35 protein-coding genes, 3 pseudogenes and 1 riboswitch (1 of these 39 running past the window's edge) are annotated in these 47,889 nt (G+C 69.8%); of the genes and pseudogenes, 26 read left to right on the top strand and 12 right to left on the bottom strand.

Annotation, left to right across the window (positions count from 1 at the left end):
- Positions 1-259: 259 nt before the first annotated feature.
- A complete protein-coding gene (locus ACFYXF_RS26375; RefSeq protein WP_389352901.1) occupies positions 260-1,150 on the top strand; it encodes a cellulose-binding protein in 891 nt (296 codons plus the stop codon).
- 138 nt (positions 1,151-1,288) lie between these two features.
- On the opposite strand, the gene ACFYXF_RS26370 is transcribed toward ACFYXF_RS26375, so the two are convergent.
- Positions 1,289-2,827: an MFS transporter gene (locus tag ACFYXF_RS26370; protein WP_389352899.1), complete on the bottom strand. Its 1,539-nt coding sequence runs from the start codon at positions 2,825-2,827 to the stop codon at positions 1,289-1,291.
- Between the two features lie 410 nt (positions 2,828-3,237).
- On the opposite strand from ACFYXF_RS26370, the gene ACFYXF_RS26365 reads away from it, so the two are divergent.
- Both ACFYXF_RS26365 and ACFYXF_RS26360 read left to right on the top strand, forming a co-directional pair.
- A complete protein-coding gene (locus tag ACFYXF_RS26365) occupies positions 3,238-4,026 on the top strand; it encodes an ABC transporter ATP-binding protein (RefSeq protein WP_369035471.1) in 789 nt (262 codons plus the stop codon).
- Positions 4,023-6,596 carry an ABC transporter permease gene (locus ACFYXF_RS26360; RefSeq protein WP_389352897.1) on the top strand — a complete coding sequence of 858 codons (2,574 nt, stop codon included), beginning with the start codon at positions 4,023-4,025 and terminating at the stop codon, positions 6,594-6,596. Before ACFYXF_RS26365 ends, ACFYXF_RS26360 begins: the two co-directional genes overlap by 4 nt.
- 130 nt (positions 6,597-6,726) lie before the next feature.
- Here the strand turns inward: ACFYXF_RS26360 and ACFYXF_RS26355 are convergent, their stop codons facing one another.
- A complete protein-coding gene (locus ACFYXF_RS26355) occupies positions 6,727-7,224 on the bottom strand; it encodes a VOC family protein (RefSeq protein WP_389352895.1) in 498 nt (165 codons plus the stop codon).
- A gap of 309 nt (positions 7,225-7,533) precedes the next feature.
- On the opposite strand from ACFYXF_RS26355, the gene mfd reads away from it, so the two are divergent.
- Positions 7,534-11,064, top strand: coding sequence for a transcription-repair coupling factor (mfd, locus tag ACFYXF_RS26350; protein ID WP_389352893.1), 3,531 nt, complete (start codon positions 7,534-7,536; stop codon positions 11,062-11,064).
- 94 nt (positions 11,065-11,158) lie between these two features.
- Here the strand turns inward: mfd and ACFYXF_RS26345 are convergent, their stop codons facing one another.
- Positions 11,159-11,353, bottom strand: a complete 195-nt coding sequence (locus ACFYXF_RS26345) for an antitoxin (RefSeq protein ID WP_389352891.1) — start codon at positions 11,351-11,353, stop codon at positions 11,159-11,161.
- Positions 11,354-11,533: 180 nt separating this feature from the next.
- On the opposite strand from ACFYXF_RS26345, the pseudogene ACFYXF_RS26340 reads away from it, so the two are divergent.
- Positions 11,534-11,797 (top strand): annotated as a pseudogene (locus ACFYXF_RS26340) (hypothetical protein); the annotation flags it as partial.
- 130 nt (positions 11,798-11,927) lie between these two features.
- Entirely contained in the window at positions 11,928-12,659 is a 732-nt protein-coding gene (locus ACFYXF_RS26335; protein WP_389353324.1) for an HNH endonuclease family protein, read from the top strand.
- 152 nt (positions 12,660-12,811) lie between these two features.
- On the opposite strand, the gene ACFYXF_RS26330 is transcribed toward ACFYXF_RS26335, so the two are convergent.
- Genes ACFYXF_RS26330 through ACFYXF_RS26320 form a run of 3 tightly spaced genes read right to left on the bottom strand, consistent with a single transcriptional unit; the run spans position 12,812 to position 16,724 of the window.
- Positions 12,812-13,411: a DUF6262 family protein gene (locus tag ACFYXF_RS26330; RefSeq protein ID WP_389352889.1), complete on the bottom strand. Its 600-nt coding sequence runs from the start codon at positions 13,409-13,411 to the stop codon at positions 12,812-12,814.
- Complete coding sequence (locus tag ACFYXF_RS26325) at positions 13,408-15,606, bottom strand: tyrosine-type recombinase/integrase (protein ID WP_389352887.1); 2,199 nt, start codon at positions 15,604-15,606, stop codon at positions 13,408-13,410. The genes ACFYXF_RS26330 and ACFYXF_RS26325 overlap by 4 nt, the downstream gene beginning before the upstream one ends.
- Positions 15,603-16,724: a tyrosine-type recombinase/integrase gene (locus ACFYXF_RS26320; RefSeq protein ID WP_389352885.1), complete on the bottom strand. Its 1,122-nt coding sequence runs from the start codon at positions 16,722-16,724 to the stop codon at positions 15,603-15,605. Before ACFYXF_RS26320 ends, ACFYXF_RS26325 begins: the two co-directional genes overlap by 4 nt.
- Before the next feature lie 123 nt (positions 16,725-16,847).
- On the opposite strand from ACFYXF_RS26320, the pseudogene ACFYXF_RS26315 reads away from it, so the two are divergent.
- From ACFYXF_RS26315 to ACFYXF_RS26305, 3 genes and pseudogenes are all read left to right on the top strand, one after another.
- Positions 16,848-17,078: pseudogene (locus ACFYXF_RS26315) on the top strand (HNH endonuclease family protein); the annotation flags it as partial.
- 120 nt (positions 17,079-17,198) lie between these two features.
- Positions 17,199-17,969, top strand: a complete 771-nt coding sequence (locus ACFYXF_RS26310) for an HNH endonuclease family protein (RefSeq protein WP_389352883.1) — start codon at positions 17,199-17,201, stop codon at positions 17,967-17,969.
- A gap of 52 nt (positions 17,970-18,021) precedes the next feature.
- Entirely contained in the window at positions 18,022-18,540 is a 519-nt protein-coding gene (locus ACFYXF_RS26305; RefSeq protein ID WP_152169432.1) for an NUDIX domain-containing protein, read from the top strand.
- Here ACFYXF_RS26305 and ACFYXF_RS26300 read toward each other — a convergent pair.
- Genes ACFYXF_RS26300 through ACFYXF_RS26285 form a run of 4 tightly spaced genes read right to left on the bottom strand, consistent with a single transcriptional unit; the run spans position 18,535 to position 24,522 of the window.
- Complete coding sequence (locus ACFYXF_RS26300) at positions 18,535-19,065, bottom strand: hypothetical protein (RefSeq protein ID WP_389352881.1); 531 nt, start codon at positions 19,063-19,065, stop codon at positions 18,535-18,537. The genes ACFYXF_RS26305 and ACFYXF_RS26300 overlap by 6 nt on opposite strands.
- A gap of 2 nt (positions 19,066-19,067) precedes the next feature.
- Positions 19,068-21,227 (bottom strand): hypothetical protein, encoded by a 2,160-nt coding sequence (locus tag ACFYXF_RS26295; RefSeq protein ID WP_389352879.1) that lies wholly within the window; start codon positions 21,225-21,227, stop codon positions 19,068-19,070.
- The gene (locus ACFYXF_RS26290) at positions 21,224-23,032 is read right to left on the bottom strand and encodes a hypothetical protein (RefSeq protein WP_389352877.1); all 1,809 of its coding nucleotides are present in this window, start codon (positions 23,030-23,032) and stop codon (positions 21,224-21,226) included. The genes ACFYXF_RS26295 and ACFYXF_RS26290 overlap by 4 nt, the downstream gene beginning before the upstream one ends.
- Positions 23,029-24,522: a tyrosine-type recombinase/integrase gene (locus ACFYXF_RS26285; protein ID WP_389352875.1), complete on the bottom strand. Its 1,494-nt coding sequence runs from the start codon at positions 24,520-24,522 to the stop codon at positions 23,029-23,031. The genes ACFYXF_RS26290 and ACFYXF_RS26285 overlap by 4 nt, the downstream gene beginning before the upstream one ends.
- 77 nt (positions 24,523-24,599) lie before the next feature.
- Between ACFYXF_RS26285 and ACFYXF_RS26280 the strand changes: the two are divergent.
- Positions 24,600-24,863, top strand: a pseudogene (locus ACFYXF_RS26280) (HNH endonuclease family protein); the annotation flags it as partial.
- A gap of 210 nt (positions 24,864-25,073) precedes the next feature.
- Complete coding sequence (locus ACFYXF_RS26275; protein WP_389352873.1) at positions 25,074-25,814, top strand: N-acetyltransferase; 741 nt, start codon at positions 25,074-25,076, stop codon at positions 25,812-25,814.
- 30 nt (positions 25,815-25,844) lie between these two features.
- Here ACFYXF_RS26275 and ACFYXF_RS26270 read toward each other — a convergent pair whose 3' ends face one another.
- Together ACFYXF_RS26270 and ACFYXF_RS26265 are read right to left on the bottom strand one after the other, a co-directional pair.
- The gene (locus tag ACFYXF_RS26270; RefSeq protein ID WP_389352871.1) at positions 25,845-26,633 is read right to left on the bottom strand and encodes a hypothetical protein; all 789 of its coding nucleotides are present in this window, start codon (positions 26,631-26,633) and stop codon (positions 25,845-25,847) included.
- Positions 26,634-26,825: 192 nt separating this feature from the next.
- Entirely contained in the window at positions 26,826-27,548 is a 723-nt protein-coding gene (locus ACFYXF_RS26265) for a hypothetical protein (protein WP_389352870.1), read from the bottom strand.
- 266 nt (positions 27,549-27,814) lie between these two features.
- On the opposite strand from ACFYXF_RS26265, the gene ACFYXF_RS26260 reads away from it, so the two are divergent.
- The 15 genes from ACFYXF_RS26260 to ACFYXF_RS26190 form a co-directional block, all read left to right on the top strand.
- Positions 27,815-30,193 carry an N-6 DNA methylase gene (locus ACFYXF_RS26260; protein ID WP_389352868.1) on the top strand — a complete coding sequence of 793 codons (2,379 nt, stop codon included), beginning with the start codon at positions 27,815-27,817 and terminating at the stop codon, positions 30,191-30,193.
- Between the two features lie 173 nt (positions 30,194-30,366).
- Positions 30,367-31,005 carry a hypothetical protein gene (locus ACFYXF_RS26255; protein WP_389352866.1) on the top strand — a complete coding sequence of 213 codons (639 nt, stop codon included), beginning with the start codon at positions 30,367-30,369 and terminating at the stop codon, positions 31,003-31,005.
- A gap of 41 nt (positions 31,006-31,046) precedes the next feature.
- Positions 31,047-32,528 carry a serine/threonine-protein kinase gene (locus ACFYXF_RS26250; protein ID WP_268828268.1) on the top strand — a complete coding sequence of 494 codons (1,482 nt, stop codon included), beginning with the start codon at positions 31,047-31,049 and terminating at the stop codon, positions 32,526-32,528.
- A 137-nt stretch (positions 32,529-32,665) separates the two neighbouring features.
- Positions 32,666-33,499 (top strand): glycoside hydrolase domain-containing protein, encoded by an 834-nt coding sequence (locus ACFYXF_RS26245; protein ID WP_389352864.1) that lies wholly within the window; start codon positions 32,666-32,668, stop codon positions 33,497-33,499.
- A gap of 148 nt (positions 33,500-33,647) precedes the next feature.
- The gene (locus ACFYXF_RS26240; protein WP_389352863.1) at positions 33,648-34,310 is read left to right on the top strand and encodes a SurA N-terminal domain-containing protein; all 663 of its coding nucleotides are present in this window, start codon (positions 33,648-33,650) and stop codon (positions 34,308-34,310) included.
- Between the two features lie 104 nt (positions 34,311-34,414).
- Positions 34,415-35,443 carry a nucleoside triphosphate pyrophosphohydrolase gene (locus tag ACFYXF_RS26235; protein WP_389352861.1) on the top strand — a complete coding sequence of 343 codons (1,029 nt, stop codon included), beginning with the start codon at positions 34,415-34,417 and terminating at the stop codon, positions 35,441-35,443.
- Between the two features lie 95 nt (positions 35,444-35,538).
- Complete coding sequence (locus tag ACFYXF_RS26230) at positions 35,539-37,479, top strand: hypothetical protein (RefSeq protein WP_389352859.1); 1,941 nt, start codon at positions 35,539-35,541, stop codon at positions 37,477-37,479.
- A complete protein-coding gene (locus tag ACFYXF_RS26225) occupies positions 37,476-38,798 on the top strand; it encodes a cytochrome P450 (protein WP_389352857.1) in 1,323 nt (440 codons plus the stop codon). Before ACFYXF_RS26230 ends, ACFYXF_RS26225 begins: the two co-directional genes overlap by 4 nt.
- 103 nt (positions 38,799-38,901) lie before the next feature.
- Positions 38,902-39,816 carry a transglycosylase family protein gene (locus ACFYXF_RS26220; RefSeq protein WP_389352855.1) on the top strand — a complete coding sequence of 305 codons (915 nt, stop codon included), beginning with the start codon at positions 38,902-38,904 and terminating at the stop codon, positions 39,814-39,816.
- Between the two features lie 195 nt (positions 39,817-40,011).
- Positions 40,012-40,183: riboswitch (cyclic di-AMP (ydaO/yuaA leader) on the top strand.
- Between the two features lie 3 nt (positions 40,184-40,186).
- Positions 40,187-40,879: a transglycosylase family protein gene (locus ACFYXF_RS26215; RefSeq protein WP_389352853.1), complete on the top strand. Its 693-nt coding sequence runs from the start codon at positions 40,187-40,189 to the stop codon at positions 40,877-40,879.
- A 325-nt stretch (positions 40,880-41,204) separates the two neighbouring features.
- The gene (eno, locus tag ACFYXF_RS26210) at positions 41,205-42,491 is read left to right on the top strand and encodes a phosphopyruvate hydratase (protein WP_389352851.1); all 1,287 of its coding nucleotides are present in this window, start codon (positions 41,205-41,207) and stop codon (positions 42,489-42,491) included.
- A 113-nt stretch (positions 42,492-42,604) separates the two neighbouring features.
- Entirely contained in the window at positions 42,605-43,108 is a 504-nt protein-coding gene (locus ACFYXF_RS26205; protein ID WP_389352849.1) for a septum formation initiator family protein, read from the top strand.
- A gap of 35 nt (positions 43,109-43,143) precedes the next feature.
- Complete coding sequence (locus ACFYXF_RS26200; protein WP_389352847.1) at positions 43,144-43,662, top strand: DUF501 domain-containing protein; 519 nt, start codon at positions 43,144-43,146, stop codon at positions 43,660-43,662.
- A gap of 122 nt (positions 43,663-43,784) precedes the next feature.
- Positions 43,785-44,726, top strand: a complete 942-nt coding sequence (locus ACFYXF_RS26195) for an exopolyphosphatase (protein WP_389352846.1) — start codon at positions 43,785-43,787, stop codon at positions 44,724-44,726.
- A gap of 211 nt (positions 44,727-44,937) precedes the next feature.
- On the top strand, positions 44,938-47,889 hold the 5' portion of the coding sequence (locus tag ACFYXF_RS26190) for a helix-turn-helix domain-containing protein (protein ID WP_389352844.1). Its footprint extends 876 nt past the window's final position; 2,952 of the gene's 3,828 nt are visible here — the first part of the coding sequence; the start codon lies at positions 44,938-44,940; the stop codon falls past the right edge of the window.

Raw genomic sequence — 47,889 nt, 5'->3', positions numbered from 1 at the left:
GGGTTTTGGGGGGGGGGGCGCCGGGGGGGGGGGGGGCGGGGGGGGTTTGTCGTGGGGGGGGGGGGGGGGTGCCCCCCCCCGGGCCCCCCTGGGGGGGGGGGGGGGGGGGTGCCCCGCCCCCCCCCCCCACCCCACTCCCTTTTCGCATGCCGGGATGCGGACCGTGACCCCGCCCGGAGTGTCGCGTTAGGCACATTTCATCCCAATCCATCAAGATGTGCGCGAAATCATTACTTCGTATGTGGAGAGGGGTTGCAGGATGAGCAACGCAGTGATGTCGTCGCACGGGTTCGGGGCCGGACGGGGGCGCGGCTACCGGCCCGACCAGGTCGACGCGTACGCCGCCGCCCTCTCCGCGGAGCGGGACGCCGCCTGGGAGCGGGCCGCGCGGCTGACCGTGCTGGCCCGGCAGATGGGCGCCGAGTCGGAGCGGCTGCGGGAGGTCGTCGCGGGGCTCGCTCCGCAGACGTACGACAGCCTCGGCGAACGCGCCCGCCGGCTCTGGGAGTTGGGCGCCGAGGAGGCCCACGCCGTGCGCGAGCGGGGACGCGGCGAGGCACGTCAGCTGGTCGCGGCGGCTGAGGCCCGCGCGAACGCCCTGCGGGAGGGCGCCGACGCCGCCGCCCAGGCCGTACGCGCCGAGGCCGACGAACGCGCCCGGCACCGGCTGCTCGCCGCCCGCGCCGAGGCCGACGAGCTCCGGATCGGCGCCCGGCGGGACATCAAGGAGGGGCGCGGGGAGGCGCTGGCCGCGCTGCGCGAGATGCGGGCGCGGACCTCGGGGCTGCTCGCCGAGCAGGAGAAGGAGTATGCGGAGAGGTGGGCCGCGGAGGAGCGGCTCGCCGCCGAGCGTGAAGTCGCCCTGGACGCACGGTACATGGACCGCGTGACGGCTGCCGAGGCCGCGCTGTCGGAGGCGAAGCGGGCCTTCGCGGACGCCGAGGAGTCGGTCGGGCGCATCGAGGACGACGCCCGCGTCCACGCCGCCGAGATCCTCACCGAGGCCCGCGTCCAGGAGGACCGCATCGCCCGCGAGACGGAGCGCGTGCTGCGGGAGCACGGCGAGGAGTGGGACGACGTACAGGCCCACATGGACCACGTACGCAGCAGCCTGACCACGCTCACGGGGCGGGCCGCGGCGGCCGAATAGCACGCCGTACCGGGCCCGGTGGCGCCCGGGCCTGTCCGGCGGATCATGCCGCGGACGCGGGGACTCCGGTACGGCGGCTCCGCCGATCTGCGGCGTTGTCGCCGGTTGCCGACTCCCCCGTCCCCCTGTCACCCCCGCTCAAGGGCCGTCCTTGATGACCGGGAAGCGGCGCGGCGCCAGCACCAGCAGCGCCACGAACGCCAGAGCCGCCGCTCCCGCCGCGCCGAAGTAGACCGCGTGGACGGCGTCCGCGATGGCCCGTCGGGTCGCCTCCGGTGCGGCAGTCGAGTCCAACGCCCTTGTCACCGAGTCCAGGTCGCTCGCTCCGCCCAGCCGGGACGCGAGTACGCCGTTGGCGACCGCGCCGAACAGGGCCGCGCCGATCGTCTGGCCGGTCTGGCGGCAGAAGAGGACGGACGCCGTCGCCGTACCCCGTTCCGACCAGCCGACCGTCGACTGGACGCCGATGATCAGCGGGAGTTGGAAGAGACCGAGGGCGCCGCCGAGCAGCAGCATCAGGAGGGTGGGCTGCCAGGCGGAGCCGGGGTACGGGAGGAAGGGGAACGCCAGCAGGATCAGGGTCGCCGTGCCGATGCCGAGCATCGCCGTGTTGCGGAAGCCGATCCTGCGGTACACGTGCTGGCTCAGCGCCGCCGACACCGGCCAGCTCAACGTCCATACGGACAGCACGAATCCGGCCGCTGTCGGGGCCAGGCCCAGTACCGACTGGGCGTATGTGGGGAGGAACACCGTGGGGGCCACCATCAGCAGGCCCAGCGCGCCCAGCGCCAGGTTGACCGCCGCGATCGTGGGGCGCCGCCACACCCACCCGGGGATGATCGGCTCCGCCGCCCTGCGTTCGATCACCACCACGAGGAACACCAGCGCAAGTCCCGTACCGAAGAAGGCGGTTGACGGCACCGACAGCCAGGGCCAGGCCACGCCGCCCTGGACGAGGGCCGTCAGCAGGACGCCGCCGCACGCGAACACCGCGAGCGCGCCCGCCCAGTCGATGCGCGGGCGGGGGCCGGAGGTGTCGCGCTGCGGTTCGTGGAGGTGGCGGGCCAGGAGCCACATCGCGACCGCGCCGACGGGCAGGTTGACGAGGAAGATCCAGCGCCAGTCGGCGTAGGCCGCCAACACTCCGCCGACCGCAGGGCCCGCCACCGCCGAGGTCGCCCAGACTGTGGACAACTTCGCCTGGATTCGGGGGCGTTGCTCCAGCGGGTACAGGTCGGCGGCGAGTGTCTGGACCGTGCCCTGGAGGGCGCCGCCGCCCAGGCCCTGGATGACGCGGAAGGCGATGAGCGCGGCCATGTTCCAGGCCAGCGCGCAGAGGAGGGAACCGAGGAGGAACAGGGCCGCGCCCGCGATCAGGACCGGTTTGCGGCCGAAGGTGTCGGAGAGCTTGCCGTACACGGGGAGGGTGACCGTGACGGCGAGCAGATAGCCCGAGAACAGCCAGGAGAAGACGGAGAAGCCGCCGAGGTCGCCGACGATCTGCGGTACGGCGGTCGAGACGATCGTGGAGTCGAGCGCGGCCAGGGCCATCGCGAGCATGAGCGCGGCGACGACGGCTCCCCGCTTCTCGGTGCCGGCTCCGGCGCTCTGTGCGGCGCCGGGTATCGCGGATTTCGTACGGCGGCTGCTGCCCACCCGATTCCTTTCCCCATGCATCTATCGGCCGCCGACCACTCTGCCACTTGACCCTGACGCGGCGGGAGGGTGCAGCCTGGCTGGGCCGGAGGGCGGCGGCAACCCCGAGACTCGCTCCGCCGAAGGGTGTACTGCCCTTAGGGGTACCTCCCCACTACGGCTCGGGGAGGGTTCGTACCGGCGGAGGACGAGACGGGGCCCTGACCGTCCTTAACCTGGCTTTATGCCGCTGAAGGGCGGTGTGCAGGACCTCCGGGGGTGGGGTTTTCCCCCGCAGAAGACTGCGCTGGGCGTCAGAGACCCGGACCCCCTCCCGACAGCAGACTCATACACGTACCGAAGAGCGGCGACGCACAACCGGCCGCTACCGGGCAACCGGCTACTACCGGGCATCAGTGCGGCTTCGTGCTGACCGACTTAGGAGACATACCGTGACATCGGCTGTGACCATCACCAGGCACGGGGGCACTGGCGGGCGTACGGCCGTTGCCGCGCGGGCGCGGCAGGTCGTGAAGGCGTACGGGTCCGGTGAGACCCGCGTCGTCGCCCTGGACCATGTGGACGTGGACATCGCGCGGGGACAGTTCACCGCGATCATGGGCCCCTCGGGGTCCGGCAAGTCCACCCTCATGCACTGCCTCGCCGGACTCGACACCGTGACCAGCGGGCAGATCCATCTCGACGAGACCGAGATCACCGGTCTCAAGGACAAGAAGCTGACCCAACTGCGCCGGGACCGGGTCGGGTTCATCTTCCAGGCGTTCAACCTGCTGCCGACGCTCAGCGCGTTGGAGAACATCACGCTTCCCATGGACATCGCCGGGCGCAAGCCCGACAAGGGGTGGCTGGCCCAGGTCGTGGAGACGGTCGGGCTCAAGGACCGGCTGAAGCACCGGCCCAACCAGCTCTCCGGCGGCCAGCAGCAACGCGTCGCCGTGGCACGGGCGTTGGCCGCGCGGCCCGAGATCATCTTCGGTGACGAGCCGACCGGGAACCTCGACTCCCGTGCGGGCGCTGAGGTGTTGGGCTTCCTGCGGCGGTCCGTCGACGAGCTGGGGCAGACCATCGTGATGGTCACGCACGACCCGGTGGCCGCCTCGTACGCGGACCGGGTGCTGTATCTCGCCGACGGACGGATCGTCGACGAGATGTTCCGACCGACCGCCGACACCGTCCTCGACCGGATGAAGGACTTCGACGCTCGGGGGCGTACGTCATGACTGTGCTGAAGACCTCGATGCGCAACTTCTTCGCGCACAAGGGCCGGATGGCCCTCTCGGCGGTGGCCGTGATGCTGTCGGTGGCGTTCGTGTGCGGGACCCTGGTCTTCACCGACACCATGAACACGACGTTCGACAAGCTCTTCTCGACGACAGCGTCCGATGTCACGGTGTCGCCCAAGGGGGCCAAGAGCGACGGCAGTACCCCGCAGAACGGGGTTCCCGAGTCGATGCCGGCCTCCGTGCTGGCGAAGGCGCAGCAGGCCCAGGGCGTCAAGTCGGCTGAGGGCGCGGTCAGTTCGATGAACGTGACCGTCGTCGACAGCGACAACGAGAACATGGGGTCGAGCACCGGGGCCCCGACCATCGCGGGCAACTGGACGCGCAACGACCTGCGTTCGATGGAGATCACCAGCGGTCACGCACCGCGCGGTCCCACCGAGGTGATGGTCGACGCCGACACCGCCGACAAGCACCACCTGAAGATGGGCGACGAGCTGCGCACCATCGCGCAGACCGGCGACATCAAGGCGCGGATCGTCGGTATCGCCACCTTCAAGGTGACCAACCCCGGCGCGGCCGTCGTCTACTTCGACACCGCCACCGCACAGCGTGAACTCCTGGGCGCCACAGGCCGGTTCACCCAGCTGAACGTCACGGCGGCGAGCGGGGTAACCGACGACCGGTTGAAGCAGAACGTCACCAACACCCTTGCTGCGACCGGTGTGTTCAAGGTGCAGACGCAGAAGGAGTTCTCCGACGAGAACCGTGAGGGCGTCGGCGAGTTCATGAACGTCATCAAGTACGCCATGCTCGGCTTCGCCGGGATCGCGTTCCTGGTCGGCATCTTCCTGATCATCAACACCTTCTCGATGCTGGTCGCCCAGCGCACCCGCGAGATCGGCCTGATGCGGGCGATCGGTTCCTCCCGCAAGCAGGTCAACCGGTCCGTGCTGGTGGAGGCGCTGCTGCTCGGCTTCGTCGGGTCCGTCCTCGGTGTCGGCGCGGGGGTCGGCATCGCGGTCGGCCTGATGAAGCTGATGTCGATGGCCGGCATGAACCTCTCCACCGACGATCTGACGATCAAGACGGCCACCCCGGTGATCGGCCTGGTCCTCGGCGTCGTCGTCACCGTCCTCGCCGCCTACCTCCCGGCCCGCCGCGCGGGCAAGGTCTCCCCGATGGCCGCACTCCGCGACGCCGGCACCCCGGCGGACGGCAGGGCGGGCGTGGTGCGGGGCTTGGTCGGCCTGGTCCTGACGGGCGCGGGCGGGTATGCGTTGTTCCTGGCCGCCACTGCCGACAAGGCGAAGGACGGCTCGCTGGTCCTCGGCGCGGGCATCGTGCTCACGCTCATCGGGTTCGTGATCATCGGCCCGGTGCTCGCGGGTGGTGTCGTACGGGTGCTCAGCGCCGTACTGCTGCGGGGCTTCGGACCCGTCGGCCGCCTGGCCGAGCGCAACGCGCTGCGCAACCCGCGCCGTACGGGCGCCACCGGCGCGGCCCTGATGATCGGGCTCGCCCTGGTCGCCTGCCTCTCGGTGGTCGGCTCGTCGATGGTGGCCTCGGCGACCGACGAACTCGACAAGTCGGTGGGCGCGGACTTCATCGTCGAGGGCAACCAGCGGTTCGTGCCGCAGGCGGAGAAGGCGATGCGGAACTCGCCCGGCCTGGCCCACGTCACCCGGTACAAGGAGGTCGAGGTCACGCTGACCCCGCCCGGCGGCAAGGCGGAGAAGACCGAACTGACCGCCGCCGACCCGACGTACGCCTCCGACCTGCGCCGCGCCACCACCTCGGGGACGCTGAGCGCCGCGTACGGCAAGGACGCCATGTCGGTGGGCTCGGGGTACGCAAAGGAGCACGGGGTGAAGGTCGGCGACACCATGACCGTCGCCTTCAAGGGCGGCTCGACGGCCAGGCTCAAGGTCGCCGCCGTCACGGACGACGACGTGGCCATCGACAAGGGCTCGCAGTACCTGTCCATCGCGACGATGGAGAAGTACCTGCCGGCCGACAAGGTCCCGCCGAGCGACCTGCTGTTCGGCAAGGCCGAGAAGGGCCAGGAGAAGCAGGCGTACGCCGCCCTGAAGAAAGCACTCGACCCCTACCCGCAGTACCAGGTCCGCGACCAGACCGACTACAAGCAGGAGTTGAAGGACCAGATCGGCCAGCTCCTGAACATGGTCTACGGGCTGCTCGCCCTGGCGATCGTGGTGGCGGTACTGGGTGTGGTGAACACGCTCGCGCTGTCGGTGGTGGAGCGGACGAGGGAGATCGGCCTGATGCGGGCGATCGGCCTGTCGCGCCGACAACTGCGCCGGATGATCCGCCTGGAGTCCGTGGTGATCGCCCTCTTCGGCGCACTGCTGGGGCTCGGCCTGGGGATGGGCTGGGGCGCGACCGCCCAGCAACTGCTCGCCCTGGAGGGCCTGAAGGTCCTGGAGATCCCGTGGATGACGATCGGCGGGGTGTTCGCGGGGTCGGCGTTGGTGGGGCTGTTCGCGGCGCTGGTGCCGGCGTTCAGGGCGGGGCGGATGAATGTGCTGAACGCTATCGCTACCGACTAGGGGGACGGGGGAGCAGGGGGAGACGGGGGAACGGGGGAGCCCGGCGTCGGGGAGTCTGTGGACTCCTTGGCGCCGGGCTTCGTGTCGAGGTGTGTTGAGTGGCCCGTCCACCACGCGGTACCCGCTCCGGTCAGCCGAGGTCGGAGTCCCGGCCGGGGAAGAAGTCGGCGCTTTGGACGTACTTCATCGCGTTGGTGAACTCCGGGTCGTCGAGGCGGAGTTCCATCTCCTGCGGGCTCAGGTCCTCCACGCGGGTCTGGATCCAGTACAGGTTGCCCAGCGGGTCGCGCACCCGCCCGACCCGGTCGCCGAAGAACAGGTGGGTGACCTCGGTGACCGAGGTGCCGCCGGCCGCGACAGCCTGACGGTGCACGGCGTCGGCGTCCTCGACGTAGAGGCGAAGGAAGCCGGGGGTCGGCGGCCACTCCGGCCGCGCGTCGAACATCATCACCACCGAGTCACCGATCCGCACCTCCGCATGCTCGACGCTGCCGTCCTCGCCGGCCAGGCACGCGAGCTCCTCCGCGCCGAACGCCCTCTTCATGAAGTCGATGAGCCGCACCGTGTCGCGAGAGATGATCCACGGCGTCACGGTGTGGTAGCCCTGAGGAACAGGTTTGACGGACATCCGGCTGCCTCCTGGGGTGGTGCGAGTGCCCCTATGGCGGTGATGGCGGTGATGACGCTAGTTCTGCTCTAGGCCAGCTCGTGTCCTAGAGCGCACCCGATGGATGACGGCGCACATGACCCCACCAGGGTCGCGCGGGAAGCCGGGCCGTGTGGGTCGGACCGATTCAGGGGGCCGATGCGGCGCACGTTGTCCACAGGCGCCACGCCTGCCCACATGGCGACGTACCCTGGACACCCCCCGGCCCGTCACACGTGTCGGGCGGTTCGCGTTGCCCACCCCAGACGAACCCTCACGAAAGCCCCCCTCATGAGCCTGCACGGTCTGCTCGACGTCGTCGTCAAGGACGCCGCCCTCGCGGAAGCGGTCAAGGCCGCCGGCGGCGGCAACCGGATGCATGTCGACCTGGTCGGACCGCCCGCCGCGCGCCCCTTCGCCGTGGCCGCGCTGGCCCGGGAGGCCGGGCGCCCGGTGCTGGCCGTGACCGCGACCGGCCGGGAGGCCGAGGATCTCGCCGCCGCCCTCAGGTCGCTGCTGCCGCCGGACGGGGTCGTGGAGTACCCGGCCTGGGAGACCCTCCCGCACGAGCGCCTCTCCCCGCGCAGCGACACCGTCGGCCGCCGCCTCGCCGTACTGCGCCGCCTCGCCCACCCCACCACCGACGACCCGGAGACCGGCCCGGTCTCCGTCGTCGTGGCGCCCGTACGTTCCGTACTCCAGCCGCAGGTCAAGGGGCTCGGCGACCTGGAGCCGGTGGCGCTGCGGACCGGTCGTACGGCCGATCTCAACACGGTCGTCGAGGCGCTGGCCGCCGCCGCGTACTCGCGCGTCGAGCTGGTCGAGAAGCGGGGCGAGTTCGCCGTACGCGGTGGCATCCTCGACGTCTTCCCGCCCACCGAGGAGCACCCCCTACGGGTGGAGTTCTGGGGCGACGACATCGAGGAGATCCGGTACTTCAAGGTCGCCGACCAGCGGTCCCTGGAGGTCGCCGAGCATGGGTTGTGGGCACCGCCCTGTCGTGAGCTGCTGCTCACCGACCAGGTGCGGGAGCGGGCCGCCGCGCTTGCCGAGGCTCACCCCGAGCTGGGGGAACTGCTCGGCAAGATCGCCGAGGGGATCGCGGTCGAGGGCATGGAGTCCCTCGCCCCGGTTCTCGTCGACGACATGGAACTGCTGCTCGACGTGCTGCCCAAGGGCTCCATGGCCGTCGTATGCGACCCGGAGCGGGTGCGGACGCGGGCCGCGGATCTCGTGGCGACCTCGCAGGAGTTCCTCCAGGCGTCCTGGGCGGCCACCGCGGGCGGCGGCGAGGCGCCCATCGACGTCGGCGCGGCCTCGCTGTGGTCCATCGCGGACGTACGGGACCGGGCGCGCGAGCTGGACATGATGTGGTGGTCGGTCTCGCCCTTCGCGGCGGACGAGGAACTCGACGCGGACACCCTCAAGCTGGGCATGCACGCGCCCGAGACCTACCGCGGCGACACCGCGAAGGCGCTCGCCGACACCAAGGGCTGGCTCGCGGACGGCTGGCGCACGGTGTACGTCACCGAGGCGCACGGCCCGGCCGCCCGTACGGTCGAGGTGCTCGGCGGGGAGGGCATCGCCGCCCGCCTTGAGGCGGACCTGACCTCCCTGACGCCCTCCGTCGTCCATGTGGCGTGCGGCTCGATCGACTTCGGGTTCGTCGATACGACGCTCAAGCTCGCCGTGCTCACCGAGACCGACCTCTCCGGGCAGAAGGCGGCGGGCAAGGACGGCGCCCGGATGCCCGCCCGGCGCCGCAAGACCATCGACCCGCTGACCCTCGAAACCGGCGACTACATCGTGCACGAGCAGCACGGTGTGGGCCGGTACATCGAGATGGTCCAGCGGACCGTGCAGGGCGCCACTCGTGAGTATCTGGTTGTCGAGTACGCGCCTGCCAAGCGTGGTCAGCCCGGTGACCGGCTCTACATTCCCACCGACCAGCTGGAGCAGATCACCAAGTACGTCGGCGGCGAGGCGCCCACCCTGCACCGGCTCGGCGGCGCCGACTGGACGAAGACCAAGGCCCGCGCCAAGAAGGCCGTCAAGGAGATCGCCGCCGATCTCATCAAGCTGTACAGCGCGCGGATGGCGGCGCCCGGGCACGCGTTCGGGCCCGACACGCCCTGGCAGCGCGAGCTGGAGGACGCCTTCCCGTACGCCGAGACGCCCGACCAGTTGACCACGATCGCCGAGGTCAAGGACGACATGGAGAAGACGGTCCCGATGGACCGCCTGATCTGCGGCGACGTCGGCTACGGCAAGACGGAGATCGCGGTCCGCGCCGCGTTCAAGGCGGTGCAGGACGGCAAGCAGGTCGCCGTCCTCGTACCCACAACTCTCCTTGTCCAGCAGCACTTTGGGACCTTCGGCGAGCGCTACTCCCAATTCCCGGTCAACGTACGGGCGTTGAGCCGCTTCCAGACGGACACCGAGGCCAAGGCCACCCTGGAGGGGCTGCGGGAGGGCTCGGTCGACGTCGTCATCGGCACGCACCGGCTCTTCTCCTCCGAGACCAAGTTCAAGGACCTCGGGCTGGTCATCGTCGACGAGGAGCAGCGGTTCGGCGTCGAGCACAAGGAGCAGCTGAAGAAGCTGCGCGCGAATGTGGATGTGCTGACCATGTCCGCCACCCCCATCCCCAGGACCCTGGAGATGGCGGTCACCGGCATCCGCGAGATGTCGACGATCACCACCCCGCCGGAGGAGCGCCACCCGGTGCTGACCTTCGTCGGGCCGTACGAGGAGAAGCAGATCGGCGCCGCCATCCGCCGTGAACTCCTGCGTGAGGGCCAGGTGTTCTACATCCACAACCGGGTCGAGTCCATCGACCGGGCGGCTGCACGGCTGCGCGAGATCGTCCCCGAGGCGCGGATCGCGACCGCCCACGGCCAGATGTCCGAACAGGCCCTGGAACAGGTCGTCGTCGACTTCTGGGAGAAGCGGTACGACGTCCTCGTGTCGACGACGATCGTCGAGTCCGGCATCGACATCTCCAACGCCAACACGCTGATCGTGGAGCGCGGCGACAACTTCGGGCTGTCCCAACTGCACCAGCTGCGCGGGCGAGTTGGCCGTGGCCGCGAGCGCGGGTACGCCTACTTCCTCTACCCGCCGGAGAAGCCGCTCACCGAGACCGCGCACGAGCGGCTCGCGACCATCGCCCAGCACACCGAGATGGGCGCGGGCATGTACGTCGCCATGAAGGACCTGGAGATCCGCGGCGCCGGAAACCTCCTCGGCGGCGAGCAGTCCGGGCACATCGCGGGAGTCGGCTTCGACCTCTACGTACGGATGGTCGGCGAGGCCGTCGCGGACTACCGGGCCTCCCTGGAAGGCGCGGTGGAGGAGGAGCAGCCGCTGGAGGTCAAGATCGAGCTGCCGGTCGACGCCCACGTCCCGCACGACTACGCCCCCGGCGAGCGGCTGCGCCTGGCCGCCTACCGTGCCATCGCCGCCGCGAACACCGAGGCCGACATCAAGGCCGTACGGGAGGAACTCGTCGACCGCTACGGCAAGTTGCCCGAGCCGGTCGAGAACCTGCTGCTCGTGGCCGGGCTGCGGATGCTCGCGCGGGCCTGCGGGGTCGGCGAGATCGTGCTCCAGGGCACCAACATCCGCTTCGCGCCGGTGGAGTTGAGGGAGTCGCAGGAGCTGCGCCTGAAGCGGCTGTACCCGGGGACGGTCATCAAACCGGCCGCCTACCAGATCCTCGTACCGCGCCCCAAGACCGCGAAGGTCGGCGGAAAGCCGTTGGTCGGGCGGGAGTTGCTGGGGTGGACCGGGGAGTTCCTGGCTTCGATCCTGGGGTCCTAGCACCAGTACGGGCTTACGGAGAAGCCGTCCGCGGCAGGTTGGTGTCCGCGGACGGCTTCTGTTGTGCTTCGGTGGGTACTCGAGACCTCCGGGGCTATGGCTGGTCGGGCCTGTCGCGATCGCGGTCACGGTCCATGCCGATCGTGCCCTCGACCCTCTGCTGAGCGTCGTCGACCTGGCTCGTGTACTTGTTGCCCGTCTTCTCGTTGATCCGTTTTTCCGCAGTGTCGGAGGCGTTCTGTCCCGCCTTGCCGCGCATCTGCTCCTTGATCTTGTCGAAGATGCCCATCCAGAGCTCCTTCCGGAGGTGAGTCAGCAACGACGATACGCCCGGTATGCGCGATACGCCCCTTGGGCGCCGGTGGGCGCCCCTGTGGTGTGGAAAGCCCGGCCGCTAGCCTGGCGACCAGGAAAAACAGGTCGAACAGCGGAATTCCGTACACGGGTAGCAGGGGAGGGACGCATCGTGATGCGTGTGAGGGGTGGGGGTGTCGCCGCCGTCGTACTCGTGGTGGGGTTCGGGGTCGGCGGGTGCGACGGTACGACCCTGGGGTCCGCCGGGCCCGAGGAGAGCGCGAGCGGTGCGGCCGGCGGGGGCGGTGGTGGCGGGGGTGCGGCGCTCGCCGCCGTCGACTCGCTGACCGTGAAGGGGCGGGCGCCGAAGACCGGGTACGCCCGGGACCGGTTCGGCAGCGCGTGGGCGGACACCGACTCCAACAAGTGCGACACCCGCGTTATCTCTATGCTTCGCTGGGTTACTAAGGTGTTTGTACAGCTCAAGTGGGGAGTCGTGAGCTGTGCTTACTAAGAGGGACGTGAGGCACAAGGGTGCCGGGAACATACGCTTCGTCCGCGCCGCGGCGGTGGCAGCAGTCGCAGTTCTCCTCTGTTCGGGATGTGAAGGTCTCGGCGAAGACGGCTCATCGACGGGGTCGGGGCCGGGGTCGGCTGCGCCGGATGGACGGGTGGTCAGTCCGCTCAAGAATCCCGATGGCACGAAGCCAGGGCTTGCGCCCGTGACGACGGACGCGGACAAGGCTGCGGGCCGAAAGCTCATCAATGAGCTGTCCACCAAGGGGCGAGGGCCCAAGACGGGTTACGACCGGGACAAGTTCGGCTACGCGTGGATGGACACGGCCGACGGCGTGCCGCTGGCGAGGAACGGGTGCGACACTCGAAACGACCTCATTCGACGCGATGGCCAGAACCTCCGTTTCCGGGCCGGCTCCGACTGCGTGGTCATCTCCATGACGCTGCACGACCCGTACACCGGGACGACCATCGAGTGGCGCAAGCAGAAAGCCTCCGAGGTGCAGATAGATCACATGGTGCCGTTGTCCTACAGCTGGCAGATGGGTTCGTCGCGCTGGCCGGAGACCAAGCGCAAGCAGCTGGCCAACGACGTGCTCAATCTGATCCCGGTCGAGGGTCGAGCCAATTCCTCCAAAGGGGACTCGGGGCCCGCGTCCTGGCTCCCGCCCAACAAGTCGGTCAGGTGCGCGTACGTAGTCCGCTTTGCCCAGGTGGCGCTCAAGTACGAGATGCCGGTGACGGCGCCCGACAAGCAGATGATGCTGAGGCAGTGCGGCGGCTGAGAGGGCAGCTGACCTGGGCCGGTGGGTATGGCCGCCGTCAGCTGCCACCCTCGGCAGCTACTTCAGGTCCTAGGCGGTGGCTTCCCCCCTCGGAGGGCAGGTGAAGTACGGCCTGGCCCGAGCGCGTGATGCTCTGCGGGACGGCTGTTCCTTCATCTCGTCGGCACGGCCCGCATCGCACGGCGGAGGCCGGCCCTGGCGGCGGTGAGGTCGTCTTCCGACTCCTGCAGGCGCCGCCCCAGAGCCGTCAGTTGGTCGCGGGCAACCGACAGCTCGTGCTTCACGTCCGCCTTCTCTTGTTCCAACTGCTCCACCCGCCCGACCAGTTGGCTGCGGTCCACGTCGTCCAGCTCTGCGCCCAGGGAAAGCCGGACGCGCTCCCGGAGCCGATCACGCTCCTTCTTCAGGTCCTTGATCTCCTCCCGTGCCAGGGCGAGTTCGGTGTGCAGCCCGGCCGGGTTCACGCGCTGACCACCTGAAACTTGAGAGGTGTGGCGGCCGTGCTCCCGTTGCTCTTCCATGGCGGCCTGCACCGCGTCTCGTACTTGGGCCTGGTTGTAGACGAACCACGTGGACACCGACGCCTCGCGGGCCACACCGGCGAATGTGACCCGCTGACCGGAGCCGAGGAGATCGCGTACGACGTCCAGGGCGCGGGTTGTCTTGGCCTCGCTGTCGCGGGCGCGGGCGGCAGACAGCCGCCGGACTCGCGCATCTCGGCTTGTGGTGTCGGAACTGGCGGTACGGCTCACAGGGCGCTCCGGGTGGTCAAGGACTGCACGGGGATGAACGCGGTGGCCGAGCGGGCCTTGCGCAGTTCACGGGAGGCGGCCTCGACCGTGGCCCGCTCGTTCTCCGGCAACTCTTCGAGTCGGCGCCGCATCTCGTCGGCCGACTTCGAGTAGGCGCGGATCTGGTCGTCGAAGTTGCGTACGACCCAGTCGGCGGCGTCCATGGCCAGAGCGGCTTCCTTGTCGGTCCGCAGTTCCGCGACCTGCTGCTCCAGAGCAGGAAGGTAGGAGGGGTCGGGCCGGTAGAAGTCGCAGCCGGCGCACTGGAAACGAATGCGGCAGTGCCCACCGCCCGCCTTGACATTGCTGGGCTCGGTGCAGCCGCCGTAGGGGACTGCGACGCTTTCGACTTCGTACGCCAGTGGGTTGCCGAAGCCCTGCGAGGTGCCGTGCCGGTCGACGGCGAGTTTCGCCACTGTCCTGACGGCCTCCTGCTTTCGGCTGAGGGAGACCTTGTAGTAGCCCATGGTGACGTCGAGTGATCGATGGTCCATGAGTTCCTTGAGGACATCCGGTCGAGTCCCGGCATCGGCATGCCGCTGGGCGTAGGCGTGCCGGAAGCCGTAGGCGACGATCTGGGTGCGGTCGTAGGCGAGAGGGGCGCCACTTTCGTCAAGACGCTCGTCCGCGAGGTCCGGAACCAGTTCGTCGACCCAGTCGCGGAAGATCCGGTTGCAGAACTGAGGGGAGGTCAGATGGCCTCGGCGAGGCCGGTTGCGCTGCCCCGGAGAGGGGAACAGCCACTGCTCACAGGCCGGTACGGATGGCAGTCGGTCCAGTTCCTTCTTCCATACCTCGATCTCATGGGCGGTCGCCTCGCTGATGGGGAGCCGACGGCCGTGACGGCGCCGCTTGTGATTGTCGTAGATCAAGGTCGGCTTGCCGTCGATCCACTCCAGGCAGTTGCGGTGCAGACTCGTGACCTCTCCCGGGCGTCGCCCGGTGTCCCGGAGCACCTTGTAGACCACCTGGTACATCTGCGCGAAGTCAGCAGCCGTCCAGCCTCCGCTTTCGTATGTGGTGGAGGTGCCGAGCAGGCCGATCTGGGCGTCGAGTTGGGCAATGACATGCTCCGGGACGGCCCGGCCGATGTCATCTTCGGAAGCCTCAACCGCGGCGATGCCGTGGTACTTGGGATTGAGCGCGAACCCACCCGGAACGTGGTCCATCATCCCGGCTTGGCGCGCGTACTCCAGGAACGTCCGCCACAGACGGAGGAGTGACCGGCGGTGGGCCGTTGAGTAGTCGCGACCGTCGGCACGTCTTGCCACGCGGAACGCGTCCACCACTGCGCTCATATCTGACATCGACAGTTTCTCCGGCTTGTCGCCATGGGGCCGGTCGGCCAGGGCTGTGGATGCGATCGAGGCTGCGTACAGCGTCTGCCTCAGATCCAGCACGTTGGGACGAGCAGTGCGTCCGTATTCCTTGACCAGTTCCCGTAGCCACTGTTGCTGAACGGGCCGGAAGTCGATGACGCCGTGGACCGCGGCGTACTTGCGTCCGCGCCCGGCGGTGAGTCCCACCAAAGAGCTTTGCCAGACGTCCCCTGATGTGGCGTCTCCCCCGTCGAACTGCAGTCGAGCGCGTTGAACATGAAGAAGCATGCCGTTCAGGACTCCGGCGGCCTCGGCCGGGAGGCTGTGGATGAAACTCTCGTCCAGGTCCAGGAGTGATGACAGGGCAGGCGGTAGCTCGGCGACCACACGTCGGATTCGCTGGGGCACGAGGTTGATCCCGGCGGCATCACGTTGCTGAATTCCGTACAGGATTTCCTGCCGTACGGCAGGAGAAACCACGCTCAGCGAGAACTGGGATACTCCAGGAAGGGGCCCCTCCGAGATATTGGGTCGACGACGTGCCGAATCGGGCACGTAAGTCTCGTCGAAGTCCGACGGGTTACCACGAGACCAGCGGGCCCTGCGGCAGGCGCTGCAGCGGCCGCCGTTGTGGGCCACGTGCGTGGAGCATGCGCCCACCTTGCAGATGAACACGCTGGTCGCTGGATTGCCTGGAACTGCGGTGAAGAGCAGCGCGCTCTCGTCCCACTCGGCCGCTCGCCAGCCGCGGCGAAGGCGTTCCGCGAGCCAGGCAGCCCAAGCGAGATCCTCCTGGTGAGGCGCTGCGACCACAGCCAAGCCGGTACCTAGTGTCATCGGACGGCCTCCGGCGAGACGCGCTCGACAGCGGCTCGAAGCTCCTCGTCCTGGGCGTGCAGATAGACAGCGGTGCTCGCTGATGAGGCATGGCCCAGCAGCGTCTGGACGACGTCCGGTGAGACTCCGCTGCGAATCCACTGCGTTGCTGCGGTGTGCCGCATCATGTGCGGACGGGCGCGGAAGCCGCAGCGCTTTCCCATCCGTTCGACGATCTGCTTGGCGTTGGAGTACGTCATCGGCCTGCCCGCATACGAGCCGACGAGGTTCACGAACACGTAGTCGCAACTGACGGCTTCGGGCACGTTCTCCCGCTCTGAAAGATGGTCGCGGTACCGGTGCACCGCACCTTCAGCCAGTGGCACCATCCGATGGCGGCTTGCCTTCGCTCGTGCGCCGTTCGCGTTGTCCTGCCTGGGGCGGACATGCAGATGGGCGCCGCGCGTACGGCAGCCCAGATGCGTTGAGTCGGGCAGCAGGTGCATGTCCTCCCGCCGTAGTCCGAGAGCCTCACCGATCCGCAGGCCCCCTTCTACGAGCACGGTCAGGAGCAGCCGGTCCCGGGCTGAACGGGCTGCCTCCAGTACCTCCCTGACCTGGGGCTGGGTGAGAATCGCGGGTGCTGTTTCGATCTCGGGCGCCTTCAGGACACGAGCCTTGACCATGAGGTGCTGACCGCCCTCCCCCGGGTCGAAGCCGCTCGGCGGCGAGCTCAGGAAGCGTGGCTCACTCAGCCGTGCGGCGACCTCGTGGGGCACGTGACCTTGGACAGCGCAGAAACGGAGGAATTCGCAGACGGCGGTGAGGACGGCGTTGACGGTCTTTCCCGACGGGAGTTGTCCATGCCGGGCCGGTGTCCGTTCGGCATGGAACTTGAACCGGGTCATATCGCCGAGTCCGACGGTCTTCCAGTCCGTGCCCCGTTCTGCGCACCAGTTGAGGAAGCGCCCGATACGAGGGATGTAGGCGCGTTGCGTCTGCGGTGAGCGTCCCGCACCTCGTAGGTAGAGCGAGAACTCCCGTGCTTCGGGATGAGGACAGTAGGTCACCTCGTCCACGAGTAACCAGGTGACCTCTCCTGTGGTGGGTGAAACAGCCTTCTCCGGCAGCAGTCCCATTGAGTCATCCATCTCTCAGATCTGTCACCCATGTACCTCATGGTGTGACAGATAACGGAGAGAGACAGAGAGAGGACACGGCTGTCACTCACGTCTCTCGCAAAGAAGAAAGGCGTGCAGATAACCCGCGACGACATCCTCATACGGGATCTCGCCGACGTGAAGTTCCGCAGCGGCGACGACTGCAAGGTGGCCTCGGGGGAACTGGAGCCGGACCCGTACAGCGGCAAGGACGTGACCTTCACGCGGGGCCGCAGCGAGGTGGACATCGACCACATCGTCGCCCTCTCGGACGCCTGGCAGAAGGGCGCCAAGTACTGGGACGCCAGCAAGCGCATAGCCCTGGCCAACGACCTTATGTTGGCGGTGTAGATGTCTCACGGTGATGTGTCTCAGGTGCGGGGTGGCCGAGTTCTTGGGCGGTGTCTCACGCGCGGCGCTCTCTCGCCGGACGGCCGCCGGAGGGGGTATGACGTGACGGAACGACCGTTCCGGGCTTCTCGTGGCCGTGCTGTCGGCGTCGCACTGACTCTCGGGGTGGCCTTGGCAGGCTGTACGGGAAGCGGCTTGCCCGCCGAGAGCGGCCCGTCGGGCGAGGGCACGTCCAGCGGGTGGGGAATCAGCCCTTTGGCCAATCCGGACGGTACGAGGCCAGGGCTGGCAGCGATCTCAGCCGATGAAGACAAGGTGGCGGCACGTGAGTTGATCTCCAAGCTGTCCACCAAGGGGCGGGGACCGAAGACGGGGTACGCCCGCGACGAGTTCGGCTACGCCTGGATGGACACGGCGGACGGTGTGCCGCTGGCCCGGAACGGCTGCGATACCCGGAACGACTTGCTGAAACTCAATGGCCGGGAAGTCGAGTTCCGTACCGGCTCGGACTGCGTGGTCGTGTCGATGACGCTGCACGACCCTTACACCGGCAAGGACATCGCCTGGAAGAAGGCGAAAGCCACCGAGGTGCAGATAGATCACGTGGTGCCACTCTCGTACGCCTGGCAGATGGGCGCGGCCCGCTGGGACAAGCAGAAGCGGCAGCGCTTGGCCAACGACGTGCTCAATCTTCTGCCGGTGTCGGGCTCCACGAACTCCGCCAAGCGGGACTCGGGGCCGGCGTCCTGGCTGCCGCCCAGCAAGACGATTCGATGCTCATACGCGGTTCGCTTCGCGCAGGTCGCGGAGAAGTACGAGCTTTCCGTGACGGCGGCGGACAAGAGCATGATGCTCAAGCAGTGTGGCGGTTGAGCGGCAGGCTGCTCAGCAGGCACTGTCAGAGCCGTGTGGAACTGTGTGCGCCATGGGTGAACTGGTGGAGCAGGTCGACGATCAGGATCGAGTACTGAGAGTTGTCGAGCGTGGTGAGGCCATCAGGAGTGGGTGGCTGCACCGCGTTGCGACGACCGTCTGTCGCCGCCCCGACGGCAGGATCCTGGTGCATCGACGGCCGCAGACCATGTCCCGGTTCCCCGGCCAGTACAACTGGCTCGTGGGCGGGGCCGTGGACGTCGGCGAGTCTTACGAGGAGGCGGCTGCGCGGGAGCTCGCCGAGGAGTTGGGTGTCAGTGCCTCACCGCAGTTCGTCTTCAAGTACCTGTGCCGGGGGGCTATCAGTCCCTATTGGATGGGGATCCATGAAGTGGTGATCGAGGGAGAGGTCGTTGTCGACCCGTCGGAGATCGCCTGGCACGAATGGCTCACTCCTCAGGAGTTCTTGGAGGCGAGACAGCAATGGAACTTCGTGGAGGACGGTGTCGAGGCCTTGAGGCTCTACCTCCGGCGGCACAAGGTACGGCCGGGATGGTCTGATGAATCATGACTGGGCCGACCGCGACCCGGCGGATGTCGGGGATTTCCGCAGCTGCTTCACCACTCCGTGCTGGTCCTCGGCGAGTTGGGCTCGCAGCTGGTGTGCGTCCGCTTCCAGCTCGGCGTTCCTGAGCGTGAGGATCTGGATCTGGTTCGCGTACGCCGTGACGGTGGCACGCAACTCCCGGATCTCGGCGCCCTTCTCCCGGCGGAGTTCCCGCTCGGACTGTTTCAGGCGCGCGACTTCCTGCCTGAGCTCGTCGGACTCAGGACGCCTGGCCTCGGGCGAGCTGAGAATCCCCTTGATGACTGCCGCGACGGGAGAGCGGTAGTACGAGGCTCGGGAGACGCCTGCCTCGGCGGCGATGTTCACTGCCGAGGTACGGCCGTCAGTGATCTCGGGACGGCCGAGCATGAGCCGCTCGAAGGCACCCATGATCTGTTGGTCGATGTCGGTCAGGCCGGTGTTTTCCCGGGCCAGGCGGGCGAAGGCGGTGCGGACGGCTTGAAGGGTTTCGTCCATGGAGTTGGGCATCGTCAGGTGTCCTCGTGGTCGATCTCGGCGATCAGGCGGGTGAGCGTGGCCAGGTGCTCGGCGATGGCCAGTTGCTGGAACTGCGGGAGGCCGGCGGCCTCGCCGAGTTCGGCCCGAGCCATGTCGTGTGCTCGTTCCAGGCGGGGCAGGTGGACGGCGGAGCGGCGTGAGTTGGGGCAGTTCATGCACATGTCGAGCATGGGGACGGGGCGTCCCAGCGGCTTGGCTCGCTTGCGACACACAGCCGTCTCCGCCTGGTAGAAGCAGTCGTTCAGCACGCCTGGGTGCAGGGTCTTCGTCAGGTGGTGCAGCAGCGTACTCAGCCGGGAGGGGCTGGCCACCACACCTGGCAGGTCGCCGAGTTCGCTGCGGATGCGGTCGAACTCGGCCTCGATGCGCCGGGCGGCGCCGCCCGCTGAGGCGCCGCCGTCGTTCCAGTCGTGGTAAAGGTCCTCGACATAGTCGAGTTTGGCCACGGCCTCCTCGGCGGCGACCTCGTCGGCGAAGCCGGAGGCGGAAGTTCCCGCGTATCCCTCGAACATGGTGATCGCGGCGTGCTTGTACTGGCGGGCGCCCGCGACCACGCCGAAGGGCTGGTGGGCGATGTGCCAGGCGAGGGTCCGGCGGAACTGCCGGGTGTCGAAGGCCCATGGAAGAGCTGTGGACTCTGCCACCGCTGCCTCTACCGCAGTGTCGTTTGGAACCGCGTCGTCGGTGATCGGGTCGGCACCGGGCGGTGGCGCTGCCGTGATCGTGGGTACGTAGAGCCCCTCCGGTGTGCTGAACAGCTCGTTGAGATGGTCACGGAAAGCCCGGATGCGGCGCGGCATGTTGCTGAGTAGCACGTACCCGTTGCTGCCGCCGCCGTGGTAGCCGAAGAGGTGGCCGGGGTCGTTGTTGATCTCGCGGAGTACGGCGACGGCCTGGTGGACGACATCCAGCACGACCCATTCGGCTTCCTCCCCGCTGAGTTCGCGCCCCTTGCCCTTGTAGACCCGGCCCCGGAGTTTGTACCGGGTCCGTCCGTCGGCTCCGCGCTTGGTGAGGGCGCAGTCCCGGCCCAGCTCACGCACCTCCATATCCCGCATCCCCGACAAGTAGGCGATGACGATCCAGCAGGCCGTGCGCAAGAAGGACAGCTCGTTGGCCAGGGTGAAGGGGCTGAACCTCGGCCGCCAGGGGCCACCCGAGCCGGGCCACGGCGACATCGGTGTCTCGAGCCCGCCCTCCTCGTAGCCGATTTCTTTCCCGGCCTCGACCACGAGCGCAAGCACGTGTGACGTCTTGGCGACACCGGCGAGGAGGGACACGAGTCGGTGGTTGGGCGCTTGGGGCACGCCGTCGACGACGACGGCGCCGGGCACGGTGTGGGCTGTCCCGAGCGGTACTGCGGGGATGCCCCGCCCGGCCTCGCGCCGTTCTGTGATGAAGGACAGCACGCGTTCCCGTGCCTGGCCCTGCACCAGACGGCGGCCGTTGCGCGCCGCTTCGAGTGCGGCGATCTCCTTCTGGGTGGCGAGGATGTCCCCGCTCGCCGTCTCCACGTAGAAGATTGCCGCTCGCAGCAGGGGAGCGAGGACCTCCTCAGGGATGCGGGGCGTGGTGTTCTCGCCCTTCACGCGCTGGAGTCCGACGACACCGTAGGCGCTCCGGCCGTTCCACGGCAGGACGCTCAGCCTGTCCTCGGACAGGAACGGTCCGTGGGCCGACAAGTGCTTCAGGAAGGTCACGTTGCGAACCGCGGTGTGTGGGCTGCTCTTCCACCTCTTCAGTGCGGCGTCCAGGTGGGTGTGTTCCACGTCGGGTAGCCGTGGGGCGCCCACTGCCTGCAGATCGTCCATGACGACGATGAACGTGCGCAGCTCGGTGGCTGCTGTCGTCGCCTTGAGCGGCCCCAGGCCCAGCGAACCCCGGCTCAGGCGGGAGGCGATGTACTCCTTCGCCGCGCGTCGCGTCACAGAGTCGACGATCTGCGTGAAGTCGAGCCGCCACGTCCGCCAGGTGCGGGGGAGTACGCACCGTAGGTCCCAGATGTCCTCGGCCAGGTGCGGGCCACGGTTCGGTAGCCCGCCCGTGAGGCGCTTGGGGAGCACGAACTCCGCGGAGTCCCCGGACGGAGCCAGGTCCTGCTGCTCCGACCTGGGGTGGGGGACGCCAGTCACGAGATGACCTCCAGAAAGGACGAAGGCAGGAGCAAGCGATCACCATCGGCCTCGGTGATGGCCTGGGCCGTGGCGATCTGTCGCGTACTGAAGCGGGCACGGACACCATGGACGATGCGATCCCATGCGAGGCCGAACCGTGCGTCCCACTCGGCGGTGGGGTATTCCTCGCGCTGCCGCTCCAGGAAGTCCAGGAAGGACAGCAGGCTCGGCAGGTGACGGCTGGTGAACACCGCGTTCGGGCACTCCAGACAGCCCCAGGCCGGGACCGGGCAGGCGGCTCCCGGCTTTCGGGCGAACGGGGAGGCGAAGAAGTCGCGGCAGGAGGCATGCCACACGTCCTGCTCACCGGAGAGTGCCGACTCGATCTCCTGCGCGCTCAGCGCGGCCTCACCGTCGTCGAGTCGACCACCGGCGTCCGAGAGCACCACCGGCGGGGCCAGAGCCGCGCCGAGCGCCTGTTCAAGACCTGCCTCCACCGCCTGCTCGTGCGTCTCCTTGTGGGCATCGATGTCGGCGTAGTGCTTCGCCGCGACCGGCCGGGTGTGACCGGATGCGAAGTCCTCCAGCACCCCGCCGGCCCGCAGGTACTGCCGGGACTTGACGGTCTTGCGTACCCGGCGCAGGTCAAGGGCGACGGGTTTGCCGTTGCTGTCGGTGAGGCGGTCGAGCCCCCGCCTGGACATCCACTCCCGGGTCGCGCCCGACCATGGGGTCAGCCCGTCAAAGGGTGCGCGTGCTTGTCCGTGGCTGCTGACGTCGCACCAGAGCGCGTCGGTGCCGACCAGATCACGTGTCCCCTTCGTGAGACGCAAGGCCAGCCGGATCACGCCGCCGGGAAAGCGCAGCGAGCCGCCGTCGGAGACCCTGATCGTCTTGTGCGTCGAGCCCGGGGCACGCTTCTTGACGTAGGTGACGCTGACGAAGCCGCGTGCCGGGCTGACCAGGCAGTCTGAGCGCAACTGCCGGAGGCTCTCGGGTTCCATACCCGTCTGGCAGGCCAGCAGGAGCAGGAAAGGCACCAGGTCCCGTGCAGTGAGGTGGAGACGGCTGTTGAGCTCCGGCCTGCCGCCCAAGGGGCGCAGGATCTTGTACGAGACGTCGTCGGCGGTCAACGGCCCGTGGCGGGCGATGTACCAGAGGACGTTCTCCACTCGGTCCCAGCCGTGCTGACGTGGGTCACGGCCGGTGGCTGCCAGCTTCTCGCCCTCCAGGATCCGGTCGCGGATGCGGGCGATGTCGTCCCGGGCGGCACTCTCCAGTGCGTCCAGCACCGGGAAGGGATACGCGTCGAGCGGGTTCGTCGCCCGGTGGGCCGAGGCCGATGTGAATCCCAGCCGCGCATGAAAGGCCGCGTCGAAGGCATCGGGGTGCGCCTCGTGCACCAGCTTCAGCAGCCGCACGAGGTACGTCATGGTGAGGTAAGGCTCCTTGCTCCGCTCTCCGTATTGGACGATCAGCTTCTGCTCGAACGTGTCCAGGAGGTCGGGGGGCAGGTCACTGAGGTACAGGTCAGCGGCAGCCGCAGGCAATGCTGCGGCGGTGAACTCGACGAACTCACGGATGCGCCTGACGACGTAGCGGACGCCGTTGCGGTCACGCATGGTGCCGGGGCTGCTGATGACATCGGCGAGGGCACCGGCCAGGGCGCGGGTGAGACGCGGACATGGAAGCTCCGACAGATCGATGTGCTCGGGAGTTCCGTCCAGATCCACGGCGAAGACCACGGGGCCGATCGACGGTACGGGGTCCGTCGACGAAAGGGCGCTGACCTCGGCGGGGAAGCGGACGCGGCGCGGACTCACCGGGACTCCTCCGTTTCCGGGCGGGCCTGTTCGAAGGCGGCGGCCTGTTCGTCCCAGTCGTCGAGAGCCGCAAGGACGATCTCCTGGGCCTCGTCCAGCACGTCCAGGTAGGTGTAGACCGTCGCCTCGTGACGGTGGCCGAGCAGCAACTGGAGCCTGCGCAGGGGGTTGCCGATGAGCAGGCGCTTCACCTCGGCGTGCGTGAACCGCCGGTCCTCCCGCATGCCGAGCGCCCGGACGGTCTGCCGCAGCAGAAGCCCCAGCATGTGGACGGCGAAGGAATGCCGCAGGGTGTGCGGGTGGACATCGAAGTCAAGGCCGAGAGCTGAGCACCGCTCGTTCGCCCTCCGGAACACCGACTGCCAGGTGCTGGCGCGGAGCGGCAGCCCGTTCTCCCCCAGCCACAGCCACAGGGGTCCGCTCGCGCGGCCGTGGCTGTCGACCTGCAGGAGCCGTGCCCGGTCCGCCGTGCCGATCCGCGAGTACGACCAGCTTGTGCCGGACTCGAGCGCCAGGGCGTGCCGGTTCGCCCGGCGCACCGGAAGCCGATCCGCGCACGCCTCGTACACCCCCTCGACGCGCCGCCGCTGCATGAGCTCGTCCCTCTCGATGCCGACGTAGTGGTGCAGGTCGCGGGCGACCCGGGGGCGGACATACACCGTCCGTGCCCTGTTGCGCTTGGCCACGGCGGCCGAGACAGTGATGTCGCCGAGCACACGTCTTCCGGTGACCGGCGGCAGTTCCGCCGTCAGCAGGCTCGTGGCTTCGCCCAGGCGCATGCCGGTACAGATCAGCAAGTCGGCGAAGAGGGCGTTGCGTTCGCCGTTGCGTCCCCGCCAGGCGGGATCGGGGGAGCTGTCCGGCAGCAGCCCCCGCAGGCCGATGTCCCGCCAGAGCATGAAGTCCTCGTGCGACAGGAACCTGATCGGCTGCCGGGGCACCTCGGGCTCAGCGGCGGCGTTGACCCGAACCCGCTTCGGCCCCTGCGGCGACACCACGGTCTTGTCGACGTACCGGAACGGCTCGGCCGACAGCAGCTCCTCGTAAAGCGACCACTGCACCCACTTGTCGAGGGTGGCGATCGAGCGGTTCCAGGTCGCCACCGACACGCTGCCGGGTCCGCTGGCGTGCAGCCTTACGGCCTTGTACGCGCGCAGGTCCGCGCCGTCCGAGTCCCAGATGGATTTGCCGCCCCGGGACTCGTGGAGAAACCGGCAGTAGAGCATGACGTCAGTGCTGTAGGCGATCCGACTGTTCTCCGACCGCACACCCCAGTTCTCCAGGTCGCGCAGGAAGCGGTTCAGGTGGAGGTCGTAGCTGCCGTCGGGGCCGAGGATGAAGGGCCTGCCGTCGTTGGCGCCGACTCGCTGAAGTACGGAGTCTCCGTCGAAGGGAACTGGGTCAGTGGGTGATCCGCCGAGGGTCGTCCGATGCAGCAGCACCGTCGTCTCGGGATCATTGTCAGCTTCTTCCGCGTCTGCCGTGTGCAAGTCGCCCTCCCCGTATGAGACATGTTGTACGCGCACATAACGGGACGAGCGGTGAGACAGTTACGGGTGCCGACATAAACGACCCGCTCAACCTGCGTGCCGTCGACGCGAGCACCAACCGCAGCAAGGGGGACGGCGACACGGCGACCTGGCTGCCGCCGAACAAGGCGTACCGCTGCACGTATGTCGCCAACCAGGTCGCCGTCAAGAAGAAGTACGGGCTGTGGGTGACGGAGGCGGAGAAGACGGCGATGAAGAAGGTGCTGTCGGGGTGTGATGGGCAGAAGCTGCCGACGGGGGGCAATCCGACGTCGGCGCCCGCGCGGTTCCATGCGAGCTGAAGGTGATGCCGGTGGGGTGGTGAACCGGCGTTGGTGTGGGCGTCTGCTGGGGGCTGCCGCCCCCAGGCCCCCGCTGTCGGCCTGAACGGCCTCGTCCTCAAACGCCGGACGGGCTGGAATGCGGGCCGGGGCTGGATAGTGCCCGTGCGGGGCCGGTTAGTGCCGCGCGGGGCTGGGGGCGAAGCGCCGATCCAGCTACCGTGACTCCCCATGGAGTTGAAGGTCTCGTCTCTCGCCGAACGCCCCGAGATGTATCGCCAGGTCGTCGAAATGCCCGACACCTGGCCGGAGTTCATGCAGCACGACTTCACGGGCAACGCCCACTACGACCGGATCGCCACCGAACTCCCCGAGTACGTCCTGTTCGCCGAGGACGAGCGGGGCGAGGTCGTCGCCCACGCCTACGCCGTGCCCTTCGCACTCGGCCGGCACGGGGGCGAACTGCCCGCCCGTGGCTGGGACCAGGTGCTGGTGTGGGCGTTCCAGGACCTGCGCGCCGGGAACCGTCCCGACACGGTGAGCGCGATCTCGATCGTCGTCTCCCCGCACACGCAGGGCACGGGACTGTCCGGACGTATGCTCGCGGCGATGCGGGACAACGCCGCCGCACACGGCTTCCGCGAGGTCGTCGCCCCGGTCCGGCCCAGCGCCAAGCACCTGGAGCCACGGACCCCGATCGCCGAGTACGCGTACCGGGTCCGCGCGGACGGACTGCCCCACGACCCGTGGCTGCGCGTGCACGCCCGAGCCGGCGCCACGATTGTCGCCATGGCACCGGCGTCGATGTGTATCGCGGCCTCACTGGATGAGTGGCGCGCCTGGACCGGGCTGCCCTTCGACAGCGAGGGCGAGGTGGAGGTGCCGGGGGCGCTGGCACCGGTGCGGTGCGACCTCGAACACGGGTACGGGGTGTACGTAGAGCCGAATGTGTGGATGCGGCACCAGCTGTGACCGGGAGGTCGGCGGGTCGGCGGGTCCGGGTCAGCCGCCCAGCGCGTCCAGGTCGAGGATCTCGCCGGTGGGCTTCTTGGCCACGACCGGCTTGTCGTACTCGCTGAAGGCGATGGTCCCCGGGTCCTTCGCGGACTTGCTCTCGAGCCGGAGGATGTACGGCTTGCCCTTCGTGGCGACGTACAGCGTGTAACTGTCCTTGCCGTCCTTCTCGTTGACGACGAGGGCCGGCGTACCGTCCACGGTGGTCGTGGCGCCGCGCGTCACCCCGGCGCCGGGCCCGGAACCGGCGTCCTTGAAGTCGGCGAGCACACTGTCCAGGTCGCAGAAGCCCGCGATGTCCTTGGCGTCGGCGCCGGTCGCGGCCATCTTGGTCCACTTCCCGGCGAGCATCGCCACGACCCCGTCGGTCTCCTCCTTCGACGAGCCGTCGCTCTGCGCCCGCAGGAACTTCTCGTCGTACTTCATGTAAAGGGCCGTGCCGGTCTTCACGACGTCGGCCCTGCCCTCGCCGTTCATGCTCATCGTCCCGGCGCACTCGCCCCGCTTGTCGAGCGCCATGTCGATCCGGATCGTGCCGCCGCTCTCGTCGTCCGCCACATCGCCCGTCATACGGAGCGACGAGGCACCCGAGGTCGCCGTCAGAGCGCGCTCGGCTATCTGGCCGCCGGTCAGCCCGGCGAACGGGCCCTTCGGTTCGGCGGCCGTCGTCCTGTCCGCTGTCTTGTCGGCGGCCTTGTCCTCGCCGGGCAGGCAGCCGGCGACTCCCGCGACGGTGATGGCGGTGAGGCAGAGGGCGGCGAGTGTGGTTCGGCGCATGGCAGTTCCTTCGAGGTTTCCTGGTGAGGGACGAGCTGAGCTGAGAAGTGACGAGCTGAGCTGAGAAATGCGGGCGGCGGTGGCGCGGTCCCCGGCGCTGCGCCACCGCCGCCCGGCTGGGGAGGGGAGGGGAGAGACAGGGGAGAGGGAAAGGGGGGAGAGGGAGGAGAAAGGGGAGCGCGGGACGGGACGTCAGCCCGTCTTCACCCAGTCCTTGCAGCCCGTCGTCTTGAAGTAGCCGTCGGAGGCGCTGATCGTCGCGACGGCGGTGCCGTTGACGTTGTTGTTCGCGATGATCGAGTCGATCGAGTGCGAGGCGTCCTTCGACCGCTCCCAGTAGCAGAGGTCGTCGGCGTTGCCCGTGGACCTGTACGTCCCCGGCGTGATGTCCGCGCCCACCCTGAACATGCCGCCGTTGCCGGCCATCTTCGCCGCGGGCGTGCCCTTCGCCTTCAGGCCGACGGCCTCCCAGTCCTTGCAGCCGCTGGACTTGAAGAGCTTGTCGGTCGCCAGGATCGTCACATAGCTGGTGCCGCTGACGTTGTCGTTGGCGAGCAGCGAGTCGATCTCACCTGAGGCGTCCTTGGCACGCTCCCAGTAGCACATGTCGTCGGTGTTCCCACTGGTCCGATAGGTACCGGGCTTGACATCACCGCCGACCTGGAAGTCCCCGTCCCCCTCGATGGCGACCACCTTGTCGGCGACCTCCGCGCTGTCGGCGTCGCCCGAGCCGTCCGCGGAGCCGGCGCTCGACCCGCCGCTTGCCCCGGGCTTCTTCCCCGCCGACGCCGACGCCCCCTTGTCACCGCCGCCCCCGGAACCACCGTCCCCGTCACCCCCGGACGTCGCCGACGCGACCCCGATGACGACGATCCCCACGACGGCCCCCAGCGCGACCTTGCCCTTCATACCCATGACAGTCCCCTCCCCGTTACGGCGTGACCGCCTCCTTGTGGCGGCCCGCTCGTTCGCTGGGTCAATAAGACCAGAACGTGTGAACCGAGTCAACACGATTCACGCGACGCCTTGTGTACACGCCCGTGAATGGGTAGATCTTGCGTACGCCGCTATGCTCGGCGTCACACGTGAAATGAGGGCTGCACGACCAGGGCTGTGTACGGGTGACCGGAGCCGTACGCGGGAACGCCGGGGCCGTGCACGGAACGAGGGGAGCGCGGCGCGTGCAGGACAACGCCACGGAAGTGACCGCCGCCGGCATCGCACGGCTCGCGGGCGTCGGCCGCGCCGCCGTCAGCAACTGGCGCCGCCGTCACGCCGACTTCCCCAAGCCGGTCGGCGGCACCGAGACCAGCCCCGCCTTCGCCCTCGCCGAGGTCGAGTCCTGGCTCCGCCGCCAGGGAAAACTCGCCGAAGTACCCCTCCGTGAACGCGTCTGGCAACAACTCGTCGGCCACCCCGAGGGCCCGGCCACCGCCCTCGTCCACGCGGGCTGCGTCCTGCTGCTCATCCATGACCGCCCGACCGTCTGGCTGGAGCTGGGCGCGGTCTCGGATGAACGCCTCGCCGCTCGCCTCCCTGGGACGCTGGAGCAGGTGATCGTCCCGCGCTTCGGCGCCGCCGGGAAGCGCGGTGTTCACAGGCCGGGTGGGGGGAGGGGGGTTCACACGCCGTCCGTCGCGCAAGGAGTTCACAGTCCGACGGATGTTCGGGGTGTTCACACTCTGCCGGGTGCGGGGGGCGGGGTGAGTGTGAACGGGCCGGGTGGTGTGAACAGTCCGGACGCTGTACACACCTCATCCGGCGGCCCCTCCGGCTCGGCGGGTGTGAACACCCCGGGTGCCGTGAACACGCCGCGCGGTGTTCACACCTCGCCAGCGGCGTCCGGCGTACACAGCGCTCATGCGGCGGCCGGGGTTCACAGCCCCCCCGCCGCCCCCGCCGTTCACACCCCCACCGGCCCCGAACTCCTCCCCTCCGTCCCCCTCCTCCGCGGTGTCGCCGAGCTCGCGGCCGAGATGGGGGCGCGGCAGGCGTACGAGTTCCTGGTCGGGCGGCATCTTGATGCCAATCCGCGGCAGTACACGCTCACGCCGGCCGAGCTGGCGCGGCTCATGGGGGATCTCGCCGGGGCGGCGCGTACCGTGCTCGATCCGGCCTGTGGGACCGGGGCGCTGCTGCGGGCCGTTCCCGTCCCCGGCGCGCGGGAGGCCGAGCGGGACGAGGTCGAGCGGGAGTTGTACGGACAGGACAGCGCCCCCGAGCTGGCCGCGCTCACCGCGCTCCGGCTCGCGCTCCAGGGGCGGAACGTGGTCGTGCGTACGGCTGTCGGGGACACGCTCAGGGCCGACGCGTATCCCGGGGTCAGGGCCGATGTCGTGCTCTGCCATCCGCCGTTCAACGAGCGGAACTGGGGGCACGACGAACTCGCGTACGACGCCCGCTGGGAGTACGGGTTCCCGGCCCGGAACGAGTCCGAGCTGGCCTGGGTGCAGCACGCGCTCGCCCGGCTCCGGGACGGTGGCACGGCCGTACTGCTGATGCCGCCGGCCGCGGCCTCCCGGCGTTCGGGCCGCCGTATCCGCGCCGATCTGCTGCGGCGCGGGGCACTGCGCGCGGTGATCGCGCTGCCGGTCGGCGCGGCACCCCCGTACAACATCCCGCTGCACCTGTGGGTGCTGCGGCGGCCCGACAAGGCGCCCGCGCAGCCCGAGGTGCTGCTCGCCGACACCGGGACCGTCGCCGAGCACACCGGGCGGGGCGGGCTCGACTGGGAGACCGTGCGCACCGCCGTCCTCGGTGCCTGGCGGCCGTTCGAGCGGGCCGGTACGGCGGTCGAGCAGCCGGGGGTGTCGCGTTCCGTGCCCGTCATCGAACTCCTCGACGACGACGTCGACCTGGCCCCCGCCCGCCACCTCCCGCCGGCCGCCGCGGGCGACGGCGAGCAGCTGGGCGACGTACGGGAACGCCTCGGCGAGACCCTCCGCCTGACCGCGGCCCTCACCCCGCCCACCCCCACCGGACCCGCCGAGGGGCAGGGCGGGCGCTGGCCGCTCATCACCATCGGCGACCTCGCGCGCGGGGGCGCCCTCGTGATGCGTACCGGCGGAAACGGCGGCCACGCGCGCGTGCCCGTGCTCACCGACCACGACGTCCTCGCCGGAACCGCTCCCTCCGGGACGTTGCCCGAGAGCGACGAGGAGGCCGTGCTCGTCGAGGCCGGTGACGTCGTCGTCCCGGTGCTCGGCGGCGGGTCCGTCGCGCGCGTGGTCGACGACGCGACCGCGGGGGCCGTTCTCGGCCGCAGCCTCGTCCTCCTGCGGCCCGATCCGGCCGCCCTCGACCCGTGGTTCCTCGCCGGGTTCCTGCGCGGCACCGCCAACAACCGGCAGGCCAGCAGCTACGCGTCCACGGCGACCCGGCTCGACGTGCGCCGACTGCAGCTGCCCCGGCTGACACTGGACGAACAGCGGCGCTACGGGGCGCGGTTCAGGGCGCTCGCCGAGTTCGAGGAGGCCCTGCGGCACGCGGGCCGGCTCGGCGGACAGCTCGTGCGGGGCATGTACGACGGGCTGACCGACGGGACCGTCGCGCCCGACTGACGACAGACGACAACAGTCATGACGACGGCCCGACAACGGTTCGGTACAACCCGGACCCGTTGTCGGTGTCGGCCTATACGCTCGGACTCCGACACCCGACCTGTCACTTGTACCTGTCGCCCGTATCACTCGTACGTCCGTCCCCGTCGGCATCATCCGGTCCAGGAGCAGTCATGTACGGCCCCGGCGCGCCGCCGCCCATCCGCAGCGAGAACACCATCGTCACCCTGCGCGTGCTCTTCACCGCGGCCGGCCTGCTCACGTGCGGCTTCCTCTCGTGTGTGCCGCTGTTCCGGGTCGCCATGCTGCGCGGCCGGTGGTTCAACTGGACGGCGGCATGGGTGAGTCTGCCGCTGTCCATTGTGTGCTTCGCGGTGGTCGGCACGGTGAAGGAGAGCGACACCAGGGGCAACATCGCCCTCGTCACCGTCATGATCCTGGGCGCCCTGAGCAGCGTGTACTTCCTGGTCATGGACATTCGGTCGGTGGACGGCCAACGCCGGCAGTACGCCGGTTACGCGCCCGCCCAGGCCCCGAACATGCCCTCCGGGTACGGCTACCCGCCCCAGCCCATGTCGCCGTACGCGGCCATGCCGACCGGGCCGCAGCCCCCCATGCCCGCCATGCCCCACACCCCGATACCCCAGCCGCCCGTCTCCCCCGGCCCCGGCCCCGTTCCGCCGCCCCCGGCGCAGCGCCCCGCGCCCGCCCGCATCGACCAGGTGCGCGCCGAACTCGACGAGCTGAGCGACTACCTGCGCAAGCACGACGGTAACGGCCACGCCCATGGCAACCACGAGGGCGGACGGTGAGCGTGGGGACGACGGGACGCGTCATCGCCGACCGGTACGAACTGTCCACGCTCATCGGGCAGGGCGGCATGGGCCAGGTGTGGACGGCGTACGACCAGCGGCTCGACCGGCGGGTCGCGGTCAAGCTGCTGCGGCCTGACAAGGTCGCAGGACAGGAGGCCGACGAGCTGCGCCGCCGCTTCGTGCGCGAGTGCCGCGTGACCGCGCAGGTCGACCACCCCGGGCTCGTCACCGTGCACGACGCCGGCAGCGAGGGCGAGGAGCTGTTCCTCGTCATGCAGTACGTCGACGGCGCCGACCTCGCCGACCACCACGCCGAACACGACCCGTACCCCTGGCAGTGGGCGGTCGCGGTGGCCGCGCAACTGTGCGCCGTGCTGAGCGCCGTGCACGCCGTGCCGATCGTCCACCGCGACCTCAAGCCGCGCAACGTGATGGTGAAGCAGGACGGCACGGTCACCGTCCTCGACCTGGGCGTCGCCTCGGTCATGGACACGGACACGACCCGCCTCACGCACACCGGTTCGCCCATCGGCTCGCCCGCCTACATGGCCCCCGAGCAGGCGATGGGCGGCGCGGTCGGCCCGTACACGGACCTGTACGCACTCGGCGTACTCCTCCACGAACTCCTCAGCGGGGACGTGCCGTTCTCCGGCTCGACGGCCCTCGGGGTGCTCCACCGGCACCTGTACGAGCCGCCGCTGCCCGTGCGCCGCCTCAGACCCGAGGTGCCGGAAGCCCTGGAGGCGCTCGTCCTGCGGCTGCTCGCCAAGGACCCGCAGCACCGGCCCGCCTCCGCGCAGGAGGTGTACGAGCACCTGGCACTCCTCCTCCCGGAGCGCGGCATGCCCACCGGAGCGCCCCTCGACCCCACACGCCCCTTCCTGCGCCCACACGCCCCCTGGCCGGACCGCGCCCGTACCCCCGCACCGCAGCCGACGGCCGCCCCGGTCGCCGAGCGGCCCGACGTCGCCGGAGCCGTCGACGAGGTCAAACGCCTCCTCGGCGAGGGCCGCATCACCCAGGCCGTCGACATCCTCGGCTCGATCCTGCCCGCCGCCGCCGACCAGCACGGCGAGCACTCCCCGGTCGTCCGCACCCTCCGCAAGCAGTACGCGGCCACCCTCATGGACGACGGCCAGTACCGCCGCGCCCTGCCCGAACTGCGCCGCCTGGCCGACGAACGCGCCGCCGAGGCGGGCCAGGCCGACCCCCAGTCACTGCGCTTCCGCTACGAGGCCGCCCAGTGCCTCGAACAGCTCGGCGAACCGGCGGCGGCCCTCGCCGAGTACCGCGCCCTGCTGCCGTACTACGAGAACCAGTACGTCGCCGGCGACCCCGAACTCTCCCTCGACGTCCGCCGCCGCATCGGCCACCTCCTCCTCGCCCTCGGCGACCGCACCGCCGCCCGCGACACCCTCGCCCGCCTCCTCCACGACGTGGACCGCCTGCGCGGCCCTGGGCACCCACTGGCGGCGGAGATCCGGCGGACCCTGGAGTGGCTGGGGCAGGTGCGCGGCTAGCCAAACCCGCCAGTGGCCGGATTTTGCCGTGCCGTGAGGGAATCTTGTGGGCCTCTGGGGCCGGTGTTTCCCGAACCCGGGAGCGCCACCGGTTACGTTGCGACCTGCTTTCGTGCACAGAACCAGGGGTGGGTCACATGGCGTCCGGTCACCGGCAGTCCAAGAAGCGCAGATACATCACCTGGGCGGTGGCCGGCGCGGCCGTCGTCGCCGGGGCCGGGCTCGCCGCGCAGACATCGATGGCCGCCACCACCTGGCCCGCCCAGCGCACCTACACCGGCCGCGCGTTCGACACCTGCGCCGCACCCTCCCTCGCCGCGATGAAGGCCTGGCGCACCAACAACTTCTACGGCGCCGCGGCCGTCTACATCGGCGGCAGGAACCGCGGCTGCGCCCAGCCCAACCTCACCGCGTCCTGGGTGAAGTCGGTCAGCGCCCAGGGCTGGAAACTCATCCCCCTGTACGTCGGCGCCCAGCCGTCCTGCCAGACCGGCTCCAGCCCCGAGAAGCTCACCGCCGCCACGGCCGCCTCCCTCGGCGCGAAGGACGCGGCGGACGCGGTGACCAAGGCCTCGGCGCTCGGCATGAAGGCCGGCAGCCCGGTCTACCTCGACATGGAGTCGTACGACATCACGAACAAGGCGTGCAACGACGCCGTACTGACGTACGTACGCGCCTTCGACAAGGCGCTGCACGCCAAGACGTACCGCACCGGCTTCTACGGCTTCCGCAGCTCCAGCGCGAGGGCGATCGCCCAGGCCACCGACCGCACGGACCTGCCGGGCAACATGTGGTACGCGCTGTGGGACCAGCAGAACACCACCACCGCGGACTGGCCCTTCGGCGCCACGCAGTGGACCAACCACAGCCGCGCCCACCAGTACCTGGTCAACAGCAAGGAGACGCGCGGCGGTTACACGATCACCGTGGACCGCGACGCGTGGGACGCGCCGGTGGCGATCACCGGCTGAGGCGGGCGGAGGCCGTAGGCGCAGCGCGGCGGTGCCCGAAGTCCCGGTGAATCGTTGGTCGAATGGCTTGGCCAGAGCCCGGCCACTGCCTACCATCGATCACCGCAAGACTTTGTGCACCGCCGCACAATCTCCTCAGGAGGCCTCCTTGCACCGCCGTCGTCGCACCGCGCTCCTTCTCTCCGCCGCGATCGTCGCCGCGGCACCCCTCCTCACCGCCTGCGGAAACGACGCGCATCCCGGCGCGGCGGCCGTCGTCGGCGGGCAGCGGATCACGGTCGCGCAGCTGGAGAGCAGGGTGAACGAGGTGCGTACGGCGCAGCGGGCGGCCACCCCGGACCAGGCCCAGTACGCGCAGACCGTCGCCAGAACCGGCAGCCTCACCCGGGACACCCTGCACACCATGGTCCTCGACCGTGTCCTGAACCAGGCCGCGAAGAACGCGGGCGTGACCGTGACCCGCAAGGACGTCCAGGATCTGCGCGCCGCCCTGGAGCAGCAGGCGGGCGGTGCGAAGGAGCTGGAGACGGCCTGGCTCCAGCAGTACGGCGTCGCTCCGGCCCACCTCGACGACAGCCTGCACACCGAGATCACGGCCCAGAAACTGGCCGCCGTGCTCGGCGCCGACATGAACACGACGGACGGCCAGGCCACCTTCTGGAAGGCGATGTCCGAGGCCTCGAAGACCCTCGACGTCGACCTCAACCCGCGCTACGGCACCTGGGACGTCCAGAAGAGCAGCCGCGTCGACGCGAAGACGCCGTGGGTACGGGAGATCACGGCGGCGCTGGCGGCGCAGGGCACGGCGTAACGGTTATTCGTATGGGCGTACGGGTGCGCTGACGCCGGTGTGGCCGTGCGCACCCCTGGCCTGTGGATAACTCCGGGGCTGTCGGTGGCGTGGGTTACGTTCGGATGGTGAACGCAACCAGCGGCTTCGAGACCGCTCCGGAGACGGGGACCGACCCCGGTCGTGTCGTCCTGCTCACCACCAGCCACCGGGTCGCGCCCGGCCTGCTGTCCTGGCCCGCCTGGCAGACGCTGCACGCGGCCGACAGGGTGCTGTGCGCGGACGGTGGGCATCCGCAGCTGCCGTATCTGCGGGAGGCCGGCATAGCGGTCGAGGAGGCATCCCCGACCGCCGAAGCGCTGATCGACGCCTGCGCCGGCGGCCGGACGGTCGTGGTCGTGACGACGGGCGAGGGCGACCCGGCCCTCACGGACGGCCTGGCACGCCTCGCGGGCTCCGGCCGCGTCCGGATGCCCGACCTGGAACTCCTCCCCGCCTCCTACGACCTCCCCGGCGCCCGTCTCCTCGACCTCGTCCAGGTCATGGACCGCATCCGCCTCGAATGCCCGTGGTCGTCCCGCCAGACCCACAAGGGCCTCGCGAAGTACGGCATCGAGGAGGCGTACGAACTCGTCGAGGCGATCGAGGAAGGCGACCGGGACGAGCTGCGCGAGGAACTGGGGGACGTGCTGCTCCAGGTCGTGTTCCACGCGCGCATCGCGGAGGAGGGGAGCGAGGAGGACGGGACCGCCCCCTTCTCGATCGACGACGTCGCGGCGGGCATCGTCACCAAGCTGATCCACCGCCACCCGCACGTCTTCGGCGACGAGACGGCGACGACACCGGAGGAGGTCAAGGAGCACTGGCTGCGCACCAAGGCGGTCGAGAAGCGCCGGGAGTCGGTGACGGACGGTGTGCCCATAGGCCAGCCGGGCCTCGCCCTGGCCGCGAAGCTGGCGTCGCGGGTGCGGACGGCGGCCCTGGACGTCCCGCTGCCGCAGGGCGAGGGCATCGGATACGAGCTGCTGGAGCTGGCGGTACGGGCCGAGGCGGAGGGCGTGGATCCGGAGGCGGCGCTGCGGGTTGCCGCGCGGGCCTATCGGGATGCGGTGCGGGTGAAGGAGGGGGTGGCGGAGGTGGCTGGGGAGGGGTGACGGGGAGGGTGACGGGGGCCTGATCGCTCCGACGGTTTGTCAGTACCGTTGACCCACGGTGGTGTTGAGGCGTGGGGGCATGAGTGGAACGGTCGATGGACGAGCTGGCGGCCGAGGGTGCCAGGACGCTGGTCGATGGGCTCAGGTCGGCGGACTGGGAGCGGGTACGGGACCGGTTCGCGGAGTGGTTCGCGCTGCGTGGGCAGGACGAATGGGTCCATGAACTCCGGGGCCTGAAAGGGCCGTTGGGGCCACATGCGGGGTTCGGGAAGCTGGAGTGGCGCTTTCGGCTGAGCGAGGGCCTCGCCGACGCGTGGGACGTGGACGGCTCCGACGAACTCGCCTCCCTCATCATGGAGTTCGACGCGCCGGCCCGCCCCGAGGAACCGACGCCTCCTCCGGCTCCCGCCGCGCCGGGCGACCACTTCGACTTCCAGGGGATCACCGTCAACGGGCAGTTCGTCGGTGTGCAGCACGTCCAGCAGGCGCCGGGCGCGACTCCCCGGCCCGGGTCGGTGGACTGGCCGTCGGCGGAGGACATGGCGCCGCTGGCGTACGGGGTGCGGCCGACGCGGCGGGGCAAGGGCCTGCCCCAACTGCCGCCGTATGTCGAACGGGACGCCGATCCGGCGGTCAGCTCGGCGGTGGAGACGGCCGCTTCGGAGGGCGGGCTGGTCGTCGTACAGGGGGACGCGTATGTCGGCAAGTCGCGTACGGCACTCGCGGCGATGGCCCAAGTGCTCCCCGGAGTACGGGTGTTCGCACCCGCCCGGCACGAGAACCTGCGCGGGCTGCCCGCCCTGCTGAGAGGTCTGCCGGGTGAACGCTGCGCGCTGTGGCTCGACGACCTCGACGGTCACCTCGGAGCCGACGGCCTGGAGCCGAGGCTGCTGGCGCAGCTGGCGGCACAGGGAGTGCCTGTGATCGCGACGATGAGAGAGGACACGTACGACAAGTTCCGCAGGCTGTCCCGGGGGCGGGTGCTCGACCTGGCGCAGATCGTGGAGCTGCCCCGGGACTGGAGCCACGAGGAGCGGAAGCGGGCGGGGGAGACCGAGGACCCTCGGCTGACGGATGCCGCCCGCCGGTGCGGTGCGGAGGGCGTCGCCGCCTACCTCACGGTCGGTCCGATGCTGTGGGAGGAGTGGCAGCGGGCTCGGCGGGCGGACCGGCATCCGCGTGGGTACGCCCTGGTCCGGGCGGCCGTTGATCTGGCCCGGTGCGGTCTGCGGGGGCCGTTGCCGCAGGATCTGTTGGTGAGGGTCCACGAGGGGTACGAGGCCGTGGCCGACCTGGAACGGGAGTCCGTGGGCGACGCCCTGGCCTGGGCGGCGGAGAAGCGGGACGGCGTGCTGCCGATGCTGAGGAGGAGCGGCGCGAGCATGTGGGAGGCGTCCCCTTATCTGGTGGACACCGCGTCCCGGGACGAGACGTTCCCGGAAGTGGACCGGACGGTGTGGAGCGCCGCCATGGACGCGGCCCTGCAGGACTCGGCGTACGACTTCGACGCGGTCCTGGCGGGAGCGAAGGAGGCGTCCCGGGCGGCTGCCGAGGCGGGGGACAGACAGGCCATGTTCGACATGGGGCTGTTCGCCAAGGGCTCGCTGGACAGCGAGGAGGCCGAGGCCTGGTTCCGGCGGGCCGCGGAGGCCGGAATGCCGGAGGCCGCATGGCAGCTGGGGCTGCTGCTGTTGAGACGGGGAGAGCGCAGGGAGGCGGAGCCGTTCCTGGAGACGGCCGCGGAGGCGGGCGACCGGCGGGCGGCGACCCTGCTCGGGAATCTGCTCGCGGACCGGTCGGAGCAGTGGCTGAAAGGGGGAGTGACAGATCCGGAGCTGCTGAACGCGCTCCTCCGGCTGACCGGTGCCGTCCCCCAGACGTCGGACCGCGACATGACCGGGACGAAGGAGAGGTCCCCCGAGAGGTCCCCCGAGGGAGAGGAATCGCTGCCCGACATACCGGGCAAGGAGTGGCTGCGCACCATCCGCTGGGCCAGCGGTAAGCCCCTCGGCCCTCCCGATACCGTCACCGAGTGACCAACCAGCCCCCCGCCACACCCCCGACCCCCGCCCCCGAACTCTTCACCTGGGAGTTCGCGACGGACCCCTACCCCGCCTACGCCTGGCTCCGTGAGCACGCGCCCGTGCACCGGACCAAGTTGCCCAGCGGGGTCGAGGCCTGGCTGGTCACCCGTTACGGCGATGCCAAGCAGGCCCTCGCCGACCCTCGGCTCTCCAAGAACCCCGCCCATCACGACGAGCCCACGCAGGCCAAGGGCAAGACCGGTATCCCCGGTGAGCGCGGCGCCAACCTCATGACCCATCTGCTCAATATCGATCCGCCGGACCACACCAGGCTCCGTCGGCTCGTTGCCAAGGCGTTCACTCCGCGCCGCGTCGCCGAGTTCGCGCCCCGCGTGCAGGAACTCACCGATCACCTCATCGACCAATTCGTGGCGCGCGGCTCCGCCGATCTCATCCACGAGTTCGCGTTCCCGCTGCCCATCTACGCGATCTGCGACCTGCTGGGCGTGCCCCGTGAGGACCAGGACGACTTCCGGGACTGGGCCGGGATGATGATCCGGCACGGGGGCGGGCCCCGGGGCGGGGTCGCCCGGTCGGTCAAGAAGATGCGGGGTTACCTCGCCGAGCTGATCCACCGCAAGCGCGAGGCGCTGACCGACGTACCCGAACCCGGTGAGGACCTCATCTCCGGGCTCATCCGCGCCTCCGACGAGGGCGAGCACCTCACCGAGAACGAGGCCGCCGCCATGGCTTTTATCCTACTTTTCGCCGGGTTTGAGACGACCGTGAATCTCATCGGCAACGGCACGCACACCCTCCTCGCCCACCCCGAGCAGCGCGCCCGCCTCCAGGCCTCCCTCGCCGTCGACGAGAACGGCCACCAGGACTTCTCCCTCCTCGAAACCGGCATCGAGGAACTCCTCCGCTACGACGGCCCCGTCGAACTGGCCACCTGGCGCTTCGCCACGCAGCCGCTCAGCATCGGCGGGCAGGACATCGCGGCCGGCGATCCCGTCCTCGTCGTACTCGCCGCCGCCGACCGGGACCCGGCGCGGTTCGCCGACCCCGACGTCCTCGATCTCGGCCGCCGGGACAACCAGCACCTCGGATACGGCCACGGCATCCACTACTGCCTCGGCGCCCCGCTCGCCCGCCTGGAGGGGCGCAGTGCGCTGGCCACTCTCCTCACCCGTCTCCCCGACCTCCAACTCGCCATGGACCCGAGCGAGTTGCGATGGCGGGGCGGGCTCATCATGCGCGGACTGCGCACCCTGCCCGTCGAGTTCACGCCGGTTCGCGAATCGGGGCATACCAGGCCAGTGGTGCCGTAGAAGATCACAGGAAGGTGACATCCCCTCAACAATGTGATCTTCACGTGATCTACGCGGCATTAACTTGTGACAAGTGATCGTCTGTCGATACGTTCGAGCACTAGTGCGACGACCTGGCGGCATCCGCTTCGGCACCCGCTTCGGCATCCGTCGCGCCGACCCCTGCTGTCTCGCGAAAGGCAACCGGATGCTCTCCGGGAACGGACGTCACCGTCGCCCCCGTCAGGCCCCGGCTCTGCTTGTCGCGGCCGGTGTGACCGGCTCCGCCCTCGCCATCCCGCTGCTCGCCGCGACCGGCGCGAGCGCGGCGAGCGGCACCACGTGGGACAGGGTCGCGGAGTGCGAGAGCGGCGGCTCCTGGAGTGCCAACACCGGCAACGGGTTCTACGGCGGACTCCAGCTGACCCAGGCGGACTGGGAGGCGCACGGCGGTCTCACGTACGCCCCGAGCGCCGACCAGGCCAGCCGTTCGCAGCAGATCGCCGTCGCCGAGAGCGTGCTCGCCGACCGGGGTGCCGGGGTCTGGGAGGCCTGCGCGCTGCTGTCCGGGCTCGGCAAGGACACCAGTGCGGCCAACGTCGACACGGGCGTGGCGGAGGAGGAGGGCGGCGCGTCCTCGTCGTCCGCGACGCCGAAGTCGACTTCGACGTCAGCTGCGCCTACGCCGACTCCTACGCCCACCCCCTCGTCCTCGGTCAAGTCCTCCGAGTCCTCGCCCTCCGTCAAGGCGACGACCGACTCGGCCCCCTCGTCATCGAGCCCGGCGGCCCCACAAGAAACCGACAACTCATCCACTGACGTTACAAAGGGTGGGGAACAGGGCAACTCCGGGCAGAGCGTGGAAGGGTCGTACACCGTCCGTCCCGGCGACACCCTGTGCGGGATCGCCGACTCCCTTGGCGTCGAGGGTGGATGGTCCGAGCTGTACGCCGAGAACCGGGACCTCCTCGGTGCCGACCCGAATCACATCCTCCCCGGTCAGACCCTCGAAGTCGGTGCCGAACCGGGGCAAAACTAGCCGGAGTTCGCGTCCCGCCTCCCGTCCCGCTTCGCGCTGAATGTCCGTTATAAATGCAGTGAGAGATAGGTCTCAGAAGCCCTGATCGTCTTTGTATTTCAGGGGATCACCTGTTTACGGTCGTCAACGCCCGCCACAGTGGGCCCCGCCGGTCGCAACGCCGAATCCTGCCAACGGCCGGACGGGAACAGTCGTCGCTTTCAAGCGCCGTAGGCAGGAGCGGGGGACCCAAGGTAAGTGCCGCACCGGGCAGTTGGCCGGAGCGGCTTGGGGTTAAGTCGTACGCCGCCCGAAAGGGGCGTACGGCCGGGCAACTCAACCGGCCCGAACCCGACAGCTCACCTCGCAGGCGTCGGTGAGGGGATCACGCATGCTGTTTACCGGTAAGGGCAAGCACCGTCGCCCGTCCAAGGCCACCCGTGTCGTCGCCATCGCCGGTGTGACCGGTGCCGCCGTCGCCGCTCCGCTCCTGGCGGCCGGCTCGGCCTCCGCCGCCACCTCCGCCGAGTGGGACACGGTCGCCCAGTGCGAGTCCGGCGGCAACTGGTCCATCAACACCGGCAACGGCTACTACGGCGGTCTGCAGTTCTCCGCCTCGACCTGGGCCGCGTACGGCGGCACGGCGTACGCCTCCACCGCCGACCAGGCCTCCAAGTCCCAGCAGATCACCGTCGCCGAGAAGGTCCTCGCGGGCCAGGGCAAGGGTGCCTGGCCGGTCTGCGGCACGGGCCTGTCCAGCGCCTCCTACGACGGAGGCAGCAGCTCGGACAGCGGTACCAGCACCAGCACCGGTACGAGCGAGACCACCACCCGCTCCACCGACGAGCAGTCGGCCTCCCGCTCGCAGGAGCGGCCCGCCGTGAAGAAGACCGTCACCACCCCGACCGGCAAGAAGGTCGAGAAGGGCGACGGCGAGTACAAGGTCGTCAAGGGCGACACCCTGAGCGCGATCGCCGAGGCGCACGACGTCAAGGGCGGCTGGGCGAAGCTCTTCCAGCTGAACAAGGACATCATCGACGACGCCGACTTCATCTACCCGGGCCAGCAGCTGCACCTCAGCTGACCCCGGTCACCTGCCCGCCGGCACATCCCCCAAATAACAGTCGGCGCGAAGGTGAACCACAGCGCCCTCACATCCGTGCCCTCCATAGTGAAGGCCTCGTGAGGGTCACCCCCGTCCCCCACGGGCTCCCCGCTCCGGTGCGTGTTCCCCCGTACGCACCGGGGCGGGGCTTTTTGTTTCCCTGAGGAACAATGTTTACCCTCGGTTCCGTCCATGTTCCGTCCATGGGGTGGGCGGACGGCTGGCCGATCGCCCTCGGACGGTTAGGCTCATCCCGCAGGGCCGCGAAAAAGCCCCGCGTACCCGCGTCACATCCCAGAAGGAGATGCTCGTGCCGTCCATCGACGTCGTCGTAGCCCGGGAAATCCTCGACTCGCGAGGCAACCCCACCGTCGAGGTCGAGGTCGGCCTCGATGACGGCAGCACCGGTCGTGCCGCCGTCCCGTCCGGCGCCTCCACCGGAGCCTTCGAGGCCATCGAGCTGCGCGACGGTGACCCCAACCGCTACCTCGGCAAGGGTGTCGAGAAGGCCGTCCTCGCCGTCATCGAGCAGATCGGCCCGGAGCTCGTCGGCTACGACGCCACCGAGCAGCGGCTGATCGACCAGGCGATGTTCGACCTGGACGCCACCGACAACAAGGGCTCCCTCGGCGCCAACGCCATCCTCGGCGTCTCCCTCGCCGTCGCCCACGCCGCCTCCGAGGCCAGCGACCTCCCCCTCTTCCGCTACCTCGGCGGCCCGAACGCGCACCTGCTGCCCGTTCCGATGATGAACATCCTGAACGGCGGCTCGCACGCCGACTCCAACGTGGACATCCAGGAGTTCATGATCGCCCCGATCGGCGCGGAGTCCTTCTCCGAGGCGCTGCGCTGGGGTGCGGAGATCTACCACACCCTCAAGAAGGTGCTGAAGGCCAAGGGCCTGTCCACCGGTCTCGGCGACGAGGGCGGCTTCGCCCCGAACCTGGAGTCCAACCGCGCCGCGCTCGACCTCATCATCGAGGCCATCAAGCAGGCCGGCTACGTCCCCGGTGAGCAGATCGGTCTCGCGCTCGACGTCGCCGCGTCCGAGTTCTACAAGGACGGCAAGTACGAGTTCGAGGGCAAGTCCCGCTCGGCCGCCGAGATGACCGAGTACTACGAGGAGCTGGTCTCCGCGTACCCGCTCATCTCCATCGAGGACCCGCTGTACGAGGACGACTGGGCCGGCTGGAAGGTCATCACCGACAAGCTGGGCGACAGGGTCCAGATCGTCGGCGACGACCTCTTCGTCACCAACCCGGAGCGCCTCGCCCGTGGCATCGAGGAGGGCTCGGCCAACGCCCTGCTCGTCAAGGTGAACCAGATCGGCTCGCTCACCGAGACCCTGGACGCCGTCGAGCTGGCCCAGCGCAACGGCTTCAAGTGCATGATGTCCCACCGCTCCGGCGAGACCGAGGACGTCACCATCGCCGACCTCGCCGTCGCCGTGAACTGCGGCCAGATCAAGACCGGCGCCCCGGCCCGCTCGGACCGCGTCGCCAAGTACAACCAGCTGCTGCGCATCGAGGAGATCCTCGACGACGCCGCGGTGTACGCCGGCCGCAGCGCCTTCCCCCGCTTCAAGGGCTGAGCGCAGCCGCAGGTGTAGCTGTGGTGGCTTAGGCAGCGTCGTACGTACGTCCCCGTACCCGGTCCCGTACCGTGTGCGGGGACGTACGCGCGTGTGAACGGGAGGCGGGGAACATGGCCGTGAAGGACCGGGACCGGTTCTCCACCGCGACCAGGATCAAGCTGCTCGGCGAGCAGACGGCGGCCCGCGTCTACCGTTCCCAGACCAAGCGCCAGGCCCGCCGCTCCCGTCTGACCGGCCGGGCGGCCCTGCTCGCCCTGGTCCTGTGCTCGCTGATCGTGGCCCTCGCCTACCCCATAAGGCAGTACGTCTCCCAGCGCGCCGACATCGCCGAACTGGAACGCGAACGCGACCAGGCCAGGCAGCGGGTCGAGCAGCTCCGCGACCAGAAGGCACGCTGGCAGGACGACGCGTACGCGGAACAGCAGATCCGGCAGCGGCTGCACTATGTGATGCCGGGCGAGACCGGGTACGTCGTGATCGACCCGGACGCGGCGAAGCAGTCGCGCGCCGACCTGGGCGCGGCCGACCGGCCCTGGTACGCGAACGTCTGGGACGGCGTGGACAGGGCCGATCAGTCCGGTCGGTCCGCCCGGGCCGGCGCCGTGAATCAGTAGTGAAGTGAACTGACAAGAGAGATACACGTACAGGCATGCATACGCCCCCGCCTCCCACCCCGCGCACCGAGCCCACCGACGCGGACGTCGAGGCCTTCAAGCAGCAGCTGGGCCGCCCGCCGCGCGGGCTGCGCGCGATCGCGCACCGCTGTCCCTGCGGTCAGCCGGACGTCGTGGAGACGGCTCCGCGGCTGCCGGACGGTACGCCCTTCCCGACGACGTACTACCTGACGTGTCCGCGGGCCGCCTCGGCGATCGGCACGCTGGAGGCGAACGGCGTGATGAAGGAGATGACGGAACGTCTGGCGACGGATCCGGAGCTGGCCGCGGCGTACCGGGCCGCGCACGAGGACTACATCGCGCGCCGCGACTCGATCGAGGTCCTGGAGGGCTTCCCGAGCGCGGGTGGCATGCCGGACCGGGTGAAGTGCCTGCACGTGCTCGTGGGCCACTCGCTGGCCGCCGGGCCCGGGGTGAACCCGCTGGGCGACGAGGCGATCGCGATGCTGCCGGAGTGGTGGGCGAAGGGGGCGTGTGTGGTGCCGGGCGAGTGAGTTTCCTTCGCCCCGCCGCCCCTACCCGTCCCATCCCGTTCCTGGGGGCTGCGCCCCCAGACCCCCTGTCGCGCTGAACGCGCTCGTCCTCAAACGCCGGACGGGCTGAAACGGACCTGCCCATGACTCGCGTCGCCGCCATCGACTGCGGTACGAACTCGATCCGCCTCCTCGTCGCCGACGCCGACCCTGTCACCGGGGAACTCGTCGATCTGGACCGGCGGATGACCATCGTCCGCCTCGGCCAGGGCGTCGACCGCACGGGACGGCTCGCCCCCGAGGCGCTGGAGCGGACCTTCGCTGCCTGCCGTGAGTACGCCGCCGTCATCAAGGAGCACGGTGCAGAGCGGGTGCGGTTCGTCGCGACGTCCGCGTCCCGGGACGCGGAGAACCGGGACGAGTTCGTACGGGGGGTGCTGGACATCCTGGGTGTCGAGCCCGAGGTGATCTCGGGCGACCAGGAGTCCGAGTTCTCCTTCACCGGCGCCACCAAGGAACTGACGGGGCGCGACGACCTCGCCAAGCCCTACCTGGTCGTGGACATCGGCGGCGGCTCGACCGAGTTCGTGGTCGGCGACGACCACGTGCGCGGAGCGCGGTCCGTGGACATCGGGTGCGTACGGATGACGGAGCGGCATCTTGTGAGGGAGGGGGCGGTGGTGGATCCGCCCGGGAGCGAGCAGATCGCCGCCATCCGCGCCGACATCGAGGCCGCCCTCGACCTGGCGGAGCAGAGCGTCCCGCTGGGCGAGGCGCGCACGCTGGTCGGGCTGGCCGGGTCCGTCACCACGGTGTCGGCGATCGCGCAGAACCTCCCCGCGTACGACTCCGAGGCCATCCACCACTCCCGGGTCTCCTACGACCGCGTCCGCGAGATCACCGAGAGCCTCCTCCGGTCCACGCATGCCGAGCGGGCGGCGATTCCGTCCATGCATCCGGGGCGCGTGGACGTGATCGGCGCCGGTGCGCTCGTACTGCTGTCGATCATGGAGCGGATCGGGGCGACGGAGGTCGTGGTGTCGGAGCACGACATTCTTGACGGAATCGCCTGGAGCATCGCCTGATCCGGCGATACGCGCACATCCGTGAATTGATTGGTGAGCCGGATCGGGGCTGCCAATCAACCTTCCGGTGACTGGACTTGAGGGGCGCAGGAGTTGGTGTCCCACGTTCCCAACAGGGGAGGGAGCGTGGGACACCAGGGCGGGGGGCTCCGGTGCGTCGGCCGGTCGAGGGGTTCGGGCGGCGTCGTCTTCGTACGGGAGGGGAAGCCGGATGGGGCGCCCTGAGAGGCCGTTGGATCCGGAGGGTGGGCCGGTCGAGCGGTTCGCCTTCGAGTTGCGGGAGTTGCGGCGGCAGGCCGGTGGGATGACCTACCGGGCCATGGCTGCGGAGGCCGGGTATACGGCGGCGACGCTGTCCGAGGCCGCCGCGGGGGAGCGGCTGCCGTCCTTGGCGGTGGTTCTGGCGTATGTGGCCGCCTGTGGTGGGGACGTCGACGACTGGGAGCGGCGCTGGCAGCGGGCCGCCGAGGATGCTGCTGGGCAGGTGCCCGAGGGGGACGGGAGCGCGGCGCCCTATCGGGGGCTGGCGCGGTTCGAGCCGGGGGACAGTGGGTGCTTCTTCGGGCGGGACCAGTTGGTGGCCGATCTGGCGGAGCTGGTGCTGGACCGTCGGTTCGTGGCCGTCGTGGGTACTTCCGGGAGTGGGAAGTCGTCTTTGCTGCGGGCCGGGTTGATACCGGTGTTGCGGGGTGGGGACTGGGCCGGGGAGCGGCCTGCGGCCATCCGGATCCTCACTCCGGGCGCGCGGCCCGCCCATACGCACGCCCGTGCGCTCGTTCCCGTGGACGGGGGCGGGGACACCTGGGTCGTCGTGGACCAGTTCGAGGAGGTCTTCACCCTCTGCCGGGACCCCGCCGAGCGTGCCCACTTCATCGACATGCTGCTCGCCGCCGTACGGCCGGACAGCCGGCTGCGTGTCGTGATCGCCGTACGCGCCGACTTCTACGGCCGTTGCGGCGAACACCGTGACCTCGCCGCCGCCCTGCGCGGCACCGGACTGCTCGTCGGGCCGATGAGTGTGGAGGAGTTGAGGGAGGCGATCGTCAAGCCCGCCGCGGCCGAGGGGCTGGTCGTCGAGCGGGCCCTGACCGCGCGGATCATCGCGGACGTCGCCGACCAGCCCGGCGGGCTGCCGTTGATGTCCCACGCGCTGATGGAGACCTGGCGGCGGCGCCGTGGCGGGGCGCTGACCGTCAAGGGGTACGAAGCCGTCGGTGGGGTGCACGGTGCCATCGCCCGTACCGCGGAGGAGTGTTACAGCGGGCTCTCCGCGCCCGAAGCCGCGCTCGCCCGTCAGGTGATGCTGCGGCTCATCGCGCCGGGCGAGGGCACCGACGACACCGGTCGGCCCGCCCGCCGTGCCGAACTCGCCGCCGATGCCGCCGCCGTCCTCGACCGGCTGGCCGGCGCCCGGCTGATCACCCTCGACGACGACACCGTCGACCTCGCCCACGAGGCGCTGATCACCGCCTGGCCCCGGCTGAACGGCTGGATCGAGAGCGACCGCGAACTGCTGCGCCGGCACCGGCTGCTCACCGAGGCCGCCACCGCCTGGGAGCAGCTCGACCGCGACGCCGGTGTGCTGTACCGAGGGGCTCGGCTGACCGTGGCCACGGAAGCCTTCACGCCGGTCGCCGAGCCCGATCCGCTCACGCCGCTGGAGCGGGCCTTCCTCACCGCGAGCCTCGACGCCCGCCGGCACGAACAGCGCCAGGCCACCCGTACGAGCCGTCGGCTGCGCGGGCTGACCACGGCGCTGACCGTCCTCGTCGCCCTCGCGACCGTGGCGGGCCTGACCGCCTGGAACCAGAACACCACCAGTACGCGGCAGCATCTTCAGGCCGAGGCCCGCCGTGTCGCCGCGATCGCCGACAGCATCCGCTCCTCGGACCCGAGGACGGCCATGCGGCTCAGCACGGCGGCCTACCGGCTCGCCGATCTGCCCGACAGCCGCTCGGCCCTCCTCGACTCGCTCGCCCAGACCGAGCAGGACCGGTTCGATCCCGGGGAGGGTTCGGCCGCGACCGGCGACAGTGACAGCCAGCGATTCCTCAGCCGTGACGGACGCGTCCTGACCAAGGTCACGGACGACCGTGTCGAACGCTGGGACACCTCCGCACAGCGGCGGACCGGCTCGTTCCCCGGCCCCGGGCACCTGGAGTTCCCCGGCGTCCAGGGCATCAGTCCCGACGGAGACACGCTCCTGATCTGGACGAAGGGCGGGCTGCGGCTGTGGGACGTCGACGCCGGCCGGCTGGTCGGCGGTCGTGTCGGCTCGGCCGACGATTCCTCCGCCGGTACGACCGGTTCGTTCGTCACCGATACGCGGATACTCCTCGCCAGCTCCTACGCCGGACGCTCCGGCGTCCTCTTCCGGCTGTGGGACACCGCGCTCGGCCGCTCGGTGTTCGAACAGCAGTTCAAGGGTGAGTCGACCGCCGACAGTGCCGTCAGCCCCGACGGACGGCTGCTGGCGATCTGTCGGCGCGGCGGATCGCTGCAGGTGTGGGACACGGCCGCACGGCGGAGACTGCCGACCCCATGGGCGACCACGAACCCGGATCTCTGCCCGAAACGATCGGACGAGTACGGTCCGGCGGCCGACGGCCCCCATGAGGGCCGACTGCAGTTCACCCCGGACAGCCGCGCCCTCGCCGCCGTGGGCACCTTCCCGGACGGCTCCGGGGTGCGCGCCTGGGACCTGGCGTCGGGGAAGCCGCGGCGGCGGATCGAGCACACCCTGCCGAAACGCGCCGGTGCGCAGATGACGTTCAGCGCGGACGGCGGGTTCGTCGCGGTGGCGAGCCACGACGAGATCCTGCTGTGGCGTACGGCCGACCCGGAGGTCCCCGTGTTCCGGCACTCGCTCAGCTCCACAGGCTCCTACGATCTGGAGGGGACCTCGGCACTCAGGCTGGACCTGGACCGGCGCAGGATCCGGTACCTGGAGGTGCGCGGCTGGGAGCGCAGGACCGCGGTGGCGTCCCTGGCCCTCGACGAGGCGCTGGACTCCGCCTACCCGGTCGGCCCGGTCCGGGCGGCCACGTACAGCCCGGACGGCCGCGTCCTCGCAGCCGTGCGGCGTCTCGACGGCGCGACCCGCTTCCAGCTCCTGGACGCGGCGACCGCCGAGGTCCTGGCCGATCTCCCCCACTCGCAGATG

The organism is Streptomyces sp. NPDC002680, assembly GCF_042889145.1.
Taxonomy (GTDB): domain Bacteria; phylum Actinomycetota; class Actinomycetes; order Streptomycetales; family Streptomycetaceae; genus Streptomyces; species Streptomyces adonidis.
This window is presented reverse-complemented; position numbering and strand designations above follow the sequence as displayed.

Excerpts from the sequence above, each read along its gene's own strand:
- ACFYXF_RS26360 (WP_389352897.1), top strand. The coding sequence starts at position 4,023 with ATGACTGTGCTGAAGACCTCGATGCGCAACTTCTTCGCGCACAAGGGC.
- ACFYXF_RS26345 (WP_389352891.1), bottom strand. The coding sequence starts at position 11,353 with ATGGGCATCTTCGACAAGATCAAGGAGCAGATGCGCGGCAAGGCGGGA.
- ACFYXF_RS26305 (WP_152169432.1), top strand. The coding sequence starts at position 18,022 with ATGGGTGAACTGGTGGAGCAGGTCGACGATCAGGATCGAGTACTGAGA.
- ACFYXF_RS26325 (WP_389352887.1), bottom strand. The coding sequence starts at position 15,606 with ATGACACTAGGTACCGGCTTGGCTGTGGTCGCAGCGCCTCACCAGGAG.
- ACFYXF_RS26265 (WP_389352870.1), bottom strand. The coding sequence starts at position 27,548 with ATGGGTATGAAGGGCAAGGTCGCGCTGGGGGCCGTCGTGGGGATCGTC.
- ACFYXF_RS26235 (WP_389352861.1), top strand. The coding sequence starts at position 34,415 with ATGGTGAACGCAACCAGCGGCTTCGAGACCGCTCCGGAGACGGGGACC.
- ACFYXF_RS26320 (WP_389352885.1), bottom strand. The coding sequence starts at position 16,724 with ATGGGACTGCTGCCGGAGAAGGCTGTTTCACCCACCACAGGAGAGGTC.
- ACFYXF_RS26270 (WP_389352871.1), bottom strand. The coding sequence starts at position 26,633 with ATGCGCCGAACCACACTCGCCGCCCTCTGCCTCACCGCCATCACCGTC.
- ACFYXF_RS26205 (WP_389352849.1), top strand. The coding sequence starts at position 42,605 with ATGGCCGTGAAGGACCGGGACCGGTTCTCCACCGCGACCAGGATCAAG.
- ACFYXF_RS26370 (WP_389352899.1), bottom strand. The coding sequence starts at position 2,827 with ATGCATGGGGAAAGGAATCGGGTGGGCAGCAGCCGCCGTACGAAATCC.
- ACFYXF_RS26255 (WP_389352866.1), top strand. The coding sequence starts at position 30,367 with ATGTACGGCCCCGGCGCGCCGCCGCCCATCCGCAGCGAGAACACCATC.
- ACFYXF_RS26355 (WP_389352895.1), bottom strand. The coding sequence starts at position 7,224 with ATGTCCGTCAAACCTGTTCCTCAGGGCTACCACACCGTGACGCCGTGG.
- ACFYXF_RS26245 (WP_389352864.1), top strand. The coding sequence starts at position 32,666 with ATGGCGTCCGGTCACCGGCAGTCCAAGAAGCGCAGATACATCACCTGG.
- ACFYXF_RS26230 (WP_389352859.1), top strand. The coding sequence starts at position 35,539 with ATGGACGAGCTGGCGGCCGAGGGTGCCAGGACGCTGGTCGATGGGCTC.
- ACFYXF_RS26215 (WP_389352853.1), top strand. The coding sequence starts at position 40,187 with ATGCTGTTTACCGGTAAGGGCAAGCACCGTCGCCCGTCCAAGGCCACC.
- ACFYXF_RS26300 (WP_389352881.1), bottom strand. The coding sequence starts at position 19,065 with ATGCCCAACTCCATGGACGAAACCCTTCAAGCCGTCCGCACCGCCTTC.
- mfd (WP_389352893.1), top strand. The coding sequence starts at position 7,534 with ATGAGCCTGCACGGTCTGCTCGACGTCGTCGTCAAGGACGCCGCCCTC.
- eno (WP_389352851.1), top strand. The coding sequence starts at position 41,205 with ATGCTCGTGCCGTCCATCGACGTCGTCGTAGCCCGGGAAATCCTCGAC.
- ACFYXF_RS26375 (WP_389352901.1), top strand. The coding sequence starts at position 260 with ATGAGCAACGCAGTGATGTCGTCGCACGGGTTCGGGGCCGGACGGGGG.
- ACFYXF_RS26275 (WP_389352873.1), top strand. The coding sequence starts at position 25,074 with ATGGAGTTGAAGGTCTCGTCTCTCGCCGAACGCCCCGAGATGTATCGC.
- ACFYXF_RS26195 (WP_389352846.1), top strand. The coding sequence starts at position 43,785 with ATGACTCGCGTCGCCGCCATCGACTGCGGTACGAACTCGATCCGCCTC.
- ACFYXF_RS26200 (WP_389352847.1), top strand. The coding sequence starts at position 43,144 with ATGCATACGCCCCCGCCTCCCACCCCGCGCACCGAGCCCACCGACGCG.